General features: G+C 69.5%; 61 protein-coding genes and 1 tRNA gene (2 of these 62 only partly in view). 29 read left to right on the forward strand and 33 right to left on the reverse strand.

The window, feature by feature from the left end; translation table 11 throughout:
• The 5 genes from AB5J53_RS28455 to AB5J53_RS28475 all read right to left on the reverse strand — a co-directional run.
• On the reverse strand, positions 1-724 hold the 5' portion of the coding sequence (locus tag AB5J53_RS28455) for a hypothetical protein (protein WP_369248491.1). 386 nt of this gene lie to the left of the window's left edge; only the first 724 of its 1,110 coding nucleotides appear in the window; it begins with the start codon at positions 722-724; its stop codon lies off the left edge, out of view.
• Position 725: 1 nt separating this feature from the next.
• Positions 726-1,505 (reverse strand): hypothetical protein, encoded by a 780-nt coding sequence (locus AB5J53_RS28460; RefSeq protein WP_369248492.1) that lies wholly within the window; start codon positions 1,503-1,505, stop codon positions 726-728.
• Between the two features lie 46 nt (positions 1,506-1,551).
• A complete protein-coding gene (locus AB5J53_RS28465) occupies positions 1,552-1,845 on the reverse strand; it encodes a hypothetical protein (RefSeq protein WP_369248493.1) in 294 nt (97 codons plus the stop codon).
• 359 nt (positions 1,846-2,204) lie between these two features.
• Positions 2,205-2,477, reverse strand: a complete 273-nt coding sequence (locus tag AB5J53_RS28470) for a hypothetical protein (protein WP_369248494.1) — start codon at positions 2,475-2,477, stop codon at positions 2,205-2,207.
• Positions 2,474-3,028: a DUF6668 family protein gene (locus AB5J53_RS28475; protein WP_369248495.1), complete on the reverse strand. Its 555-nt coding sequence runs from the start codon at positions 3,026-3,028 to the stop codon at positions 2,474-2,476. Before AB5J53_RS28475 ends, AB5J53_RS28470 begins: the two co-directional genes overlap by 4 nt.
• Positions 3,029-3,224: 196 nt before the next feature.
• Between AB5J53_RS28475 and AB5J53_RS28480 the strand changes: the two genes are divergently transcribed.
• The 4 genes from AB5J53_RS28480 to AB5J53_RS28495 all read left to right on the forward strand — a co-directional run bounded on the left by AB5J53_RS28480 (position 3,225) and on the right by AB5J53_RS28495 (position 7,924).
• Positions 3,225-4,235: a peptidoglycan DD-metalloendopeptidase family protein gene (locus AB5J53_RS28480; protein WP_369248496.1), complete on the forward strand. Its 1,011-nt coding sequence runs from the start codon at positions 3,225-3,227 to the stop codon at positions 4,233-4,235.
• A 14-nt stretch (positions 4,236-4,249) separates the two neighbouring features.
• On the forward strand, positions 4,250-4,981 hold the full coding sequence (locus AB5J53_RS28485; protein ID WP_369248497.1) for a hypothetical protein: 732 nt from the start codon (positions 4,250-4,252) through the stop codon (positions 4,979-4,981).
• Between the two features lie 1,277 nt (positions 4,982-6,258).
• Positions 6,259-7,302 carry a tetratricopeptide repeat protein gene (locus AB5J53_RS28490; RefSeq protein WP_369248498.1) on the forward strand — a complete coding sequence of 348 codons (1,044 nt, stop codon included), beginning with the start codon at positions 6,259-6,261 and terminating at the stop codon, positions 7,300-7,302.
• Positions 7,292-7,924: a hypothetical protein gene (locus tag AB5J53_RS28495; protein ID WP_369248499.1), complete on the forward strand. Its 633-nt coding sequence runs from the start codon at positions 7,292-7,294 to the stop codon at positions 7,922-7,924. Before AB5J53_RS28490 ends, AB5J53_RS28495 begins: the two co-directional genes overlap by 11 nt.
• 49 nt (positions 7,925-7,973) lie before the next feature.
• Here AB5J53_RS28495 and AB5J53_RS28500 read toward each other — a convergent pair whose 3' ends face one another.
• On the reverse strand, positions 7,974-8,432 hold the full coding sequence (locus tag AB5J53_RS28500; protein WP_369248500.1) for a VOC family protein: 459 nt from the start codon (positions 8,430-8,432) through the stop codon (positions 7,974-7,976).
• A gap of 87 nt (positions 8,433-8,519) precedes the next feature.
• Between AB5J53_RS28500 and AB5J53_RS28505 the strand changes: the two genes are divergently transcribed.
• Positions 8,520-8,699, forward strand: coding sequence for a hypothetical protein (locus AB5J53_RS28505; RefSeq protein ID WP_369248501.1), 180 nt, complete (start codon positions 8,520-8,522; stop codon positions 8,697-8,699).
• Positions 8,700-8,705: 6 nt separating this feature from the next.
• On the opposite strand, the gene rarD is transcribed toward AB5J53_RS28505, so the two are convergent.
• Positions 8,706-9,719, reverse strand: coding sequence for an EamA family transporter RarD (gene rarD / locus AB5J53_RS28510; protein WP_369248502.1), 1,014 nt, complete (start codon positions 9,717-9,719; stop codon positions 8,706-8,708).
• A 178-nt stretch (positions 9,720-9,897) separates the two neighbouring features.
• Positions 9,898-10,752: an NAD(P)H-binding protein gene (locus AB5J53_RS28515; protein ID WP_369248503.1), complete on the reverse strand. Its 855-nt coding sequence runs from the start codon at positions 10,750-10,752 to the stop codon at positions 9,898-9,900.
• A gap of 93 nt (positions 10,753-10,845) precedes the next feature.
• On the opposite strand from AB5J53_RS28515, the gene AB5J53_RS28520 reads away from it, so the two are divergent.
• Entirely contained in the window at positions 10,846-11,268 is a 423-nt protein-coding gene (locus AB5J53_RS28520; protein ID WP_369248504.1) for a winged helix-turn-helix transcriptional regulator, read from the forward strand.
• Between the two features lie 13 nt (positions 11,269-11,281).
• Here the strand turns inward: AB5J53_RS28520 and AB5J53_RS28525 are convergent, their stop codons facing one another.
• The 5 genes from AB5J53_RS28525 to AB5J53_RS28545 all read right to left on the reverse strand — a co-directional run bounded on the left by AB5J53_RS28525 (position 11,282) and on the right by AB5J53_RS28545 (position 18,535).
• Positions 11,282-12,361 carry a 2-oxoacid:ferredoxin oxidoreductase subunit beta gene (locus tag AB5J53_RS28525; protein ID WP_369248505.1) on the reverse strand — a complete coding sequence of 360 codons (1,080 nt, stop codon included), beginning with the start codon at positions 12,359-12,361 and terminating at the stop codon, positions 11,282-11,284.
• Positions 12,354-14,282 (reverse strand): 2-oxoacid:acceptor oxidoreductase subunit alpha, encoded by a 1,929-nt coding sequence (locus AB5J53_RS28530; RefSeq protein ID WP_369248506.1) that lies wholly within the window; start codon positions 14,280-14,282, stop codon positions 12,354-12,356. Before AB5J53_RS28530 ends, AB5J53_RS28525 begins: the two co-directional genes overlap by 8 nt.
• A gap of 294 nt (positions 14,283-14,576) precedes the next feature.
• Positions 14,577-15,236 (reverse strand): response regulator, encoded by a 660-nt coding sequence (locus tag AB5J53_RS28535; RefSeq protein ID WP_369252523.1) that lies wholly within the window; start codon positions 15,234-15,236, stop codon positions 14,577-14,579.
• Between the two features lie 314 nt (positions 15,237-15,550).
• The gene (locus AB5J53_RS28540; protein ID WP_369248507.1) at positions 15,551-16,906 is read right to left on the reverse strand and encodes a sensor histidine kinase; all 1,356 of its coding nucleotides are present in this window, start codon (positions 16,904-16,906) and stop codon (positions 15,551-15,553) included.
• A 429-nt stretch (positions 16,907-17,335) separates the two neighbouring features.
• On the reverse strand, positions 17,336-18,535 hold the full coding sequence (locus tag AB5J53_RS28545) for a sensor histidine kinase (protein ID WP_369248508.1): 1,200 nt from the start codon (positions 18,533-18,535) through the stop codon (positions 17,336-17,338).
• 413 nt (positions 18,536-18,948) lie between these two features.
• On the opposite strand from AB5J53_RS28545, the gene AB5J53_RS28550 reads away from it, so the two are divergent.
• From AB5J53_RS28550 to AB5J53_RS28615, 14 genes are all read left to right on the forward strand, one after another.
• Positions 18,949-19,341 (forward strand): NADH-quinone oxidoreductase subunit A, encoded by a 393-nt coding sequence (locus AB5J53_RS28550; protein WP_369248509.1) that lies wholly within the window; start codon positions 18,949-18,951, stop codon positions 19,339-19,341.
• Complete coding sequence (locus AB5J53_RS28555) at positions 19,332-19,925, forward strand: NADH-quinone oxidoreductase subunit B (protein WP_369248510.1); 594 nt, start codon at positions 19,332-19,334, stop codon at positions 19,923-19,925. The genes AB5J53_RS28550 and AB5J53_RS28555 overlap by 10 nt, the downstream gene beginning before the upstream one ends.
• Entirely contained in the window at positions 19,922-21,328 is a 1,407-nt protein-coding gene (locus AB5J53_RS28560) for an NADH-quinone oxidoreductase subunit C (protein ID WP_369248511.1), read from the forward strand. The genes AB5J53_RS28555 and AB5J53_RS28560 overlap by 4 nt, the downstream gene beginning before the upstream one ends.
• Complete coding sequence (locus AB5J53_RS28565; protein WP_369248512.1) at positions 21,325-22,293, forward strand: NADH-quinone oxidoreductase subunit H; 969 nt, start codon at positions 21,325-21,327, stop codon at positions 22,291-22,293. The genes AB5J53_RS28560 and AB5J53_RS28565 overlap by 4 nt, the downstream gene beginning before the upstream one ends.
• A gap of 2 nt (positions 22,294-22,295) precedes the next feature.
• Positions 22,296-23,021: an NADH-quinone oxidoreductase subunit I gene (locus AB5J53_RS28570; RefSeq protein ID WP_369248513.1), complete on the forward strand. Its 726-nt coding sequence runs from the start codon at positions 22,296-22,298 to the stop codon at positions 23,019-23,021.
• Entirely contained in the window at positions 23,018-23,716 is a 699-nt protein-coding gene (locus AB5J53_RS28575; RefSeq protein WP_369248514.1) for an NADH-quinone oxidoreductase subunit J, read from the forward strand. The genes AB5J53_RS28570 and AB5J53_RS28575 overlap by 4 nt, the downstream gene beginning before the upstream one ends.
• Entirely contained in the window at positions 23,716-24,090 is a 375-nt protein-coding gene (gene nuoK, locus AB5J53_RS28580) for an NADH-quinone oxidoreductase subunit NuoK (protein WP_189190385.1), read from the forward strand. The genes AB5J53_RS28575 and nuoK overlap by 1 nt, the downstream gene beginning before the upstream one ends.
• The gene (locus AB5J53_RS28585; protein WP_369248515.1) at positions 24,087-26,078 is read left to right on the forward strand and encodes an NADH-quinone oxidoreductase subunit L; all 1,992 of its coding nucleotides are present in this window, start codon (positions 24,087-24,089) and stop codon (positions 26,076-26,078) included. The genes nuoK and AB5J53_RS28585 overlap by 4 nt, the downstream gene beginning before the upstream one ends.
• Positions 26,079-26,084: 6 nt before the next feature.
• Positions 26,085-27,662, forward strand: a complete 1,578-nt coding sequence (locus AB5J53_RS28590; protein ID WP_369248516.1) for an NADH-quinone oxidoreductase subunit M — start codon at positions 26,085-26,087, stop codon at positions 27,660-27,662.
• On the forward strand, positions 27,659-29,158 hold the full coding sequence (locus tag AB5J53_RS28595; RefSeq protein WP_369248517.1) for an NADH-quinone oxidoreductase subunit N: 1,500 nt from the start codon (positions 27,659-27,661) through the stop codon (positions 29,156-29,158). Before AB5J53_RS28590 ends, AB5J53_RS28595 begins: the two co-directional genes overlap by 4 nt.
• 212 nt (positions 29,159-29,370) lie before the next feature.
• Complete coding sequence (gene htpX, locus AB5J53_RS28600; RefSeq protein WP_369248518.1) at positions 29,371-30,234, forward strand: zinc metalloprotease HtpX; 864 nt, start codon at positions 29,371-29,373, stop codon at positions 30,232-30,234.
• Positions 30,231-30,623, forward strand: a complete 393-nt coding sequence (locus AB5J53_RS28605) for a YccF domain-containing protein (protein WP_369248519.1) — start codon at positions 30,231-30,233, stop codon at positions 30,621-30,623. The genes htpX and AB5J53_RS28605 overlap by 4 nt, the downstream gene beginning before the upstream one ends.
• A 14-nt stretch (positions 30,624-30,637) precedes the next feature.
• On the forward strand, positions 30,638-31,807 hold the full coding sequence (locus AB5J53_RS28610; RefSeq protein WP_369248520.1) for a barstar family protein: 1,170 nt from the start codon (positions 30,638-30,640) through the stop codon (positions 31,805-31,807).
• A 51-nt stretch (positions 31,808-31,858) separates the two neighbouring features.
• Positions 31,859-32,425 carry an SMI1/KNR4 family protein gene (locus tag AB5J53_RS28615; RefSeq protein ID WP_369248521.1) on the forward strand — a complete coding sequence of 189 codons (567 nt, stop codon included), beginning with the start codon at positions 31,859-31,861 and terminating at the stop codon, positions 32,423-32,425.
• 167 nt (positions 32,426-32,592) lie between these two features.
• On the opposite strand, the gene AB5J53_RS28620 is transcribed toward AB5J53_RS28615, so the two are convergent.
• On the reverse strand, positions 32,593-33,837 hold the full coding sequence (locus AB5J53_RS28620) for an APC family permease (protein ID WP_369248522.1): 1,245 nt from the start codon (positions 33,835-33,837) through the stop codon (positions 32,593-32,595).
• Positions 33,838-34,028: 191 nt separating this feature from the next.
• On the opposite strand from AB5J53_RS28620, the gene AB5J53_RS28625 reads away from it, so the two are divergent.
• The gene (locus AB5J53_RS28625; protein WP_189190376.1) at positions 34,029-34,295 is read left to right on the forward strand and encodes a GlsB/YeaQ/YmgE family stress response membrane protein; all 267 of its coding nucleotides are present in this window, start codon (positions 34,029-34,031) and stop codon (positions 34,293-34,295) included.
• 88 nt (positions 34,296-34,383) lie between these two features.
• Here AB5J53_RS28625 and AB5J53_RS28630 read toward each other — a convergent pair whose 3' ends face one another.
• Positions 34,384-34,872, reverse strand: coding sequence for a YajQ family cyclic di-GMP-binding protein (locus AB5J53_RS28630; protein WP_028805132.1), 489 nt, complete (start codon positions 34,870-34,872; stop codon positions 34,384-34,386).
• Between the two features lie 224 nt (positions 34,873-35,096).
• Here AB5J53_RS28630 and AB5J53_RS28635 point away from each other — a divergent pair.
• Positions 35,097-35,178: transfer RNA gene (locus tag AB5J53_RS28635), tRNA-Tyr, on the forward strand.
• A gap of 178 nt (positions 35,179-35,356) precedes the next feature.
• Here the strand turns inward: AB5J53_RS28635 and AB5J53_RS28640 are convergent.
• The 5 genes from AB5J53_RS28640 to AB5J53_RS28660 all read right to left on the reverse strand — a co-directional run bounded on the left by AB5J53_RS28640 (position 35,357) and on the right by AB5J53_RS28660 (position 39,836).
• The gene (locus AB5J53_RS28640) at positions 35,357-36,736 is read right to left on the reverse strand and encodes a site-specific integrase (protein WP_369248523.1); all 1,380 of its coding nucleotides are present in this window, start codon (positions 36,734-36,736) and stop codon (positions 35,357-35,359) included.
• Between the two features lie 61 nt (positions 36,737-36,797).
• Positions 36,798-36,989: a helix-turn-helix transcriptional regulator gene (locus tag AB5J53_RS28645; protein ID WP_369248524.1), complete on the reverse strand. Its 192-nt coding sequence runs from the start codon at positions 36,987-36,989 to the stop codon at positions 36,798-36,800.
• A gap of 77 nt (positions 36,990-37,066) precedes the next feature.
• Positions 37,067-38,509, reverse strand: a complete 1,443-nt coding sequence (locus tag AB5J53_RS28650) for a phage/plasmid primase, P4 family (RefSeq protein WP_369248525.1) — start codon at positions 38,507-38,509, stop codon at positions 37,067-37,069.
• Entirely contained in the window at positions 38,506-38,919 is a 414-nt protein-coding gene (locus AB5J53_RS28655) for a hypothetical protein (RefSeq protein WP_369248526.1), read from the reverse strand. The genes AB5J53_RS28650 and AB5J53_RS28655 overlap by 4 nt, the downstream gene beginning before the upstream one ends.
• A complete protein-coding gene (locus AB5J53_RS28660; RefSeq protein ID WP_369248527.1) occupies positions 38,916-39,836 on the reverse strand; it encodes a bifunctional DNA primase/polymerase in 921 nt (306 codons plus the stop codon). The genes AB5J53_RS28655 and AB5J53_RS28660 overlap by 4 nt, the downstream gene beginning before the upstream one ends.
• Before the next feature lie 108 nt (positions 39,837-39,944).
• Here AB5J53_RS28660 and AB5J53_RS28665 point away from each other — a divergent pair, with 108 nt between their 5' ends.
• Positions 39,945-40,244 (forward strand): hypothetical protein, encoded by a 300-nt coding sequence (locus AB5J53_RS28665; protein WP_369248528.1) that lies wholly within the window; start codon positions 39,945-39,947, stop codon positions 40,242-40,244.
• Positions 40,245-40,251: 7 nt separating this feature from the next.
• Here the strand turns inward: AB5J53_RS28665 and AB5J53_RS28670 are convergent, their stop codons facing one another.
• The 9 genes from AB5J53_RS28670 to AB5J53_RS28710 all read right to left on the reverse strand — a co-directional run bounded on the left by AB5J53_RS28670 (position 40,252) and on the right by AB5J53_RS28710 (position 45,783).
• Positions 40,252-40,716, reverse strand: a complete 465-nt coding sequence (locus tag AB5J53_RS28670; RefSeq protein ID WP_369248529.1) for a hypothetical protein — start codon at positions 40,714-40,716, stop codon at positions 40,252-40,254.
• A 203-nt stretch (positions 40,717-40,919) separates the two neighbouring features.
• Positions 40,920-43,037, reverse strand: a complete 2,118-nt coding sequence (locus tag AB5J53_RS28675) for an ATP-binding protein (RefSeq protein ID WP_369248530.1) — start codon at positions 43,035-43,037, stop codon at positions 40,920-40,922.
• Between the two features lie 94 nt (positions 43,038-43,131).
• A complete protein-coding gene (locus AB5J53_RS28680) occupies positions 43,132-43,368 on the reverse strand; it encodes a hypothetical protein (protein WP_369248531.1) in 237 nt (78 codons plus the stop codon).
• A 74-nt stretch (positions 43,369-43,442) separates the two neighbouring features.
• A complete protein-coding gene (locus tag AB5J53_RS28685; protein ID WP_369248532.1) occupies positions 43,443-43,760 on the reverse strand; it encodes a hypothetical protein in 318 nt (105 codons plus the stop codon).
• A gap of 14 nt (positions 43,761-43,774) precedes the next feature.
• Positions 43,775-43,993 carry a hypothetical protein gene (locus AB5J53_RS28690; RefSeq protein WP_369248533.1) on the reverse strand — a complete coding sequence of 73 codons (219 nt, stop codon included), beginning with the start codon at positions 43,991-43,993 and terminating at the stop codon, positions 43,775-43,777.
• Between the two features lie 29 nt (positions 43,994-44,022).
• On the reverse strand, positions 44,023-44,361 hold the full coding sequence (locus AB5J53_RS28695; RefSeq protein WP_369252525.1) for an RRQRL motif-containing zinc-binding protein: 339 nt from the start codon (positions 44,359-44,361) through the stop codon (positions 44,023-44,025).
• On the reverse strand, positions 44,361-45,215 hold the full coding sequence (locus AB5J53_RS28700; RefSeq protein WP_369248534.1) for a protein spdB: 855 nt from the start codon (positions 45,213-45,215) through the stop codon (positions 44,361-44,363). Before AB5J53_RS28700 ends, AB5J53_RS28695 begins: the two co-directional genes overlap by 1 nt.
• Positions 45,212-45,475, reverse strand: coding sequence for a DUF6284 family protein (locus tag AB5J53_RS28705; protein ID WP_369248535.1), 264 nt, complete (start codon positions 45,473-45,475; stop codon positions 45,212-45,214). The genes AB5J53_RS28700 and AB5J53_RS28705 overlap by 4 nt, the downstream gene beginning before the upstream one ends.
• 98 nt (positions 45,476-45,573) lie before the next feature.
• Complete coding sequence (locus tag AB5J53_RS28710; RefSeq protein ID WP_369248536.1) at positions 45,574-45,783, reverse strand: hypothetical protein; 210 nt, start codon at positions 45,781-45,783, stop codon at positions 45,574-45,576.
• A 563-nt stretch (positions 45,784-46,346) separates the two neighbouring features.
• Between AB5J53_RS28710 and AB5J53_RS28715 the strand changes: the two genes are divergently transcribed.
• Entirely contained in the window at positions 46,347-46,742 is a 396-nt protein-coding gene (locus AB5J53_RS28715; protein ID WP_369248070.1) for a GntR family transcriptional regulator, read from the forward strand.
• 216 nt (positions 46,743-46,958) lie between these two features.
• On the opposite strand, the gene AB5J53_RS28720 is transcribed toward AB5J53_RS28715, so the two are convergent.
• On the reverse strand, positions 46,959-47,468 hold the full coding sequence (locus tag AB5J53_RS28720) for a flavoprotein (protein WP_369248069.1): 510 nt from the start codon (positions 47,466-47,468) through the stop codon (positions 46,959-46,961).
• Between the two features lie 50 nt (positions 47,469-47,518).
• The gene (locus tag AB5J53_RS28725; RefSeq protein WP_369248068.1) at positions 47,519-48,754 is read right to left on the reverse strand and encodes a helix-turn-helix domain-containing protein; all 1,236 of its coding nucleotides are present in this window, start codon (positions 48,752-48,754) and stop codon (positions 47,519-47,521) included.
• A 239-nt stretch (positions 48,755-48,993) separates the two neighbouring features.
• On the opposite strand from AB5J53_RS28725, the gene AB5J53_RS28730 reads away from it, so the two are divergent.
• The 3 genes from AB5J53_RS28730 (at position 48,994) to AB5J53_RS28740 (ending at position 50,317) form a co-directional block, all read left to right on the forward strand.
• Positions 48,994-49,215, forward strand: a complete 222-nt coding sequence (locus AB5J53_RS28730) for a hypothetical protein (protein ID WP_369248537.1) — start codon at positions 48,994-48,996, stop codon at positions 49,213-49,215.
• A 2-nt stretch (positions 49,216-49,217) separates the two neighbouring features.
• Positions 49,218-49,415: a hypothetical protein gene (locus tag AB5J53_RS28735; RefSeq protein WP_369248538.1), complete on the forward strand. Its 198-nt coding sequence runs from the start codon at positions 49,218-49,220 to the stop codon at positions 49,413-49,415.
• Between the two features lie 485 nt (positions 49,416-49,900).
• Positions 49,901-50,317: a hypothetical protein gene (locus AB5J53_RS28740; protein WP_369248539.1), complete on the forward strand. Its 417-nt coding sequence runs from the start codon at positions 49,901-49,903 to the stop codon at positions 50,315-50,317.
• 1,542 nt (positions 50,318-51,859) lie between these two features.
• Here AB5J53_RS28740 and AB5J53_RS28745 read toward each other — a convergent pair.
• Positions 51,860-52,378, reverse strand: coding sequence for an ATP-binding protein (locus tag AB5J53_RS28745; RefSeq protein WP_369248540.1), 519 nt, complete (start codon positions 52,376-52,378; stop codon positions 51,860-51,862).
• Between the two features lie 187 nt (positions 52,379-52,565).
• Positions 52,566-53,228 (reverse strand): class I SAM-dependent methyltransferase, encoded by a 663-nt coding sequence (locus AB5J53_RS28750; RefSeq protein WP_369248541.1) that lies wholly within the window; start codon positions 53,226-53,228, stop codon positions 52,566-52,568.
• A 1,054-nt stretch (positions 53,229-54,282) separates the two neighbouring features.
• On the opposite strand from AB5J53_RS28750, the gene AB5J53_RS28755 reads away from it, so the two are divergent.
• Together AB5J53_RS28755 and AB5J53_RS28760 are read left to right on the forward strand one after the other, a co-directional pair.
• On the forward strand, positions 54,283-54,567 hold the full coding sequence (locus AB5J53_RS28755) for a hypothetical protein (protein ID WP_369248542.1): 285 nt from the start codon (positions 54,283-54,285) through the stop codon (positions 54,565-54,567).
• Positions 54,530-54,964, forward strand: the 5' portion of a protein-coding gene (locus AB5J53_RS28760; protein WP_369248543.1) for a hypothetical protein. 177 nt of this gene lie beyond the right edge of the window; only the first 435 of its 612 coding nucleotides appear in the window; it begins with the start codon at positions 54,530-54,532; the stop codon falls past the right edge of the window. The genes AB5J53_RS28755 and AB5J53_RS28760 overlap by 38 nt, the downstream gene beginning before the upstream one ends.

Consider the following 54,964-nt stretch of genomic DNA (forward strand, 5'->3'; position numbering starts at 1 on the left):
GACCCGCGATGGTCTGGTCGAGGTTCTTGGTGTCCTGGGTCATCGACGTGGCCGAATAGATGATGAGGGCGGCCGCCGGTTTGTAGAGCAGCCAGGCCGCGAGCCAGCCGATGTGCTTCTTCCACCAGCCCTCGCCCCACCCGGTCATCGAGGAGGCGGCGGCCAGCGGCAGCGTGCCGACGAGCATGATCATGACGCCGATGCGGATGTACATCAGACAGATCTGCACGAAGCTCGACAGCATCACCAGCAGACCGAAGATGAGCACCAGGCCCGGCTGATTGAGCGTCAGTACACCGAGCATCGTCGACGCGGTGTCGCCGAGGTCGGACTTCTCGTACACGTGCTGGGCGTACAGGTCGGAGGCCTTGGTGAGCGCCTGGACCACCGGCACGGCGACCGCACCGACGAGGATGACCTTCCACATCCCCAGGAACGCCTGTTTCATCGGCTGGCCCTTGCGGTCGAGGGCCATTCTGATCGCGGCGATCAGCAACGAGGCCACGGCCACATAGGCGACGATCCAGTCGACCTCCTTGTCGATGAGGCCGATGGGCTTCGAGGGGTCGTCCACGTCGACGTTCATCCAGACGCCGTTGAGTGCCTTGAGCACCTCCGACGCGGCGTCGCCGATCGCCTTGGCGAAGACGACGACGGCACCTTGGGTGAACTGGGTGCCGACCTCGTCGATCACGCAGTCGTATATCCGCCAGGAACAAGCCATGTCACGCCCCCCAGGTGACGAAGCCCGAGGTGCCGCTGACCTGCGACATGCCCGAGTAGACGGTGCCGTCGGCGTCGGGCGCGAGCTTCCAGTCGCCGTCCTGCCAGCGCATGGTCACCGACGCGGTGCCGTAGGCGTCCTTGCCTGCGATGCGGACCACGACCATCAACGTCGTCTTCTCCTTGTCGTACGACAGGACCGTGAAGCCGGCGTAGCCTCCCGCGTCGGGCGTGCCCGAAGTGGGCTTGTCACCCTCCGCGGTACGGCTCCTGATCAGCGCGTCGCGGCCGACGCCGGGGACGACCTGCTGGTCGACGACCTCGCGCCAGCCCTGGTAGCTCAGGTGGTCGGTGATGGAGTGGGCGGCCATGACCGCGCCGATCGGCGTGTGCGCGAAGCAGGACCAGACCGGTCCGTCGTACTTGAGCGGGCCCACCGTCTTCGAGACCGGCACCAGGCCGGTGCCGTTGGCCTTCCAGGTGAAGTCCTTCGGGGCCGCCGTCGGCTTGGCCTGGTCGCTGTCGTCGGTGCGGCAGCCGGCGGGCCGGGCGTCCGAACCGCCGCTGCCACCGCCCGAGTTCGAGTCGGCGGACGAGGCCGGCGCCGGGTCCGGGTCGCCCGACGCGTTCGCCGGCTTCCCGTCGCCGCCGCTCATCATCGTGAAGCCGGCGAGCACGAGCAGCACCAACAGGAACCCGGCCGACAGGATCCAGCCTCGCTGCTGCCAGAACGGCTGCTCCCACTCTCCGCTGCCCCCTTGGGACCGGCCGGAGTTCAGCATGGTTTGCGCTCCCTTCGCATCGGGTTCTGATCAGGTGTGGATCAGGTCAGGCGAAGACGAAGGTGACGACGGGGCCCGCGGTGGCGACCAGGACACAGCCGCCGAGGACCATGCCGAGGCGGCCCATGTGCTCCGAGCCCTCGCCGCGGCGCATCGAGATCGCCATCATGGCGCCGGTGATGAGCACACCCGCGACGCCCGCCGCGGTACCGGCCCAGGCGAGGATGCCGAGGACGGTGTCGACCTTGCCGGTCAGCTCGCCCGGCGCGTCGCTCTTGGGGTTGGGGACCTTGCCGTCCGCCAGGTAGATGTGGGCCTTGGCTGCTATCGCCTTGAACATGGCTTCTCCCCGATGTGGTCGGCTGCCGGCCGACAACGTGCTTGATGTGAGCGGTGCTTGAAGGTGCCTGCAGGTGCTTGAAGGTGCTTGAAGGTGCTTGAAGGTGCTTGAAGGTGCCTGAGGGTTCCTTGCGGGTGATGGAGGGCTGTGTGGCGCCCGGGTTCCCGGTTGCACAGTGAGCTTGGCGACTCCTGTGAGCTGTGACCAAGCGATGTAGTGATCCAGCACCTGTCGGTGACGTGTCCGTGACAGACGGGAAGAGATCGTCATCAAGTACCAGGTGGGAGGCCCCGAAAACGAACTGAAGCACTCTCAGGTCTGAGGGTGCTTCAGGGGAAATGCGGTGGTGGGCGGACGTTTCAGAGCAGGAAGCCGACGAGCGGGCCCGCTGTCGCACCGATGACACAGGCGCCCATGACCATGGCGAACTGGGTCAGGTGCTCCTCTGCTTCACCGGACTTGAGGGAGAGGGCCATACGGGAGCCGACGATCAGCAGCCCCGCCACACCGGCCGCGGTGACCAGCCAGGCGATGATGTTCAGGACGTAGTCGAGCTGCGTGGTGACACCGGCCGGAGGGCCGTCGCCGGCGGCCAGTGTCAGTGTGCCGGTCAGGGCATGCAGCGTGCTCATGGAGTGGTCCTCCCGGTCAGTCGGGCCAGTGATGCGATCTCGCGCGGCAGCGGTCCCGTGAGGTCGCCGGTGCGCCACGCGGGCACCCACGGCACCCGGTAGACGTCGATGACCGAGCCGATCACCTTGATGCGCTGGGTGAGTTGACGGGGGAGCCGCCCGGGCGCGTCGGCGACCAGGACGATGGCGTCGAGGTCGAGTCCCGGGGGTGCGTCGCCGCGCCGGAAGATGTCGAGGGTGTGCGAGACGGCGTCCAGGCCGGCCGCGTGCGTACGCCCGACGAGGAGGACGGAACCCGGCTCGCCCCGCTCCGGCCGGGGCCAGTTGCGGCCCGCGTCATGACCGCCGAAGACGGCGGCGAGCGTGGAGGTACCGGCACCGCCGTGGGTGGCGACCCAGGCGAACCGCCTTGCGCTCACCGTGAGTTGGTGGGATTCCGGCCCCTCCTCCTGCTGCCGGTGCGGCTCCGGTTTGCCGACCGGCCCGCGAAGCCAGATCTCGGGCCCGTCCGGCCCGCGCCGCTCGTTCCCGTGCATCGCCACCCCCTGCATCGCCACTCTCCTCCGTCGTCGCCCACCGATCTTCACGGCGCCCGAACAGGTTAGGTAACGGGGCGTGAGTTCCTGGGACGAGCCTGTGACGCCGTGGTGACGCATGGAGCGGGTGGGAGCCGAGAGACTCAACTGCATGTACACGACCGGATCTTGAGGCTGAGGGGAGCCGATGTCCAACGGGGGTGGATCCACCATGACCTGGGTGGTCGGCGGCTGTCTTGCCGCGGTGATCATGCCGGTGGTCATGATGGTCGCGGTGAGCGGATCGCCGAGCGAGGCGGACACGGGGTCGGGCGCGGGCGGCGGGCTGAAGGACGGCACGGTGCCGCAGCAGTACGTGCCCTGGGTCCTCAAGGCGGGCGCCCTCTGCGACGTCATCAAGCCCGCGGTCGTCGCCGCGCAGATCGAGGCCGAGTCGGGCTGGAATCCCAACGCCCAATCTCCGGTCGGGGCCGAGGGGTTGTCGCAGTTCATGCCCGGCACCTGGACGACCTGGGGCCGGGACGACGACGGCAACGGCCGGATATCCCCGTACGACCCCGGGGACGCGATCATGGCGCAGGGCCGTTACGACTGCGCTCTCGCCAAGCAGGTCGAGGGCTACAAGAACCGCGGCGAGGCGCAGGGCGAGACACTCGACCTCGCGCTCGCCGCGTACAACGCGGGACCGGGCGCGGTGCACCAGTACGGTGGCATGCCCCCGTACACCGAGACCCAGAACTACGTGGCCCGCATCAAGTCGCTGATATCCAAGTACGAGTCGATCGACGACGCACCGGGCAAGATCCCGGACGGGCAGCAGATGGCGATGCCGATCCCCGGCGACCCGCCCGTCACCTCCCCGTACGGCATGCGCATGCACCCGATCCTGCACGTCTACAAGCTGCACACCGGCATCGACTTCGGCGCCGCGGCCGGTACGCCGTTCAAGGCGGCCCGGGACGGCACGGTCACCTCCGCCGGCTGGGCCAACGGGTACGGAAACCGTGTGGTGATCTCCCACGGAACCATCAATGGCGACCAGATTTCGACGACCTACAACCACATGTCCGCCATCGACGTCAGTGTCGGACAGAAGGTGAAGGTCGGCCAGCAGGTGGGCGCGGTCGGCTCCACCGGTTACTCGACCGGACCGCATGCGCACTTCGAGGTCATGCAGAACGGCAAGTACGTGGATCCGGCACCCTGGCTGGGGCTGAAGTGAGGAGGGAGGCGAGGATGAGGACGCGTACGAATACGGGTATGAGGACGGGTACGACGACGATGCGTACGAGGGCGATCGCCGCGGCGGTCGTGTCCGTCGCGGGGCTGTTGGCGTTGACGGGCTGTGGTTTGCAGGATCACCGGGACTCGGTGGGCGCGCCCGGCTCGTCGCCCTCCGCGGTCCCGTCGGTGGCGCCCAAGGCGCCCCTGCCGTCGGGCAAGCCGCTGGGCGCGGACGCACGGGTGCCGAGCCCGTCGGGCGTCGACGGGACGGACGCGACAGAGGTATCGGAGGCGTGGGCGGAGGTGGCGTACGGCTATGACACGAAGTACGACTCCGGTCCGCACGATGCCGTGCTGCGCTCGGCTCGCTGGTTCACGGCGAAGAAGGCCGCCGCCGAGCGGTCGTACCGGCCCGCGAGCGGGGCCGGCAACGACTGGAACACCTGGGCCGGCCACAAGGCGTGGACCACGGTGGACGTGACCGCGGACGACGACGGCGACGGACCCGTCGACACGGCCGTTCTGGCCTACCGCGCCCTCTTCGTCGAGGGCACGGCCACCGGCCGCGACGGCTGGACGGGCACGGGGCCGCGCGCGAACGTCTATCTCAAGCTGACGCGTGCGGGGCGGGGCGAGCCGTGGCACGTCGACGAGGTGACTACGGTGGAGGCCGCGGTCCCCCCGTCCCCTTCGTCCCCCTCTCCTTCGCCCTCGTCTTCCTCTTCCTCGTCCACCCCTTCGTGAGGGAACCGATGTCTCGACTCAGCCGCGAACAGAAGCGGGAACTCAAGCGGCAGCGCGCGGCCGGTGCCGTGCCCGGGGGGCAACCGGCCGCCGGGGTGACACCGATCGAGGTGCGGGTGCCCGCGGTTACGGGGGGTGCCACAGGCGGGGACACCGGTGGGGCCACGGTCGGCGGCATGCCGGTCGTCGCCGCCCCCGGCCAGACCGTCCAGGCCGCCGTCCTGAACTACCTCCACCGCCTCGCCCTCGCCACCGGCCACCCTGTCCTCGCCACCGTCCACGACGAACGCATCGGCTACGTCGTACCACTCCAGGTGTACGTGGACGGCTCCAGCCGGTATGCCGGGGAGCCGGTGCGGGTGGGGGCCGGGGTTTCGTCGGCGGCCGGGGCGTCGGTGGCGCAGGGCGCTTGGCCGGCGGGGAACGCGACGGAGCGGGAGCCGCAGCCGCGACGCCAGGTCCAGCAGCCGCAGGAGCAGCCGGGGCTGGGCGAGTCTCGCGAGTCCGGTGCCGCGCAGGCACCGCGACAGCAGCCGCGTGAGCCCGGGATCCGTCAGTCGCCGCGGCCACCGGCGCCGCCGACCGCACCGGTTCCGCCTGCCCCCGTCGCCCCTCCGGTATCCGGCGACCGGGCGCCCGAGCCTCCGGCGACCGGAGCACCGACAGCACCCGAAACCCCGCCGGTTCCGCGCCGCGACAAGGCGACGTACGTGCTGCGAGCGGTGCCGGAAGCGACACCCGAGCGTGAGCCCGCGCCTGCGCCTGCACCTGTCGTGGGGCCCGCACTCGCGCCTGCACCTGTCGTGGGGCCTGAGCACGCGCCTGTGCCTGTGCCTGTCGCGGAGCCGGAGTTTGGTCCCGCACCTGTACAGAGTCCGGAGCGTGCTCCCGCTGCCGTCCCGAGCAGTGAGTGTGCGCCTGCGCGTGTCGCGGGGCCTGAGGGCGCACCCGGGCCTGTGCCTGTCGCGGGGCCGGAGTTTGGTCCCGCACCTGTACAGAGTCCGGAGCGTGCTCCCGCTGCCGTCCCGAGCAATGAGTTCGCGCCTGCCCCTGTCGCGGAGCCGGAGCTTGCGCCTATGCCCGCGCCTGCGCCGATGCCGCCGCATGCGGCTGAGCATGCGCCGGAGCCCGAGCCGCTTCCGGCACCGGAACCGGTGAGGCCCGCGGCGTCCGCCGATCCGGCGCCCGTTCCGACGGCCACCGAGCCGTCCTCCATCCCGGCACGCGTTTCGGCGAGCGCGGCACAGCCCCCGGCGCCACTGCCCGTGGGTGAGCCCGTGTCGTCCGCCCCGGCTCCCGGGTCGGCGATTCCCGCCGCGCACACCGCCTCGGCGCCCGGCAATCCGGCACCCGACCCCGTACGCCCTTCCGCCCCCGCCCATCCGGCGCCTGATCCCGAACACGCCTCAGTGCCGGCCAACCCGGCACCCGAACCCGTACGCCCGTCAGCGCCCCCCGCCCCGGCTCCCGAGCCGCTGCGTCCCCCGGCGCCCCCCGTCGCCCCCGAGCGCGGCGCCCCGACCCCGTCGACCTTCGTGCTGCGGGCGGTGCCGGAGCCCAAGCCGCTGCCTGGGAGCGCGGCGACGCATGTGCTGCGGGCGGTGCCGGAGTCGGCGGCCGGAGGTGTGGCGGCTCCGACGGGGGAGTTCGGGCCGGCTCCGGTGGCCGAAGGCGCTCCTGTGCGGAAGGCGGTCCCTGGGATGGAGGCCATGTCCATGCTGGATCCGGAGCCCGAGCCGGAGCCGAAGCCCGCTCCTGTGCGGGGCTTCGACGCGGTCGCCGAGGCGGTGCTGGCGCCGAGCTCGGCCCAGGAGAGCGACGGCGCGGCGGCGTTCCTCGTGGAACCGGTGGCGCGGATCAACGAGGCCGTGAAGATGGGCCGGATCGAGGCGGCCGCGGGAATGGCGGAGCGAGCCGTCGCGGAGGCCGCGCAGTCGCTGGGCGAGGAGCACCCGGAGGTGCTGAAGCTGCGCGAACTGACCGCGTACATCGCCTACTTGGCGGGTGACGCACTCAGGTCCTTCCACCTGTCGCTGGACCTCGCCAGGGTCCGCCGACGTCACCGCGACCCGCGCGCCGCGTACGGCAACGTACAAAGCGCGGCGGCGGCCTGGCGCGCCGTGCGCGACCCCCTGCAGGGTCTCCACCTCGGACGCGATCTGATCGGTGTGTGGACCGAGCTCACAGCCGACGGCGGCCCCGCCGCCGACGACATCGAGCAGCTCGAATCGGCCCGCACCCGCATGGGTCGCCTCGCCGAACGCGCCCGCGTCCTGGCCGACAACCCCTACACCCCGGGCCCGCGAGCCCATGGCCAGTGACGACGACCAAAGGGATCGAAGGCCGGGAGTACGCAGGGCGGACCAGCCCGTCGTCGGTGGCTGCGGTGGCGGTCCGGCCGGGCAGTGGCGAGGCGGCGGCCGCGACCGGGCCGACGCCGCCCGCCGTCGCTCGGCGCGTCCGCACGAACCGCGCCCGCACGAACCGCGTACGCGCGTCGAGCTGCACGTCAACGAGCTGACCGGCACGATGAGTTGGCGCACCCTCGCCGCTCCTGGCGGGACCGCCCGGAGCGGCGGTCCGCGCGCCCGCGTCACCTCCCGGGGCGCGGCCCCCATCCCGACGCACCCGGCCGCCGTACGCGCCGCGGTGAGCGTCCCGGTCGAGACGCTCACCGCGGACCAGTTGCGGCATCACCTGGCCCAGGTCGGCGCCCTGCGCTCCCGTGTCGCGGCCGACGTCGCCCTCGGTGCGCACGTGCCGACGGCCGTGGCGGCCCGTATGCGCTCGGGATCCGCACCGGCCGCCGGGCATGCCCTCACCGTGGAACGCTCCTCCACCGCAAGGGAGTTGACCCGACGAGCGCCAGGGCAACCCACGAGGACGACTCCCTCACCGCATACGCCAACGCGTCCCCCTGCCGGTCCGGCGCCGCGCCGCTGAAGAGGCTGCCGACGGGAATGCCCGCGCTCTCGAAGGGGCGTGGCCGCAGCTACTGCACGCAGAACTCGTTCCCCTCCGGATCCGCCATCACCACCCACTCGCCCCCCGGCTCCTTCACCCGCCGGAGCACGCTCGCCCCCAGCCCCTCCAGCCGCTCGACCTCGTCCGCGCGCCGCCCGTCGCCGGGGTGCAGGTCGAGATGGAGCCGGTTCTTGACGGTCTTCGGCTCAGGTACGCGCTGGAAGAGGAGCCGTCGGCCGAGGCCGGTGCCGCGCTCCTTGTCGTACGGGTCGTCCGGGTGTCGTACGGCGATCAGGTCCCGGAAGGCCGGGCGGCCGTGGAACTCGACGGTGGCCTCGGCCGGCAGGGCGCCGAGGCTCAGCAGCCGTTCGACGAAAGCGCTGTTGTCCTCGACCTCGTAACCAAGCGCGGCGGCCCAGAAGTCGGCCTGGGCGTGCGGGTCGGCCGCGTCGATGACGAGCTTCCAGTGCAGGGGAGTGGGCGTCATGGTCACCACTTATAACGTCCCGCCCCGGCCGCTGTGTGCCGTCCGGGTTTTCTCGTCCCCGCCGTTCCTGCCCGTTCCCGTAACTTCGTGGGCGCCTTCTTAGGCTTCCAGTTCATCGTGACGTTCTACCTGCGGGAGCTGCGCGGCTGGTCGGCGCTCCGGACGGCGGCCGCCCGCGTGCTCGCCGTCGTCGCGTACGTGCTGTTCCCGCCGGTCGGCGCGGACTGGTCGTACACGGCGATGTTCCCGACGCTGATCATCGTGTGACCGCGTCTACGGCTTGGCGTCCACGGGGTCGGGTCCGGCCGCCACGCTGTCCGCGTTCCGCGCGGCGCTGACGGTGCCGGTGGCGATGCTCGTCCTGGAGGCCCTGGTCCCGGCCCTGAGCGTGCGGGCCGCACGGCGCGCGGTGCGCAGCGCGTCGAAGGTGAGCAGCGACAGCGCCAGCCAGACCAGCGCGAACCCGGCCCAGCGCTCGGGTGGCATGGCCTCGTGGAAGTAGAAGATGCCGAGCAGGAACTGGAAGACGGGGGCGAGGTACTGGAGGAGCCCGAGGGTGGAGAGCGGAACGCGGATGGCGGCGGCCCCGAAGCAGACGAGGGGTATGGCGGTCACGAGGCCCGTCGCCGCGAGCAGCGCCGCGTGCCCCGCGCCCTCCGTACCGAAGGTCGCGTCTCCCTTCGTCCCCAGCCACAGCAGATAGGCCAGCGCGGGCAGGAACTGGATCGCGGTCTCGGCGGCGAGCGACTCGATGCCGCCGAGGTTGACCTTCTTCTTCACCAGCCCGTACGTGGCGAAGGAGAAGGCGAGGCAGAGGGAGATCCACGGCGGGCGGCCGTATCCGATGGTGAGGACGAGGACCGCGGCGAAGCCGACGCCGACCGCCGCCCACTGCACCGGCCGCAGCCGTTCCTTGAGGAGCAGTACGCCCATCGCGATGGTGACGAGCGGGTTGATGAAGTAACCGAGCGAGGCCTCGACCACGTGCTCGGAGTTCACGGCCCAGATGTAGACGCCCCAGTTGACGGTGATGACCGCCGCCGCGATCGTGATCAGGCCCAGCCTGCGCGGCTGCCGGAGCAGTTCGCCCGCCCAGGCCCAGCGCCGCATCACCAGCAGCGCGGCGCCGACCACGGCGAGGGACCAGACCATCCGGTGGGCGAGGATCTCGATCGCCCCGGCGGGCTTCAGCAGGGGCCAGAAGAGGGGGACGAGCCCCCACATGCCGTACGCCGCGAAGCCGTTCAGCAGACCTATGTGCTGCTCGCCCTTCGACTTCCCGGCCACCGGCGTCTCCCTCTCGTATGACGGCCGCTCCCATGTGGCGGAGCAGCCTGAAAGAAGGTAGCGCCGAGCACCCCCGCCTGTCATGCCCGTATCGCTATACGGTCATGACAGGCCGGGGGTAGGGAGGGCCGGCGCCAGGGCCAGAAGGGGGAGTTGGCCCGGGAGGCCCCGTGGAGACTCAGCCCTTCAGTGCCGCCTTGATCGACTCGGCGATCGGCGTGGTCGGGCGGCCGGTCAGGCGGGACAGGTCGCCGGTGATGACGCCCAGCTCGCCGTTCTCGATGGAGATGTCCACGCCTGCCAGGACGGCGGCGAGGCCCTCGGGCAGGCCGGCCCCGGTCAGGATGCCGGTGTACACCTCGACGGGAACGGCGTTGTAGACGATCTCCTTGCCGGACTGCTCGGCGATCTCGGCGGCGTACTCGGCGAAGTCGAAGGTGGTGTCGCCGCTCAGCTCGTACGTCTTGTTCTCGTGGCCCTCACCGGTCAGCACCGCCACGGCGGCAGCCGCGTAGTCGGCCCGCGCGGCGGAGGCGACCCGGCCCTCGCCCGCGGCCTGGACGACGGCGCCGTGCTCGAGGACGGGCGCGAGGTTCTCGGTGTAGTTCTCGTTGTACCAGCCGTTGCGCAGCAGGGCGTACGGCAGACCGGACGCCAGGATGGCGTCCTCCGTGGCCCGGTGGTCGTCGGCCAGGGCGGCCGTCAGGCTGCCGGGGGCACTGGTGTAGGCGAAGAGCGCGGCACCGGCGGCCTTGGCGGTGTCGAGGACGACCTGGTGTTGGGCGACGCGGCCGAGGTGGAACTCGTTGCCCGAGATGAGCAGCACCTTGTCGCCGGCGGAGATGACGCCGTCGAAGGTCTCGGGCGCGTTGTAGTCGGCGACCGCGATCTTCACGCCGCGCGCCGCGAAACCGGCGGCCTTCTCCTGGTCACGGACAACGGCGGTGATCTGGTCCGCCGGGACCTTCTCCAGCAGCCCTTCGATGACGAAACGGCCGAGGTTTCCGGTGGCTCCGGTGACGATGATGCTCATGTCTGAAACAACTCCTTGTGGGGTGGGTCTGCCACTAACCCTAGGGGCTGCACTAACTATTGGAAAGTACCCACTTTGAAGTAAGGTACTGACATGGCCGTAAGTACTACAGCAGCAGTCAGCGGTGAGGCGGCAGTCGGCAAGTACGACACCGGCGAAGCGATGTGCCCGTACCGCCTGGTCCTGGAGCACGTCACCAGCCGCTGGGGTGTGCTCGTTCTGATCGAGCTCCTGGAGCGCCCGTACCGATTCAGCGAGCTGCGCCGCGCCATCGGGCGCGTCAGCGAGAAGATGCTCACGCAGACTCTGCAGACCCTGGAGCGCGACGGTCTCGTACACCGCGACGCCAAACCGGTCATCCCGCCGCGCGTCGACTACTCGCTCACCGACCTGGGCCGCGAGGCCGCCACGCAGGTGAAGGCGCTCGCGATCTGGACCTCGGACCGGATGGACGACGTCGAGAAGGCCCGCCGCGCATACGACGAGGCCCGGGCGGCGAGCGCCCGGGCCTCGTGAACCACCGGTTCGGCTAGCCGACGACTGTCCAGGTGTCGCCGCCGGCCAGCAGTGCGGCGAGGTCGCCCTTGCCGTTCTGCTCGATGGCCGTGTCCAGCTGGTCGGCCATCTGGGTGTCGTAGACGGGCCGGTCCACGGAGCGGAACACGCCGATGGGGGTGTGGTGCAGCGTGTCGGGGTCGGCGAGGCGGGAGAGCGCGAAGGCCGTGGTGGGCGACGCGGAGTGGGCGTCATGGACCAGGATCTGCGACTCGTTGTCCGCCGTGACGGTGACGACCTTCAGATCGCCGGTCAGCTGATCGCGTACGACGCCGCGGGTGCCGTCGGCGCCGAAGCGGATGGGCTGCCCGTGCTCCAGGCGGATGACCGCCTCCTGGGCCTGCTGCTTGTCCTTGAGGGCCTCGAAGGCTCCGTCGTTGAAGATGTTGCAGTTCTGGTAGATCTCCACCAGTGCGGTGCCGGGGTGCGCCGCGGCCTGGCGCAGCACGCCGGTGAGGTGCTGCCGGTCCGAGTCGATGGTCCGCGCCACGAAGGAGGCTTCCGCGCCGATGGCGAGGGAGACCGGGTTGAAGGGCGCGTCCAGCGAGCCCATCGGCGTCGACTTGGTGATCTTGCCGACTTCGCTCGTCGGCGAGTACTGGCCCTTGGTGAGGCCGTAGATCCGGTTGTTGAACAGAAGGATCTTGAGGTTGACGTTGCGGCGCAGGGCGTGGATGAGGTGGTTGCCGCCGATGGAGAGGGCATCGCCGTCGCCGGTGACGACCCAGACGCTCAAGTCCCGCCTGCTGGAGGCGAGTCCGGTGGCGATGGCGGGGGCGCGGCCGTGGATGGAGTGCATGCCGTACGTGTTCATGTAGTACGGGAAGCGTGACGAGCAGCCGATGCCGGAGACGAAGACGATGTTCTCCTTGGCGAGACCCAGCTCCGGCATGAAGCCCTGGACCGCCGCGAGGATCGCGTAGTCACCGCAGCCGGGGCACCAGCGCACTTCCTGATCGGACTTGAAGTCCCTCATGGACTGCCTGGCCTCGGCCTTGGGAACGAGAGAAAGCGCCTCGATCGTGCCCGTGCCTTCCGTGGACGTCTCAGCCATCGATGGCCTCCTTGAGAGCCGTGGCGAGCTGCTCAGCCTTGAACGGCATGCCGTTGACCTGGTTGTACGAGTGCGCGTCCACCAGATACCTGGCCCGGATGAGCGTGGCGAGCTGACCGAGGTTCATCTCGGGGATCACCACCTTGTCGTAACGCTTCAACACCGTCCCCAGATTCCGCGGGAAGGGGTTGAGGTGGCGCAGATGGGCCTGCGCGATGTTCTCCCCGGCGGTGCGCAGCCGGCGTACCGCCGCCGTGATGGGCCCGTAGGTCGAGCCCCAGCCCAGCACGAGGGTCTTCGCCTCGTTGGGGTCGTCGACCTCGATGTCCGGGACGTCGATGCCGTCGATCTTGGCCTGGCGGGTGCGGACCATGAAGTCGTGGTTGGCGGGGGCGTAGGAGATGTTGCCCGTGCCGTCCTCCTTCTCGATGCCGCCGATGCGGTGCTCCAGGCCGGGCGTGCCCGGGATCGCCCAGGGGCGGGCGAGGGTCTGCGGGTCCCGCTTGTAGGGCCAGAAGACCTCGGTGCCGTCGTCCAGGGTGTGGTTCGGTCCCTGGGCGAACTGCACGCGCAGGTCCGGCAGTTCGTCGGTGTCCGGGATGCGCCAGGGCTCGCTGCCGTTGGCCAGGTAGCCGTCGGACAGCAGCAGGACCGGGGTGCGGTACGTCAGCGCGATCCGGGCCGCTTCCAGGGCAGCGTCGAAGCAGTCGGCCGGGGTCCTGGGGGCCACGATCGGCACGGGCGCCTCACCGTTACGGCCGTTCATGGCCTGCAACAGGTCCGCCTGCTCGGTCTTGGTCGGCAGACCGGTCGACGGCCCTCCGCGCTGGATGTCGATGACGAGTAGCGGCAGTTCCAGCGAGACCGCCAGGCCGATGGTCTCCGACTTCAGCGCCAGACCCGGACCGGAGGTCGTGGTGACGGCGAGCGAGCCGCCGAACGCCGCGCCCAGGGCGGCACCGATGCCGGCGATCTCGTCCTCGGCCTGGAAGGTCCGTACGCCGAAGTTCTTGTGCTTGCTCAGCTCGTGCAGGATGTCCGAGGCCGGGGTGATCGGGTACGAGCCGAGATACAGCGGCAGGTCCGCCTGGGTCGAGGCCGCGACCAGGCCGTACGACAGGGCCAGGTTCCCGGAGATGTTGCGGTAGGTGCCGGTCGGGAAGGTCTTGGCGGCCGGGGCGACCTCGTAGGAGACGGCGAAGTCCTCCGTCGTCTCGCCGAAGTTCCAGCCCGCGCGGAACGCGGCGATATTGGCGGCGGCGATGTCGGGCTTCTTGGCGAACTTCGTCTGCAGGAACTTCTCGGTGCCCTCGGTGGGCCGGTGGTACATCCAGCTCAGCAGGCCCAGCGCGAACATGTTCTTGGAGCGCTCGGCCTCCTTGCGGGAGAGCGCGAACTCCTTGAGCGCCTCGACGGTCATCGTCGTGAGCGGGACGGGATGGACGTTGAAGCCGTCCAGGGAGCCGTCCTCCAGCGGGCTGGCCGCGTAGCCGACCTTCTGCATCGCCCGTTTGGTGAACTCGTCCGTGTTGACGATGATCTCCGCGCCGCGCGGCACATCGCCGATGTTCGCCTTCAGGGCGGCCGGGTTCATGGCGACGAGGACGTTGGGCGCGTCGCCGGGGGTGAGGATGTCGTGGTCCGCGAAGTGCAGCTGGAAAGACGAAACGCCCGGCAGGGTGCCTGCGGGCGCTCGGATCTCGGCGGGGAAGTTCGGCAGGGTCGAGAGGTCGTTGCCGAAGGAGGCTGTCTCGGAGGTGAAGCGGTCGCCCGTGAGCTGCATTCCGTCACCGGAGTCGCCCGCGAACCGAATGATCACTCGGTCAAGGCGGCGGACGTCTTTGACCCCGGCCGCTTTGCGCTGTTCTCCTACGACGGCTCCGTCTGCCTGCTCCGCTGGGCTACTGACCTGGCTCGTCACTGAACTGGACCTCCCTCGAGGCGGCTGTCTGGGAGCGGCCTTCCCGCAGGCCCTCCCGATTTCAACCCTACGTCGGTAAGGGTCGCCTTCCCGCGGCCATTCGCATGATGGACACCATTTTGAGACGGCCGGACACCCTGACTTGTCATGATTTACCCGCCCCCCCAGTCCTTCCTTGAAGACGCTCCCCGCTCATCCATTGGTTCTGGGTTCCTGGGTTCCTGGTTTCTGGGCTTCTCGTGGCCGATGCGGTGGCATGGAGTCGTACCGGCCACCTGACACAGTGTCAGGTGGTCATGAGTTCAGATAGGTGAGCACGGCCAGAACACGCCGGTGATCCCCGTCACTCTGGGACAAACCCAGCTTCAGGAAGATGTTGCTGACGTGCTTCTCGACCGCGCCGTCGCTGACCACGAGCTGCCGTGCGATGGCCGAGTTCGTACGTCCCTCGGCCATGAGCCCCAGGACTTCCCGCTCCCGCGGGGTCAGCCCCGCGAGCACGTCCTGCTTGCGGCTGCGGCCGAGCAGCTGCGCCACGACCTCCGGGTCGAGCGCGGTACCCCCCTTTGCCACCCGCACCACCGCGTCCACGAACTCCCGCACCTCGGCCACCCGGTCCTTGAGCAGATAGCCGACGCCGTGACTGGAACCGGCCAGCAGTTCGGTGGCGTACTGCTCCTCCACGTACTGTGACAGCACGAGCACACCGAGGCCGGGATGCGCCTTGCGCAGCTGCACCGCGGCCCTGACGCCCTCGTCGGTGTGCGTCGGCGGCATCCGCACATCGGCGACGACGACGTCCGGCAGCGCGTCCTGCGCCGCGAACTCGGTAATCGTCTTGATCAACGCCTCGCCGTCACCGACACCCGCCACGACGTCATGCCCGCGGTCGGTCAGCAACCGGGTCAGGCCCTCCCTGAGCAGCACTGAATCCTCGGCGATGACCACCCGCACCCTGTCCTCCACGATTCTCGGCCCCCCAGAGCCCGTCCCCGGCCCGCACCGGGACGTCCCGGTGCGACCCGAGTCCATTCCCGGCCCGCGCCGGGTTCGTCCCCGCTCGTACGACAGCCCCCAGCATTCCAGTATTGGGACCGGACTGCGCCCGGGCAGCGAGAATAGGCGGCAGGGGAATCTTTCAGCCCGTCCGGCGTTCGAGGACGAGGCCGCTCAGGCCGAAGGGGGGTCTGGGGGCGCAGCCCCCAGGTACGGGAATGGGCAGGGGCGGAGGGGACGAAACACCCCACCCACCCCCACCCCGCACGGATTCACCCCCGCCAAGGCAGCTCCGCCGTGATCCGCGTGGGCCCACCCACCGGCGAGTCCACCACCAGAATCCCGTCCACCGCGTCGAGCCGCTCCGCGAGCCCCGCCAGCCCCGACCCGGCGGAGACATCGGCCCCGCCCGCCCCGTCGTCGCCGACCTGGATCATCAGCCGGTTCTCGACCCGCCACACATCCGCCGTGGCGCGCGTGGCCCGCGCGTGCTTGCTGATGTTCTGCAGCAGCTCGGAGACCGTGAAGTACGCGATCCCCTCGATCGCGGGCGCCGGCCGCGAGGCCAGATCCACGTCGACCTGCACCGGTACCGTGCACCGCGAGGCCACCGCGGACAGCGCGGCGTCCAGACCGCGGTCGGTCAGCACCGCCGGATGGATCCCCCGGGCCAGATCCCGCAGCTCCTGCAACGCCGTCTTCACCTCACCGTGCGCCTCGTCCACCATGCGCGCCGCAGCCTCCGGGTCCTCCGTCAGCTTCTCCTTGGCCAGCCCCAGGTCCATCGCCAGGGCGACAAGGCGGGCCTGCGCCCCGTCGTGCAGATCGCGCTCGATGCGCCGCAGGTCGGCGGCGGCCGTGTCGATCACGACCCCCCGGTCGGACTCCAGTTTGACCACGCGCGTCGCCAGCCGAGACGGGCCGAGCAGCCCGCGCACCATCAGCCGGTCCACGGTCGTCAGCGCCCGCACGATCCACGGCGTGGCCATCGTGAAGAGCAGCCCCACCAGCGCGGTCACCGTGATCTCGAACGGGTTGTCCAGATAGATGGCGTGCGTGTCGTCCCCGTAGAGCTGCAGCCCGCCCTGGCCCCCGTACATCGGGAAGAGCCAGAACCACAGCGGATACGTCAGCAGCGCCCACCCGTACGCCCAGAAGTTCAGCGCCACCACGAAGGAGAACACCGCCCACGGGAACTGGATCAACGCGTACAGCAGATGCCGCCACGAGGTGCCGCTCTTGAGCATCGCGCCCATCCACGCCATCGCCCCGCGCTGCTTCATCCGCAGCGGCTCCGGCTCGGACACCTCGACCCCGAGCAGCCCGCGCGCCCGCGCCCGCTCGAGCGCGCCGAAGCCGCGGCAGCCGGCCAGGGCGGCGGCGAGCACCGGAATCCCCAGGAAGGTGATCAGCAGGCCGGCGCCGAGCGAGAACATCGTGACGGCGAACGTGAACATGATGATCCCGAGCGGCAGGTTCAGCATCACATAGCCGAACTCACGCCAGCTGCGGGCCTCGATCGGCGCGCGCAGCGGGGCCGGGAGACGGTGCCGCCGCTCAGCGGCGTCCGCCCCACGGAATCCGGGCCCACTCCGGTGCCCGTACCCCTGTCCGTACTCCGTGGCCATCGGTCTCGTCCGTTCTACTCGTCCTGCTCGTCGGCTCGTACCTCAACCCTGCTGTCCACGGGGCTCGCCGACCATGGAGCGGGTCGGCGTCTTGGGGCGGGGGTTTTCCCTACCCCGGCAGGGGACCGGAGCTGTGGCCGGGTGCTTGCCGGGGGCTTTGGCGGGGTTCTCGCCGGGTGCTTGCCGGAGGTCCGGATGCGTTGATGGGGTTCTCGCTGGGGTGCTTGCCGGAGGTCCGGGGGCTTTGGCGGGGTTCTCGCTGGGGTGCTTGCCGGAGGTCCGGGGGCTTTGGCCGGGTTCTCGCTGGGGTGCTTGCCGGAGGTCCGGGGGCTTTGGCGGGGTTCTCGCCGGGGTGCTTGCCGGAGGTCCGGAGGTATTGACGGGATTCTCGCCGGAGGTCACGAGGCGGCGACCCGAGGCGTACGAGCCCTACCGCGCGGGCTCGTCCTGCCGGTCCCGCCACGGAAGCTCCGCCGTGATCACGGTCGGACCGCCGACCGGCGACTCGATGACGAACAAACCGTCGACCGCGCCGAGCCGGTCCGCGAGCCCCGCCATCCCGGTACCGCCGTCCAGGCCGGCCCCGCCGCGCCCGTCGTCCGACACCTGTATGAGCAGCCGCTCGTCCGCACGCCACACATCGACCGACGCGGACCTCGCCCCGCTGTGCTTGCTCACGTTCTGCAACAGCTCGGAGACGGTGAAGTAGGCGATGCCCTCGATGGCCGCGGCGGGTCTGGTCTCCAGTTCGGCCGTCACCTTCACCGGCACGGTGCACCGCGAGGCGACCGCCGACAGCGCCGCGTCCAGACCCCGGTCGGTGAGCACCGCGGGGTGGATGCCGCGGGCCAGGTCGCGCAGCTCCTGCAACGCGAGCTTCACCTCGCCGTGCGCCTCGTCGACCATGGCCGCCGCCGCGTCCGGATCCTCCAGGAGCTTCTCCTTGGCCAGGCCGAGCCCCATCGCGAGGTTGACAAGGCGGGCCTGCGCCCCGTCGTGCAGATCGCGCTCGATGCGCCGCAGGTCGGCGGCGGCCGTGTCGACCACGACCCCCCGGTCGGACTCCAGCTCGGCGATCCGCCGCTCCAGTTCGTCGGAGGGCGACAGCAGCCCGCGCACCAGGGCCCGGTCCACGTTCGTCAGCACCCGCGCGATGAACGGCAGCACCGGCCACAGCACGAACAGCGACGTGAGCGTGACCGTGAAGGTGGCGATGCCCCACGGCAGCCGGATGAAGTCGTACAGCACCGTCCGCCAGCCCACCGGGTCCTTCAGGCTCGACCAGAGCCAGCCGAAGAAGCCGGTCCTGTGCACCGGGAGCCGGCTCGGCTCGTCGATCCGCACCCCGAGCAGCGCCCGCGCCCGTGCCCGCTCGGCCTTGCCCAGCTGACGCGCGCCGCGGAGGCCGCCCGCGAGCAACGGCAGCCCGATGACCGTCACCGCGAGCCCCGCGCCCGTGAACATCAGCGTCGCGACGTACACGAAGCCGACGATCGCGAGCGGCAGGTTGGCCAGCAGATGCGCGATCTCCTTCCACGTCTGCCGGTCGAAGGCGAAGCGCGCGGGAGGCAGCCGGTCGCCGTCGGACGTCTCGTCCGACGGACCGGTGATCGTGATGCGTTCGGTCATATCCGCTAGCCTGCCCGGCGCCGAGCCGCCGCGCCATGAGGTGAACCGCCACGATCCACTGGGGAAAACCCCACCCCACAAGGGGCGAACCGGACACGTCCACGGGATGGGACTCGGGTACGTCGACGAGGTGGGACTCGGATACGTGACGGTGTGAGACTCGGATACATGGACGAGGTGCGCTCGGGTACGTCGGCGGGGTGTGATCTGGACACGTTCTCGACGTGGGAGTCGTAGTTGTCCACCTGGCGAGACTGGGACGCGTCTGCCATGGTCCATGCGTGACGGGCTGCTTACCGTCTCTTTAGCAGGCCCTAGACTCCCGTCCGTACAGATCGTCGAACACGGCGCATCACAGAGTGCGCGACGGCGCACTCCGGGGCGCATACGAGGTCAGGGAGCGAGGGGCTGACGTGCCGGAACCGACCGTCGTCGCGGCGGGCTACTTCCAGTCCTACTCGGTCGTCGGACTGCTCGCCGTCGTGGGCGTGCTCTTCGTGGCCGTCGCCTTCGGGGCCGGCCGCCTGCTGCGGCCCGTGGTCCCCACCCCCGAGAAACTCATGACGTACGAGTGCGGCGTCGACCCGGTCGGCGAGGGCTGGGCCCACACCCAGGTCCGCTACTACGTCTACGCGTTCCTCTATGTGATCTTCGCCGTCGACTCGATCTTCCTCTTCCCCTGGGCGACGGTCTTCGCCGCGCCCGGCTACGGCGCCGCGACGCTCGTGGAGATGTTCATCTTCCTCGGCTTCCTCGCCGTCGGCCTGCTGTACGCATACAAGAAGGGCGTCCTGACATGGACGTGACCCCTGAGCCTGTTCTGCTTCCGGAGCCCAAGCGTCTCGGCGCGCTGGCCCGGCTGGCCCCCGAGCCGATGAAGGTTGTCCTGAACTGGGGCCGCCGCTACTCGCTCTGGGTCTTCAACTTCGGTCTCGCCTGCTGCGCGATCGAGTTCATCGCCGCGTCCATGGCCCGCCACGACTTCATCCGCCTCGGCGTGATCCCGTTCGCGCCGGGCCCCCGCCAGGCCGACCTGATGGTGGTGTCGGGCACGGTCACGGACAAGATGGCCCCAGCCGTCAAGCGCCTCTACGAACAGATGCCCGAGCCGAAGTACGTCATCTCCTTCGGCGCCTGCTCCAACTGCGGCGGCCCGTACTGGGACTCGTACTCCGTGACGAAGGGCGTCGACCAGATCATCCCCGTCGACGTGTACGTCCCCGGCTGCCCGCCCCGTCCCGAAGCCCTGCTCCAGGGCATCCTCAAGCTCCAGGAGAAGATCGCCCGCGAGTCGCTGGGCGAGCGGTACGGGTCCGGGGCGGCGCGTCCGTCCGCGGCCGCGCTCCAGAGCGGCCTGGTAAAGCCGCCCGTCCCGGGGGAGGACCGATGACCGTCGGCTGGCTCCCCGCCCCTGTCGAGGAACTCTTCGGCCCCGAGGCCACGGCCGAGGAGTCGTACGAGGTCCTGACGGTCGACGTGCCGCCGACGTCCTGGATCGCCGCCCTGGAGACCGCGCGTGACGCCCTGGGCTGCACCTACTTCGACTGGTTGAGCGCCGTCGACGAACCCGGCACCGGTTTCCGCGTCGCGGCCCACGTCGTGGCGCTGCCCCCGGCCTCGGTACGTCGCCTTCTCGTCCGTACGACGGTCCCGCACGCGACCCCCGTCCTCGCGTCGGCGGTCTCCGTGTACGCCGGCGCCCGCTGGCACGAGCGCGAGACCCACGAGATGTTCGGCGTGAACTTCGAGGGCCACCCGGGCCTCGACCCCTTGCTGCTGCCGGAGGGCTTCGAAGGCCACCCCCTCCGCAAGGACTTCGTCCTGGCCGCCCGCGTCGTCAAGGCCTGGCCCGGCGCCAAGGAGCCCGGCGAGTCCGAGCACGGCGGCCCGAAGCGCCGCCAGATGCTCCCGCCCGGCGTCCCCGACCCCAACGAGTGGGGCCCCCTCAAGGGCCAGCTCCCACCGGCTCCGGCCCGCCCCGCCCGCGGCACCGCCCGCGCCACCGGCGAACGTCCCGTACGCAGGGCCCGCACGGCGGGGGAGGGCTCGGCGAGCCAGGCTGCCGCCGGGGGTGCGGGTGCCGCGGGTGCCGGTGCGGGTGCCGGTGCCGCCGGGGAGGTCACGGCGCCGCCGCGCCGTGCGCGCAGCGCGAGTCAGGGGTCGGCCAGCCAGCAGACCGCGGCTCCGGCTCCGGACCAGCAGGCCCAGGCCGCCGACCAGCAGGACGCCGCTTCGGCACCGGCATCCGCCGAGCCGACCGCTCCCGCCCCCGACCAGTCGGCGGCGACGTCCACCCCTGCGGCCCCGCAATCGACACCCCCGGCCGGGCCGCGCCGCGCACGCAGCGCGAGCCAGGGCTCGGCGACACAACGGGCAGAGGCCACCGAGCGGACGCCGCCCACCGAGCGGACGCCGCCCACCGAGCCGACGGCTCCCGCCACCCCGCCGAGGCCCACCGCACCGCGCAGCGCGGACGCCCCGTGGCACCACGCCCGGCCCGCTTTCGACGCGCCGGAGCCGGAGCGACGCTCTGAGGGCACCTCGGAACCCGAGGCCGGCCCGGTAGCGGACGTTGTCCCGGAAGCCGGTGCCGCGCCGGAACCGGACGCTGTCCCGAAAGCCGATGCCGCGCCGCACCCGGACGCTGTCGCGGAACCCGGCGCAGCTCCGAAACCCGAGGCTGCCCCGGAACCTCCGGCCGCGCCCGACGCTGAGCCTGCTCCTGACCCCACCCCCGAGTCCGGGTCCGAGTCCGAACCCGAATCCGAAGATCCCTCCGGAGGCCCGCAGTGAACGACGCTCTCGACGTCGCCCTGCGACTCCTCGTCGTGTTCGTCGTGTTCCTGACGTTCCCCCTGATCGTCGGTCAGACCGAGCACAAGGTGATGGCCCACATGCAGGGCCGCCTCGGCCCGATGTACGCGGGCGGCTTTCACGGCTGGGCCCAGCTGGTCGCGGACGGCGTGAAGTTCGCGCAGAAGGAAGACGTCGTCCCCACGGGCGCGGACCGCCGTATCTTCCAGCTCGCCCCCGCCGTAGCCCTTCTCCCTTACCTCCTTGTCCTCCTCGCCATCCCCATCGGCCCGGGCGAGGGCGCGGTCGGCGAGGTCGTCGACGCGGGCATCTTCTTCGTGCTCGCCGTGATGGGCGTGGGCGTCCTCGGCTCGCTCATGGCGGGCTGGGCCTCGGCCAACAAGTTCTCCCTCCTCGGCGGCCTCCGCACCGCCGCCCAGCTCCTCGCGTACGAACTCCCGATGCTGCTGACCGCCGCCTCGGTGGCCATGGCAGCCGGGACCGTCTCGCTCCCCGGCATCGTCGACGCCTTCCGGTGGTGGTGGCTGCCCTGGCAGATCGTCGGCGCGATCGTCTTCTTCGTGGCCGGGCTCGCCGAACTCCAGCGCCCGCCCTTCGACATGCCCGTCGCCGACTCCGAGATCATCTTCGGCGCGTACACCGAGTACACGGGCCTGCGTTTCGCACTCTTCCTCCTCGCCGAGTACGCCGGAATCGTCGTTCTGTGCGGCCTGACCACCGTCCTCTTCCTGGGCGGCTGGCACGGCCCCTGGGGCGCGGACGGCCTCGGCTGGGTCTGGACCCTCCTGAAGGCCGCGATCCTCGCCTTCGTCGTGATCTGGCTGCGTGTCACCTATCCCCGCCTGCGCGAGGACCAGCTCCAGAAACTCTCCTGGACCCTCCTCGTCCCCCTTTCCCTCGCCCAGATCGCCCTCACCGGCATCGTCAAGGTGGTGATCTCGTAACCATGGCCCCTATTCCTGGCTCCGGCCTCGCCAAGGGCCTGGCCGTCACCCTCCGCACGATGACGAAGAAGACCGTCACCGCGCAGTACCCGGACGCCCAGCCCGAACTTCCGCCCCGCACCCGGGGCGTCATCGGCCTCTTCGAGGAGAACTGCACGGTCTGCATGCTGTGCGCCCGCGAGTGCCCGGACTGGTGCATCTACATCGACTCGCACAAGGAGACCGTCCCGCCCGCCGCCCCCGGCGGCCGCGAGCGCAGCCGCAACGTCCTCGACCGCTTCGCCATCGACTTCGCCCTGTGCATGTACTGCGGTATCTGCATCGAGGTCTGTCCTTTCGACGCGCTGTTCTGGTCCCCGGAGTTCGAGTACGCGGAGACCGACATCCACGAACTCACCCACGAACGCGACAAGCTCCGCGAGTGGATGTGGACCGTCCCGGCCCCGCCCGCCCTCGACCCCGGCGCCGAGGAACCGAAGGAACTGGCCGCAGCCCGCAAGACCGCCGACAAGCTCGCGGCCGAACAGCTCGCCGCCGAGCAAGCCGAACAGGCAGCGCAAGCCGAACAGGCAGCGCAGGCCGCGCCCCCGGCTCCGGCCGACACCGACACCGAGACCCAGGCTCCTGGCCAGGCTTCCGTGCCGGGTGAGTCCCCGGCTGAGGAGACCCCCAAGCCCCGGGCCACGGGCAACTCCGAGCCCTCCGACCCGCGGGAGGGCGAGTCGTGAGCCTCGCAGCAGCCACGGCCGCCGCGGCGCGGGCCACGACCACCGCCGCCGAAAGCCACGGCTTCCTCTCCCCGACCGGCGTCGAGATCGCCTTCCTCCTCGTCGGCCTGGTCACCTTCGGCGCCGCGATCGTCACCGTCACCACCAAGCAGCTGGTGCACGCCGCCCTGTGGCTGGTGGCCACGCTCGGCGGCCTCGCCGTCGAATACCTCCTGCTCACCGCCGAGTTCATCGCCTGGGTGCAGGTCCTCATCTACGTCGGTTCCGTCGTCGTCCTCCTCCTGTTCGGTCTGATGCTCACCAAGGCCCCCATCGGTCGCTCCCCGGACGCCGACTCCGGCAACCGCTGGGCCGCGCTGACCGTGGCCGTCGCCGCTGCCGCCACCCTGGTCTGGGTCGTCGTCGACGCCTTCCGCACGACCTGGGTCGACCTGGACGGCGCCGCCGCCGGCTCCACCGGGGTGATCGGAGCAAGCCTCTTCCAGAGCTGGGTCCTCCCCTTCGAAGCGCTCTCCGTCCTCCTCCTCGCCGCCCTGGTCGGCGCGATCGTCCTCTCCCGCAAGGCCGCCGCGGACAAGGCCACACCGGCCCTCCCGACGCCGGGCACGCCGTCGGGCACCCTGCCCCCGAGCCGCACCGCCGCCGACACGACGGCCCCCGGCGAGCAGCCCCCGGCCAAGGAAGGGACCCGCTGATGCACCTCGCCTATCCCGCCGTGCTCTCCGCCCTCCTCTTCTGCACGGGCCTGTACGGAGTCCTCGCGCGCCGCAACGCGATCCTGGTCCTGATGTCCGTCGAGCTCATGCTCAACGCCGTCAACCTGAACCTCGTCGCCTTCGACGTCTGGCTCTCCAGGGCCGCCCGCGACACGCTCCACTCCGGCCAGGCGCTGACCCTGTTCACCATCGCCATCGCCGCCGCCGAGATCGGCATCGGCCTGGCGATCGTCCTCGCCGTGTACCGGGGCCGCGGCACCGCGGACATCGACAAGCTCCGCGACAGCGCCGAGCCGCACGGCCCCGACGAAGCCACCGTCACGGCAGACGAGAAGGCTGAGGCCACCGCGTGACCACGACCACCCTCGCCGTCCTCGTCCCCCTCCTTCCGTTCCTGGGCGCCGCGGCCGGACTCCTCCTCGGCCGCACAGCCCCGGGCTTCGTCCGCCCGCTCGCCGTCCTGCCTCCTCTCGCGTCGCTCGTCCTCGCCGTGCTCGTCGCCGTACGCCAGGGCGGCGAGCAGGCCATCAATAGCGGCATCGAGCTGACCCCGACCGGCTCGATCCCCATCGAACTCGCCCTGTACATCGACGGCTTCGCCGCCCTCGTCGCCGTGCTGGTCGCCTTCGTCGCCTCCTGCGTGCAGATCTACTCGACCGGTTACCTCCGCGACGACCCGCGCTACCCCTCGTACGCCGCCCTCGTCTCCCTCTTCACCTCCGCGATGCTGCTCGTCGTCTACTCCGGCGACCTGATCGTGCTCCTGGTCGGCTGGGAGGTCATGGGCATCTGCTCGTACTTCCTGGTCGGCCACTACTGGGAGACCCCCGAGGCCCGCGCCGCCTCGATCAAGGCCTTCCTGGTCACCAAGCTCGGCGACGTCCCCTTCCTCATCGGTCTGTTCGCTCTTGCCACCGACGCCGGGTCCTTCCGCATCACCACGGTCCTCGGCACGGTCACGAGTGGCGGACTGCACCATCCGACGCTGGTCGCGCTGCTGCTCCTCGCCGGTGTGGCGGGCAAGTCGGCGCAGTTCCCGCTGCACACCTGGCTGCCCGACGCGATGGCGGGTCCCACGCCCGTCTCCGCGCTGATCCACGCCGCGACGATGGTCGCCGCAGGTGTCTACTTCGTCGCCCGGCTCCTCCCCGTCTTCCAGGCCTCCTGGGCCGCGATGGTCGTCCTCGCCGTCATGGCCGCGATCACGATGGCCGGCTCGGGTCTCGCCGCGCTCGCCCAGGACGACATCAAGCGCGTCCTCGCGTACTCGACGATCGGTCAGCTCGGCTACATGACCGGCGCCCTCGCCGTCGGCGACCGCGGTGCCGCCGTCTTCCACCTCCTGTCCCACGGCGCCTTCAAGGCGCTGCTGTTCCTCGCCGCGGGCGTGATCATCCACGCCTCCGGCACCAACTCGCTGGCCGTCATGTCCCGTATGAAGGACCTGCGCGTCCGCGTCCCCGACGCCTACTGGACGATGACCGTGGCGCTGCTCGCGCTCGCCGCGATCCCGCCGTTCAGCGGCTTCTTCTCCAAGGAGGCGGTCCTCGGCGCCGCCGAGCACGTCGCCACCGGCCACACCGAGCACGCTCCCGGCGCCGCGGGCTGGATCGTCCTCGTCGCCGGCCTGATCACCGCCGTACTCACCGCCGCGTATGCCACACGCCTGTGGCTGCTGGCCTTCCGCGGCCGGGGCGCCGAGGCCCCCGACCACGGCAGGCAGCCGCTCACCATGACGGTCGTCCTGTGGGTGCTCGCCGTCCCGTCGCTCGCCTTCGGCCTGGCGTACGGCCCGCTGCCCGACTGGTTCGACGGCCGCGACCTGACGCCGGTCCTCACCACCTCCGTCCTCGGTACGGGGCTCGCTCTGGTCGGCGGACTGGTCACCTACGGTGCCTGGCGGCACACCAGCGCGATGGCAGCGCGCCTACCGCTGGGTGCGGTCGTGGCCCACCCCGATGCCGACGCCGGAACCGTCGAGGCCGAGGCGATCGCGATGCACGCGCCGACGTTCGGAGACATGGCCTCCGCGTCCGACCCGGCGGACCCGGGCCGACTGCTGCTCGGGCCGCTGCACCGCCACGCGGCCGTCGGATTCCACGTCGACGCCGTGTACACGATGCTCTTCGTCCGCCCGGTGCAGGCCGGAGCCTCACTCGTCCGGTTCCTCGACCGCGAGGTCGTCGACACCTACGTACGCGGTGCGGGTGCCCTACCCCGCTGGCTCGGCGCGGCCGTACGGCGCGCGCAGACCGGCAATGTGCAGACCTATGTGAGCGCGCTGCTCGCCGGCACCGTCGTCCTGGTGGTCGCCGCCCTCCTCGTCGCCACGGGAGCGTGAGCAGGCGTGATCGATATCAGTGAATCCGTGATGCAGATCCTTCTGGCATTCATCGTCGTCGGCCCGCTCATCGGGGCGGCCGCGGCTCTTCTCCCGGCCCCGCCCGGGCTGAAGGGGAAGTCGCCCGAGCAGGCCGTGCTGCGGCACGGCGTGACGGTCACCGGCGCGGTGCTCATCGCCGCGATCGTCCTCGCGCTCGGCTTCGACCACGACCACCCGTCGAAGATGCAGGCCACGACGGACATCAGCTGGATTCCCGCACTCGACGTGCGGATCCACCTCGGCATCGACGGCATTTCCCTCCCCCTTCTGGTCCTGACCGCGCTGCTGACCTTCCTCTGCGCGCTGTACTCCTACTTCAAGATGCCCGCGGGCCCGACCCCGAAGGCGTTCGTCGCGCTGCTGCTCGTCCTTGAGTCCGGCACCCTCGCGACCTTCGCCGTCCTCGATCTGCTGCTGTTCTTCCTCGCGTTCGAGATGGTGCTCATCCCGATGTACTTCCTCATCGCCCGGTGGGGCGGTGCGGAACGCCAGGCGGCTGCCTGGAAGTTCATCCTCTACACACTGCTCGGTTCGGTCGTCATGCTGCTGGGCCTGCTCCTGATCGGAATCAAGTCCGGCACATTCGACATGGTGGCACTCGCCACTGACAACGGCCGCGGGCTGACCACATCCGTGCAGGTCATCGCCGTTTTGGCGATCGGAATCGGACTCGCGGTCAAGACGCCGATGTGGCCGTTGCACAGCTGGCTGCCGGACGCCCACACCGCGGCGCCCACCGTCGGCTCGGTCCTGCTGGCCGGTGTGCTGCTGAAGATGGGTACGTACGGCTTCGTCCGCATTCTGCTGCCCATCGCGCCGGATGGCATGCACACCTTCGCCCCCTACCTCGCCGCCTTCGCCGTGGTCGGGATCATCTACGGATCCCTGGCCTGTCTGGCCCTCGCCAAGCAGGGCGCGAAGGGCGATCTCAAGCGGCTCATCGCCTATTCGTCCGTCGGACACATGGGCTTCGTGCTGCTCGGCATCGCGACGATGACCCCGACCGGCGTGAACGGCGCGCTGTTCGCCAACATCGCCCACGGCCTCATCACCGGCCTCCTCTTCTTCCTCGTCGGGGCGTTGAAGGACCGCACGGGCACGACCGACCTCGACACCCTCGCCGAGGAGTCCGGCGCCGCCCTCTACGGCAAGGCCCCGCGCCTCGGCGGCCTGCTCGCCTTCGGAGCGGTCGCCTCGCTCGGGCTGCCGGGCCTCGCCGGATTCTGGGGCGAAATGCTGGCGCTGTTCGGCGCGTTCAACCCCGCCCACGACCTCAGCCGCCCCGCGTATCTGACGTTCATGTCGATCGCCGCCTTCGGCACTCTGCTCACCGCCGCGTACATGCTCGTCGTCGTACGCCGCGTCTGCATGGGCGCGACCCCGCAGCAGGGCAGCCCGAAGCTCGCCGATGTCCAGAGCTACGAGTTCGCGGCCTGGACGCCGCTCGTCGCCCTCACCGTCCTCGCGGGCCTGTGGCCCAAGGCCCTCCTCGGTCTGACCGATCCGGCCGTACAGCAGCTCCTCGCAGGAGGCACCCGATGAGCTCCCTGGTCCAGTCCGTCGACTGGCTCGCGATCGCGCCGCCCACCCTCGCCGCGGTCGTCGGACTCGTCGTGCTCGTCGCCGACCTCTTCATCGGCGAGGCGAAGAAGGCGGTGCTCGGCTGGGTGTCGGTGGCCGGCCTCGCCGCGTCCGCGCTGATGCTGCTGCCCATCCTGGACGGCGACCGCGCCACCTTCTGTCTGACGGGCGACGCGAACGTCTGCAGCTACACGGCGGACCGGTTCACCCTCGTGATCCAGTTCCTGGTTCTCGGCGGCGCCCTCCTGGCGGCCCTGCTGTCGGTCACGGCCCTGAAGGACGCCGGCAAGCACCTCCCCGAAGGGGAGTTCTGGTTCCTGCTGCTCTCCTCGGCCGCGGGCGCCGCCCTGCTGCCCGCCTCCCGCGACCTCGCGACCCTCATCGTCGCCCTGGAAGTCGCCTCCCTGCCCGCCTTCGCGCTCGTCGGCATCAAGCGCGGCGACAGGAAGTCCTCCGAAGCCGCCCTGAAGTTCTTCCTGTCCTCCGTCACCGCGACCGCCGTGAGCCTCATGGGCGTCAGCTTCGTCTACGCCACGACAGGCACCCTCTACCTCACCCAGATCGCGGACAAGATCCAGCACGTCGACGGACAGTTCCACACGCTCGCCCAGACGGGCGTCGTCCTCACCCTCGTCGGCTTCGCCTTCAAGACGGCCGCCGTGCCCTTCCACTTCTGGGTACCCGACACTTACGTAGGGGCGCCTTTGCCGGTCGCCGCCTACCTGTCGGTCGTCGGCAAGGCGGTCGGCTTCTCCGGGCTGATCCTCGTCACCGTCGTCGCCCTCCCGTCGTACGCGGACGTCTGGGGCCCGGCACTGGCCGCCCTGGCCGCGCTCACCATGACGGTCGGCAACGTCGGCGCCCTGCGGCAGCAGGCCACGCGCGCGTACAGCGCGGTACGACTGCTCGCCTGGTCCTCCATCGGCCAGGCGGGATACCTCCTGGTGCCGATCGCGGCCGCCGGCTACACCAAGGACGCACAGAAGGCCATCGGCTCCACCGTGGCGTACGCCCTGATGTACGCCGCCGTGAACCTGGGCGCCTTCGCCGTGGCCGCGCTCGTCGCCCGCAGGAGCCCGCTGAACCGCATCAGCGACTACCGGGGCCTGTACGCCTCGAGCCCCCTGTCGGCGCTGCTCCTCGGCTTCTTCCTGCTCTGCCTCGCGGGCCTGCCGCCGGGCATCATCGGCCTCTTCGCCAAGGTCACCGTGTTCTCGGCGGCCGTCGACGCGGGCCTCGGCTGGCTGGCTGTCGTCATGGCCGTCAACGTCGTGATCGCGCTCTTCTACTACCTCCAGTGGACGACGCTGCTCTTCCGCGCCCCCGAGGGCGAACCAGGCAAGCACCGCGTGCCGGCTCCGCTCACCGCGGCGATCGCCCTGACGGCCGTCCTGGGAATCGCCCTCTCCGGGGCACCCCAGCTGGTCCTGCGCTTCTCGGCCACCGGCCTGTTCTGACATTCACAGGGCACGCGCGCGTGGGTTCGTAGCCCACGCGCGCGTGAAGTGGCGTCCGCGATCACCCGGACGGCGCACGCGCGCCACCGCGCGCACAAGGGAACTAGTGCTCCCCGTCTGGCGTTGACCAGTGCGGGAGGGTCCACTGAAGAGTGGAAGCAGAGCATCAGTAAGCAAAGGGTTCCCCTGCCGCACCACTTGGAGGGCGTACCGTGCACCGCCGGCACAACGGGCTCAGGACCGCCGTACTCCTCGGGGGACTGTCCGCACTCATCATCGTCATCGGCAGCTTCTTCGGGCGTACCGGCCTCGTCGTCGCACTTTTCATCGCGATCGGGACGAACGCGTACGCGTACTGGAACAGCGACAAACTGGCTCTACGCGCGATGCGCGCGCGCCCGGTGAGCGAATTCGAGGCCCCGGCCCTGTACCGCATGGTCCGCGACCTCTCCACCCAGTCCCGCCAGCCCATGCCGCGCCTGTACATCTCTCCGACGGAGGCCCCGAACGCGTTCGCGACGGGCCGTAACCCGCGCAACGCGGCCGTGTGCTGCACCGAAGGCATCCTGCGCATCCTGGACGAGCGCGAGCTGCGCGGCGTCATCGGCCACGAGCTCAGCCATGTCTACAACCGCGACATCCTGATCTCGTCGGTCGCCGGCGCTCTCGCCTCCGTGATCATGTTCCTGGTCAACTTCGCCTGGCTGATCCCGGTCGGCCGCTCGAATGACGACGAGGGCCCCGGCATCTTCGGCTTTCTGCTGATCATGATCCTGGGACCGCTCGCCGCATCCCTCATCCAGCTCGCGATCAGCCGCTCCAGGGAGTACGAGGCGGACGCGTCCGGCGCCCAGCTCACCGGCGACCCCCTTGCCCTCGCCAGCGCGCTGCGCAAGCTCGACGCGGGCACCAAGCAGCTGCCGCTCCCCCCGGAGCCACGCATCGAGACCGCAAGCCACATGATGATCGCGAACCCCTTCCGCCCCGGACAGGGAATGTCGAAGATGTTCTCTACGCATCCGCCGATGGCGGAGCGCATCACCCGGCTCGAGCAGATGGCAGGTCGCCACCAGTGAAGACAATTCTGAACGTCATTTGGCTCGTCCTGAGCGGCTTCTGGCTGTTCCTCGGGTATCTGGCCGCGGGTGTGCTGCTGTGCATCACCATCATCGGCATCCCGTTCGGCATCGCCGCCTTCCGCATCGGCATCTACGCCCTGTGGCCCTTCGGCTATACGACGGTGGAGCGCCGCGACGCGGGCGCGCCGTCCTGCATCGGCAACGTCCTGTGGCTGATCCTCGCGGGCTGGTGGCTCGCCCTCGCCCACATCGTCACCGGCATCGCCCTGTGCATCACGATCATCGGCATCCCGTTCGGCATCGCCAACTTCAAGCTCATCCCGGTCTCGCTGCTCCCCCTGGGCCGCGAAATCGTGCGCACGGACGAGCCGTTCGCGTCGCGCTAGGAGGTGGGCCGGGGGTGGAGCTGCCGAGGTACGTGCTGCTCTCGTACGACGCCGAGGCCGAGTTCAGCGGCGAGGACGGGTACGAGGAGACATGGGCCACGTGCGCGGACGCCGAGGGCCTCTTCGGCGATCCGCCCCCTCCCGCGCGCGGGACGTACGAACTGCTCGGATGCGTGCCGGAGGGCGAGTTGAGTACCGCTCTCGCACGCGCGCGTGCCGAGGGCTCGGCGCCGCTCGGCTCCCTCGCGCTGGAGACCCTCGACAAGAAGGGCGAGCGCGTCGGCGTGTGGCTGTGGCACTTGGAGGACGTACGCGTCCTCGGCGACCGCCCGTGCGCGCGTGACCTGTCGCTCCGCGACATCACCGTCGAGGCGTCCGAGTCCGAGGACAACGGGTCCGACTATCCGCAGTGCCCGCCGCTCTCCCCGGGCTACCGGCTGCTCGGCGCCGAGGAAGCCCCGTGGGGCACCTGCAAGGACTTGGCGCACGTCCGGTACGAACAGCGACCCGACCCCATGGAGCAGCCACCGCTGCGACTGCTGGGCTGCTTGCCTCGCGGAGCCCTCCAGAGGGCTCTGAACGCGGGCGAAGAGGACCTGGGGCACGCGAAGGTGCTGCGCCTCGACACGCACGGCCGTACCGTCCAGTCGGCCGTGGAGGGCGAACTCACCGCGTGGATCCCCTCCGCGCGCGGCCGCGGCCTGATCGACCTGACCGTCGAACCCTGGTCGGAGCGTCCACCGACCGCGGCCTCGGAGGTCTGGGACCTGTGGTGGGAGGGGCGCCCCTCCGAGCCCAATCTCTGGGCGCGGTGCAGCCCCAAGGGCCGTGACTTCTGGCTCAGCACGGCCCTGGAAAACCGCATGCACGGCGAGCCGGACAAGCCCCCGGGTATGACGTACCACCTCGACGGCCGCCACATCATCGACGAGCGCGGCTTCTTCTGCGCGCTCGGCGAAGCGGTGAACGGTCCCGGCGGGTACTTCGGCTGGGGCCTCGACGCCCTCAACGACTGCCTGCGCGGCCGCTGGGGTGCCGAGCCGCCGTTCACGCTGCTCTGGCACGACGCGGACGTCGCCCGCGCCTGCCTCGGCGTCACCCCCCACACCGGCTACCGCCCGCTGACCTTCGAAGAGCTGCTCGCCTTCTTCGCCGAAAAGCGCGTCGACGTCCGTCTGGCTTGAGGGTTGTCCACAGGCCGCCCGATTGTCAGTGGTGCGCTGCATCATGAACCCATGACCGAAATCGAGCAGTTGCTGGCACGGGTCGCTTCAGGCGCCCGCAACACCCGCCCGTGGGGCTGGCCTTCGCTCCCCGAGCCCGTGGACGCTGCCGCGCTCTCCCGCGCCGAGGCCGCCCTGGGCTTCGCCCTGCCGCCCCTGCTCGCCGCGCTCTACCTGCGTATAGGGGACGGCGGATTCGGTCCGGAATACGGCCTGTTGCCCCTGCTCGACGGCCCCCCGTCAGGTGAACCGGCGGTCGTTCCGCAGTATCTCGCCAACCGTGAGAGCGGCCGCAAGGACCCCGACTGGCCCTGGCCGGAGGGTGTCCTGCCGATATCCCACTGGGGCTGCGGAATGTACGCGTGCGTGGACTGCCAGAACCCCGAGGGCCCGGTCCTGCTCTTCGAGCCCAACGCCGACGAGGCCGACCACGCCTGGTACGTGGACGCACCCGACCTCGCGACCTGGCTGCACGCCTGGCTCGACGGCACGGGCTGGTATGAGGAGTCCAACGATGGTACGGACATGGCCCCTTGGGCCGACTTCCGCATACGCACGGCGGCGGCACAGGCGTCCTAGCCCACCCGTCCTGCCGCGAGGGCGGTGCGAGGGCGCAGGAGCGGGCGCCAGCGTCGGGCGCCGACGGTGGCTCGCCCCGACCTCGTGGTCGCCGCAAGCGGTGGCATGCGCCGTCCCCGTCCCCGTGGTCGCCGCAAACGGCGGCACGCCCCACCCGCCGTCGGCGGCTACCGCGCAGCCACCCACCGCCGTACGCCATACGCCATAGCACCCACCGCCAGCACCGCCGTGCCCACGACCACGGAAACCCCCGGCAGCGCGAACGCCAGCGTCACGCACCCGACGAGTCCCACCACCGGCCCAACCCGCGTTGCCGGAACCGAACTCAGCGTCCAGGCCGACGCGTTGGCCACCGCGTAGTACGCCAGTACCCCGAAGGAGGAGAACCCGATCGCGCCCCGCACGTCCACCGTCGCGGCCAGCGCCGCGACCACCACACCCACGGCCAGCTCCGCCCGGTGCGGCACGTGGAAGCGCGGATGTACGGCGGCCAGGCCGCCCGGCAGATGACCGTCGCGGGCCATGGCCAGCGTCGTCCGCGAGACGCCCAGGATCAGGGCGAGGAGTGAGCCGAGCGCGGCCACCGCGGCGCCCACCCGCACCAATGGCACGAGCCCCGGCACACCGGCCGCCCGCACCGCGTCGGCCAGCGGCGCTGCGGCATGCCCGAGCCCACCCGACCCGAGCACGGAAAGGACAGCCACCGACACCGCCGCGTACACCACGAGCGTGATGCCCAGGGCCAAGGGGATCGCGCGGGGGATGGTGCGCGCCGGATCCCGTACCTCCTCACCGAGCGTCGCGATCCGCGCGTATCCGGCGAACGCGAAGAACAGCAGCCCGGCCGCCTGAAGCACCCCGCCCGCGCCGGCGGAGACACCGATGTCCAGCCGTCCGGCGTCGGAGGCGCCCGAGCCGAGGCACACGACCACCACGGAAGCGAGGACCGCCAGGACCACCGCCACGATCGCCCGCGTCAGCCAGGCCGACTTCTGTACGCCGCCGTAGTTCACCGCGGTCAGGACCACCACGGCCGCGACCGCCACCGCGTGCGCCTGCCCCGGCCAGACATACGCGCCCACGGTGAGCGCCATCGCCGCGCAGGAGGCAGTCTTGCCGACGACGAAGGACCAGCCCGCCAGGTACCCCCAGAAGGCTCCGAGCCGCTCGCGCCCGTAGACATACGTGCCGCCGGAAGCGGGGTACAGGGCTGCCAGCCGGGCTGAGGACATTGCGTTGCAGTAGGCGACCACGGCGGCGACCGCGAGCCCGAGCAGCAGCCCGGACCCGGCTGCCCGCGCGGCGGGGCCCAGCGCCACGAAGATGCCGGCACCGACCATCGAGCCGAGCCCGATGACCACGGCGTCCCCGACGCCCAGGGTGCGCCGCAACTCGGAACCGGACTGTGTCATGCGCCGCACCCTACTGATCGCTGCAACCGACCGGCGCCGACGAGACGTCCTCCCCGGCAACGAGACAAGAACACCAGCACGACCGCCGGACTGCTCGAACTTGCCGGACTGCTCGAACTTGAAGGCATGGACACAGCCCGGCCGGAGCAGAAGCACAGCGCAGGCACAGCACGGAGAGGCAGGTTCACGGCATGAGCATCATCAGCTGGATCATTCTGGGACTGTTGGCCGGAGCCATCGCCAAATTCCTGCTGCCGGGCCGTGACCCGGGCGGTTTCATCGGCACGACCCTCATCGGCATCACGGGGGCCTTCATAGGCGGCTGGATCTCCGCGCGCTGGCTCGACCACCCGATCACCAAGCAGTTCTACGACGGCGCCACGTGGGCGGCCGCGATCGGCGGCTCGCTCGTCCTGCTCGTCCTCTACCGCATCCTGTTCGGCGACTCGCGCCGTTGAGCGCGCACCCCGAGGCCGCAGCCAGCAGGCGAGAAGGGTGGGCACCTCCGGGTGCCCGCCCTTCCTCGTACGCGCAACGAACCGACGGCTACCGGTAGTTCACGAACTGCAGCGCGAAGTCGAAGTCCTTGCCCTTGAGCAGCGCCTGCACGGCCTGCAGGTCGTCACGGCTCTTCGAGCTGACGCGCAGCTCGTCGCCCTGGACCTGCGCCTTCACGCCCTTCGGGCCCTCGTCGCGAATGATCTTCGCCACCTTCTTCGCGTTCTCCTGGGAGATGCCCTCCTCGATCGACGCGAAGATCTTGTACTCCTTGCCGGAGAGCTGGGGCTCACCGGCGTCCAGCGCCTTCAGCGAGATGCCGCGCTTGATCAGCTTGGTCTCGAACACATCGAGGATGGCCTTCACCCGCTCCTCGGAGTTCGCTTCCATCAGGATCTTCTCGCCGGACCAGGAGATGGAGGCGCCGACGTTCTTGAAGTCGTAGCGCTGCGAGATCTCCTTGGCGGCCTGGTTGAGGGCGTTGTCGACCTCCTGCCGCTCGACCTTCGAGACGATGTCGAAACTGGAGTCGGCCATGTCCTGTGGCTCCTTGTATCGGGGTGCGGATCGGGGTGCATGGAGATGCATGGGGGCGGCCGTCGAGCCCGCCACCGGTCCCGGGCCGCATCCGCATAAGCCTAGCCACCCCCTCCCCTCCAAGCGCCGATCAATGGGGTGGCGAAGCACCCCCGGGCATCAGGTATCGTTTACGTCGTTGCCAGCGAGCACCGCCAAAAAGCGGGTCTCAAGGCAGCAACCCCGGCGGTGTGCCCGAGCGGCCAAAGGGAGCAGACTGTAAATCTGCCGGCTCAGCCTTCCCAGGTTCGAATCCTGGCGCCGCCACACGAAGGTAGACCCCCTCCGATCTGCGGAAACGTAGATCGGAGGGGGTCTCTTTGTTATCGAACACGATCTTTCCGCTGGAATCGAAAAAGGGTGACTTGTCTCACCCGGTCTCGCCCGGATCCCACTCCTGATCAGCCTGTGTCCCCCAGGCGTCCCCCGGGGGACGGACGGGCGGTCACTCCGGCTCGTTCCACTCGCGCAGGGCGACGTCTATCCGGCGGTTGGCTCGCTCCTGCGTTTGGGCGAGCACCTTCGCGTACACCCTGAACAGCACGGCGATCGTGTGGCCTGCTCGCCGGGCGCACTCCATGGGGTCCACGCCTGAGCTGAGCCAGAACGAGACTCCGGCGTGACGCAGGTCGTAGGGCCGCCGCGCGATCAGAGATGCGGCCTCCGCCTCTGTGAGCACTTTTTCCCGAGCCTTTGCCCAGACCTCCCCGTAGCCGGTTTCTTGCAGCAGGCCCCCGCGGCTGGTCCGAAACAGCCGTCCGTCGGGCGCCGTGCCTTGGGTGGCAATGTGCTGCCGGAGCTGCCGGACGAAGTGGGGAGGGATCGGCACCGGTCGCGAGTCCTTCTCAGCCCTGGCCTTCAGGTGCCGGGCCTGGTGCGCCGTCCCGTCATCCGTCCAGCTCCGGCCGGCCCGCACCACGCCCTGCCGCAGGGTCAGCGTGCCCCAGCCCTTCTCCGGCAAGTCGCACTGCGTCGCAAGGAGCGCTGCGGCCTCGGCCGGTCGCATCGCGGCGTAGTAGAGGCACCCGAAGAATGCCTCAAGATGCTCACCGCGAGCCCCCTGAGCGCGCACCCCGGCAAGGAGTGCCCGAACCTGCCGCGGGTTGGCGACGCTTTCAGGGTCGACCTCTTCCGCCGACTTCGGGGCGGTCCACTTCACAGTGGTGAGCGGGTTGACCGGTGTCACGAAGTACTGCTCTTCCACGGCAAACCCGAGGACGTCACTCAGGCAGGCTCGCTTGCGCTTTACTGTGCGGGCCGCAGCCGCTTTGCCATCGAGCTTCAACGCCAAGGCATCGAGCGCGAGCCGGACGGTTGCGGGATCTTCCAGGGCGCCGATGGATACCGAGTTCTTGGCCATCCAGCGGAGCGCGCGGTCAACGTCCTCCGGTGGCTCCTCGGTCCAGCGGTTCCGGTTGTAGGCCCACCCGTACAGGGCCTGCCGCAGGAGGCGGGTCTCGGGCATGCCTGCTCGGGTCCTGACAAGAGCAGGCGTGATGGTGGCCAACGCGTCCGCGTAGTTCCTCCGTGACTTCGCGGGCGCCGCGGTCCACTTCCGGTCGATGTACGCGCGGGTGTGCTCGTACCAGGTCACTGCGCCCTGTTTCGCGCGGAGTTCGGAGACGGGGAGGCCCGTCTCTTCGTCGAATTGCTCGCCCCGCCGCACGGCGGACATCAGCTCGGAGCGCCTGCCGTCCGCCTGTGCCTTGAGTTGGTAGCTCTTGGAGTGCTTGCGCTCCCCGACCAACCAGCGCAATCGGTAGGGCTTCGGTCGGTCCCTGCGTACTTCGAGCGAGTACAGGCGTACGTCGTAGGTGAGTGCCACGGGTCTCCCATTGAAAAGGGCCCGCCGGTTGGCGAGCCCTTGGTTGATTCACGAGGTTTGCTCAGGCTGCGGCGCGCTCTTCGCAGCGTTCCCACCACGCGTCCAGGTCGGCGCGGCTGACGCGGAGTTGGCCGTTGGGGAGCTTCTGGAGGCGGGGGGCCTGGCCGCGAGCGCGCATGCGGTAGAAGGCGGCGCGGCTCATCTTGATCTCTGCGAGGACTTCGGGGAGCTTGAGCTTCTGGGGGCGGGCCATTGCACTCCTTCGGGAAGGGGCGTTCTGGGGGTGGGAGAGTTCGAGTGACATTCCTCTGAGTCGCGACTCATCGGCACTCAGCGGCACTCAGAGGGGTCTTGAGACGCGATGAGTCGCGACTCAGGCAAATGTGTTTCGCACTGGGCGAGGGTGATCCCGTTGTAGGTGACCACCTGCCGACCGTACGGGTCGCGGGGTCGGGTGCGGTTGAGTTGCGGGACGACGGACAGCAGGTTGCGGCCGAACACCTGCTTCGTGCCGGGGCGGACGCCGTTGTCCTCGGCCCACTCCCGCCAGACCGCCCACAGCGCATCGACGGGCACGCTGCATGCCGGTCCGGTGGTGCAGCGTTCGCGGATGAATGCGCTGGTGGGTGAGGCGGTGTCCTGCATGGTGGTGACCGCTTCGCGGCTGGAGGGCGGCTCGGTGATCCGCCCGGTGCGCTGGAGACGGGCGAGTCCTTCCAGTGCCCAGTTGAGGATGCCGGGCATCTCTGCGGTGAGGCGGTCGGTGAGGGTGGTGTCTTCCTTGCCAAGCCACGACACCCGCATGTTGAGCAGCACGAACCGTTTGGCAATGACCCCGGATGAGTCACCGAAGTGCGGCAACTCGTTGGAAAGAATCATCAGCCGCGAGGGCAGTTTGCCCGTCCACGGTTCGCGGTACTTGCGGTCAATGTCGATCGTGTCGTCACCGGAGATCGTCAACAGCCGCTCCACAACCTGGCTGTTGTCGTTGCCGGAAAGCCGGGCGTCCGAGATGACTGCGAGGGGCTTGCCGACCAGCGTGGACAGACCGAAGTTCGTACCGAGGCCGGCAAGGGTCGGCCCGGCCAGGTTCTCCTTTCCAACCAGCTCTTTCAGCACGCGGGCGATGGTGCCCTTACCGGAGCGGGAGGGGCCGACGATGAGCAGGATCTTCTGCTGGTCGGTGCGCCCGGAGAGGATGTAGCCGAACCATTCTTGAAGCGCGTTGACGGCGTCGGGGTCGTCGGGCCAGACCTGCGCCAAAAAGCGTTGCCACGTTGGCGCACTCGCGTCGGGGTCGTAGGCGAACGGCACGGAGACGAGGTTGAAGAACTCGGGACCGTGCGGCAGCAGCGCACGGTCCCGGATCCGCAATAGCCCGTTCTGGCAGGCGACGATGGGGCCTTGGTCCTGCCCGGTGGCGCCCTGGTCGTCGATCCATGCGGGCGTGTCGGTGTCGGTGGGCAGGAGGGTGATGGCTCCGAGGGCGTCGAGCAGGTTGCCGATCTTCTGCTTGGTGGGTGCCCAGTCGCGTTCCTCGGTCTGCCCGTCCTTGCCAGGGGACTGGTAGACGGTGTGTTCGAGGCGGGTGTACATGGCGGCGCGGATCTGCGCTTCGTCCACCTCGCGCCAGCAGGAGCCGTTCCAGCGCATCCATGACGCTCGCCAGCGCCGACACATGAGCCGTCCGTCCTCGGTCTGCCAGTCGGGCAGCAGCCGGCGGGCGACGGCCAGGGGGTTGGCGGGCGGGGGTAGTTCTTCGGTCTCGGTCATGCGGCGGTCCTCCCTTCCGAGAGCGGGGTGGGTGTGCCGGTGCAGGCGTTTTTGTGGGCGTCGTAGTCGGCGATCAGGGTGGCCACGGCGTGGGATCCGCGGGCGGTGCGGGTTTGTCCGCAGGTGCAGGCGTAGGTGGCGTTCGGGGTGTCGCCGTGCCGTTTGGACCAGCGGGCTCCGTCGTCGTGGGAGCGGTAGACGGGCGGGGCGTAGATGCGGATGCCGGGCTGATCCGGCGTGGGGTTCTCGCTGTCGTGGCGTCCCTGGGCGGCGGGGAATCGCTTGGAACGGGGAAGAGCAGAAATGACGCCCTGACGGGCGGCGTCTTTCGGTTCGCCCGCTGCGGGCTGTGGCGGGCCCTGTACGGCGCCCTGAGGGCTGTTGGTGGGCTTATCGGATGCTTTGGTCATGCTGCAGGCCCCTGGGCGGTCTGGAGGCCGTTGGCGACAGCGCGTCGGGCGTAGGGCTCAGGGACGCCGACGGAGACGGCGGCGGCCACGATCTCTTCCCCGATCACGGTCAACCCGCAGGGGCCGGGGCAGCGTTCGTGCTGGACGGCGACGAACCGCGCCACCCCGAAGGCCTGCGATCCGGCGCCGGATTCGGTGCGGCTCTGTACGAGGGTCAGGCCTCGGTCGAGGCCGGTGCGGACGTATCGCTCGGTGTGACGGCATCCTGCCGCAACCGTGTGATCCCAGGTGGCGCGTCCGAGGTGGGAAGAGACCACCTTGCCCGGGGCGGGGGTGGTGTCTTCCTTCACGACCAGCGCGCGGACGGAGTCCGGCACGGCGGTGATGCGGCCGGTGCCAGGTCCGAGCCAACGGACGTACTGCATGGACGACTTGACGTCCACGCCGGGCCGGACCGCGTTGGCGGAGCGCATGGCGCCCCGGAAGAGCCAGTGCTCGCCCCGCGTGGTCGGCACGATCCGGGTGGCGGGCAGGCTCTCGCGGGCCCATGCGATGGCTGCCGGGTTGTCGAGGTCGACCACGGTCACCCCGGCCCCGCCGGGGTGGTAGGCGACCGCCACGGCCTGACGCCACGCCGGCGCCCACGCGGGCGAGGCGAGGATGCGCGGGTCGGTAGTGGCCGCGGCCCACGCGTGGCAGGGGGCGGGGCACTGGCAGGGACCCGCGTTCCTCATGTTCGGCCGGCCTCCGCAGGCGCCGTTGGCGCAGGCGCGGCAGTTCCCGAACGGCACCTTCCCCGCCCGGAGCGGCAGGGGCGGAACGCCGGCCGCCGCGAGGTTCAGTGCGGTCCGCAGGTGATCGGGCAGCGCACGCTGTTGTAAGCCGGGTGCTCGCCGAATGTCGGTGGGTTGGGTCATGCTGGAGACCTCCACAGGTCTGTAGTGGGCTGGTGGACGAGGGCGGCCCGGGACTTTGGCGAGAAGCGGGCCGCCCTGTCTGCTGCCGGATGAGGCAAAGGGGATGTCGTGGCCGGGGACCTGATCAGTGCGCGTCTGCAGGAGAGAATCCGGCGTGACTTTCCGGATGCCGACGTTGCGCGGGGAGTTGTTGGTGGCCTGCGTGTGCTGGCGGTCGAACTCGAAGACTCGCGGCAGAGCTCTGAGCGGCTCATGGCTGCGGCTGTGTTGATCGCTGCTGGAGACGTCGACCGGTTTCGTTCGGCGGTCCGCCTGGCACGGGCAGACTGGCGTGATCTGCTCATGGCTGGAGAGTTGGGTCATGAGGACTGGCCGCAGGTGCTGGATGAGGAACTGGGTCCCCGGTAGTTGCTCGTCAGCCGTGGAAGTGGTTGCGCTTGATCACGGCCTTGCGGATGTTGACCGTGGTTCCGCCGCTGTGGTCGCTTGCGCTGAAGATCTGGATGGCGATCCAGCCGCCGAAGATGACGGCGGCGAGGATGATGAGCTGGTGGACGAACGCGGCCAGGGCCGCGATGAACGTGGTGAGCAGGACCAGACCACCGCACACCGCGCCGAACCCGATGCCTCCGAGGGCGATGTTCACCGCCGCGCGGGAGACGGGCGGCTTGACGGCGAGCGGTTCGGGCTGGGCGGGGTTTATGGCGTAGCCGGTGACGACCCGTCCGTCCGGAAGGACCACGCTCGCCACGGCTGGGACGCTGCCGGGCTGCATGGGCGCGAGCGGCGCCGGCGTCACGACGGCGGGGGTGATCGGGGTGGGGCGGTGGACTTCCACGGCGGTCACGGGGCCGCTGTTGGTGGGGTGTGCGGGGTACATGCGGAATCCCTTCCGGTGCACGGTCGGGGAGGCGGAGCCACCCTCTTGGGGATGGCTGTGGAGGGGGTCTTCGGGGGTCTGACCTGCGGGCCTCCCCGCCTCCCTGAAGCGGTGTTTTCGCTGATCAACGCGGGGGAGGCGGTCCGGGGAGGCGGTTGGGGAGTTCTCCCCGCCTCCCCGATGTGAGGGAGGCTTCGCTCCCCCTATTCGCCGGCAGAAGCGGAACCGTGGGCGTCGCGGTTGACGATGGCCCGGAGGACGTGGTCCTTGTGGACGACCATGCGTCCGTGCGATTTCTTCGGCTCCTCGCCTTCCGCCTCCATGACCCGCTTGAGGTCGCCGTTCGTCCAGCCGCCGTAGGCGTCCTCGTTGAGGGCGGCGAGCCGCTTGAGGACGTCGCCGGTGAGCAGGCGCGGCTTGTCTCCGAGGGCGGCGGCGATGTCGGCGAGCGGGTCGCGCTCCTCGCCCCGCTCGATGACGTGCAGGGTGGTGACCCCGTCCCGCAGGGCCTTGGCCCGGTCGGCGATGGCGTAGGCCTCTTCGGTGTCGATGTAGTGCGTGCGCACGGTGATGGAGGCCTGTCCGGCGGGAATGTCGATGCCGTCGGACGCGACGACGACCGTGCCCTTGTCGAGACCGGGCCGCAGCAGGTTCGGCGCGGCGCCGCCGTCGACGGCCTTGTCCCCGAGCGCCATGCGCGCCTGTGACTCGGTGCCGAGGGCGAGGGAGGCGCGGGTGTGGGCGCCCTCGCGGACCAGCTTGGGCAGGTTCTCGTTCGTCGGGTCCTGAGTGCCCTGCCACATCAGGACGTTGACCGCACGCCCCTGGTTGTGGATCTTCCGGACGGCCATGAAGTACCGGGAGTTGGCCTTGGACCCGCCGTAGGGCCGCTTGTCCTCGTCCTTGGCCGGGCACATGAACGCGACCTGCGCCTCGTCGACCAGCACGATCAGCGGCGGGAACACCGTGCCGGGCGGGGCCTGGAGACGCCGGTTCATCTCGTCCACGGCACCTTCGGCCATCTCGGTCACCTGCATGACGTGCTCGTCCGTCGGGCCCTCGATGAGTGTCGTGGCCAGTCCGTCGAACATCCGCCAGTCGCCGGCGCCCTTCAGGTCGCCCATGAGGAACTGCACCGACCGGTCCAGCGCCAGCCACAGCGCCAACGCCCGCAGGGCGGCGGTCTTGCCCTGGTTGGACAGACCCGTGATCAGGAGGTGGCGCTGATACAGACTCAGGGCCGCCGCGTCGCCCCGCAGGTCCTCTCCCCAGGGGGCGCGGCCCTTGGCGTAGTCGGCGGTCAGGGTGTCGTCGGTGGTGAGCGGGGACGGGCCGATCGGCTCGTCCAGCGCCCCGGAGTCGGCGACCCACAGTCGGACGGTGCGGGCCGCCTGCGGGATGGTGATGAACACTTCGTGCTCGTGCCGGGTGAGGTTCTCCGCGAGCTTGCGGCGCCGGTTCTGCACCTCGATCGTGGACACCCCGGACGGGAGCGTGACGTCGACCTCCACACCGCATCCCGCGATCCGGATCGGGCCCAGCATCGACGCGCCGGCGTCACCCATCTCCTTGATCGCGTTCCGCAGCGCGGGCACCCCGAGGTCGCGCAGGGCCTTGACCACGATCGACGGTGTGATCGGCTCGCCCTCGCTGTTGCGGACGTTGTCGGGCAGGGCCCATGCCGGTGCGGCCTGCTGGTGCCGGCCGATGGCCCACAGGGCGAGCAGGGCGAGGAACGGGCCGATCATGAGGGCCGGACCCCACACCACTTGAACGATGGTGATGAGCAGGTTGATGAAGTCCACCGTCGCCATCAGCGGGGTGACGACGTCCGTGACGTCCTTCGTCGCGATGGCCATGACGACTCCGAGGGCGACCAGCGATGCGATGCCCATGCCGGTGCTGACAGCAACTCCCTTGGCGGCATCGATCGGGGAGTGCAGGAGGTCCATGCGGCGGCGGTGGCGTGCCTCGCGGAAGTGTTGCCCGCGCTCCTCCCACTCGGCAGCCACCTCGTAGTTCCCCGCGGCTTCCGCCGCGCGGAACATCCGCTCGTAGCGGGAGGCGGTCCGTCCGTCCCACGTCCGCTTGGCTGCGATCTTCGCACCGCCGGCCACGTAGAGGGTGTGGCGGGCAACCGCGCGAGCAGTCGTCTTGGTGGTCTCGTGCGTGACCACGGTCTTGACCGCCCGACCCGAGCGCACCCACAGCGGCACGGACGCGGTCGGTGCCGGGTCGGGGACCACGGTCAGCGTGGTCACGGTGGCCGGCTCGGCAGACGGTTCGGTGTTCTTGTGCAGGTGAACGACGTTCTCGCTCATGGTTGGAGACACTCCTGACTGCCCCGTGTCCGGGGTGAAGGTGAAGGGGAGGCCACCCCCGCCCGGCAGCGGTGCGGGCGAGGGATTGCGCTGATCAGCGGCTGTGCCGGGCGCGGTTCTCCGCCCGGCTGAGCTGGGACGGGCCGGTGCGCGGGCCGTCGAACCAGCAGAACGGGCGGATGCCGTCGGCAGCGGTGAAGGTGCGGATGGCGGCGCCCGCCGGGGCATCGGGCAGGGCGTAGACGCGCCCGCCGTCGAGAGAAGCCAGCAATCGGGCGGCGTGGTGCTCGCACCCATCGGCCCCGGCATTGAAGGCATCCAGCACCGTCACCGCCACCGGTCCGCTACAGGGGGTCGGGTCCTCGGGGTGAGCAGCGGGGCAACGAGGCTCCGCCGGCGCCACGGTCACCACCACCCGGAGGACTTCTTGGCGGCCTTGGCGGCGGCGGCCTCGTTCACGACCCGCTGCCGTTCCACCTGGAGCGCGGTGATCTCCGCGATGAGCCGGGTCTCGGCCGCACTCCACGCCGTCTCCACCTTCCGGTCGGCGCGTGCGGTGCTGTTGCCCCGGGCGACCTTGATCGTGCCGGTGGCCAGGGCGCGGACGATCGCCCGCCGCTCGGGACCGCTGAGCGGCCACATCTCACGCTCCCGGACCGCTTCGAGCTTGCGGTTCGCCTCACGGATCCCGCGGTCCAGACGGCGGGTGTCGGGCTTGCCCATGGTCAATCCCTCCGTCAGGCCTGCGGGGCGAGGATGAGGTGGATGTCGGCGAGCCGGCCCGTCGTGCCCTGCTCACCGAGCCAGGCGCCAACCTCCCGCTGGACGCGACTCCAGCAGTAGTCGAGCGGGACGGTGATGGTGCCGTGGGCGAACGCGCGGCCCTGGCCGGGCACGGTCACCCAGGCATGCCACGCGTAACTGATGGTGCGGGGAACAGCATCGGTGCTGGTCACAGCGGAACTCCTCGGAGAGGTCGGGGTGTTCATGCGGCGCGCTGGTCGTCGGGGAAGGCGCAGGGCGCGCAAGACCCGAGCGAGGCCGGGATGACGTAACCCGCATCGCGACGGCAGGCGGGGCAGGTGCGGCGGGCAGCGTTGGCCTTGGCCAGCGCCGCCCACTTCGCCGCCGTCATGGGCCGGACAGGTTGGGCGAGGTCGACCCGGTAGAGGTAGGCGACCAGCGGCCCACGGCGGCGGCGCGGCCGTTCGAGCTGAGCGGCCACCTGTTGACCGCCGGGGCGCAGACCGCGCGCCCGGAGCTGACGGCGGGTGGCATAGCCGTCCGGGGCGAGGCGCCACCGGAACACCGGCAGCGCCGCCATCACGCCACGCGCTTCCACGCCGCGCGGAGGCGGACCTCGGAGGCGGAGTGGCCGGCCGCGCGGAAGCGGGTGGCCATCTCGCGGTAGGACAGGGCAGGGGTTTCGCTGTGCCGGATCTCGTCGACCAGTGCGTCAAGCGCCGCGTCGGTGAGCGCGGGCGCCGCGTCCAGGGTGAACACGGGCTCGATGGGGCCCCAGACGGGCAGTTGCCACCGGGGTGCGACGTCGGGTGTGACGCGGTTCGTCACGCTGGTCAGTGCCCTGCCGGTGTCCTCGCCCTCCCGCACGGTCTCCAGCGTCGACCAGGCCCGCGAGAGGGTCTGTGCGGTCTTGGCCTGGACGCGGGCGACGCGGGCGCCGGCCTGCGTCACGGCCGTCAACCGGGTCTCCTCCGTGACCGCTTCGGCCCGGAGCCGGGCGCGGGCCACGGCGGCTTCGTCGCGGGCTTCCTGCTGGATGCCGCGGATCGCTCCGAGCGCGTTCGGGGTGAGCGCGGTGCGCTCCCACAGGCCGTGCACCAGCCACAGCGCTTTGGCCGCGATGGGCAGCCAGGCCACGGCCAGCCAGGCGCCGGTGGACTCTTCAGCGGTGAGCGCGTGCGCCACGAGGACGCCGGCCGCGATCAGGCCGAAGGACCAGCCGACACCGGTCACAGCGCGGTTGTGGTCGCCCTGTGCGGCGAGGCGGCGTTCGTAGGCGAGAGTGGCCAGCCATCCGCCGTCGATCCCGAGACCGACGACCAAGGCGACAGGCCACGGCATCGCCGTGCCCAGCCACATCACGACCACAGCCAGAGTGAGCACCATGGACACCGCCGTCATCGCGACGGCGGGAAAAACGGTCTTGGCCCTCACGCGGCACCGCCCGCCGTGGTGGTGGCGCGGTTGGCCAGCTCGCGTCGGGCGGTCAGCACCCGGCGGTGGGCCCGGCGGATGCGGCGGGCGTCCAGCTCGGTGGGCGTGCGGTCCAGGGTGATGATCTGTGCGTCCAGCAGGTCGATGTCCGCCGTGATGACGGGCATCTCGCGTTCGATCGCGTCCAGCTCCGCATCCGTCGGTTCGATCCAGTCGGCGAACGCGGTAACAGCCTCTTGAACAGTGACGATGTGCTGCATGGGTCGTGTTCCTCTCGAAGGTGGTACGGCCCGAAAGCGCCCCCGGAGTTGCCGCTCCGGGGGCGCGCGCCGTGTGAGGTGGTGGTCTGGTGCCGCCGTCAGTGCTGGCGGCGGTTGTCCACGGTGTTGTTGGAGCCCATGACCGAGTTGGTGACCGTCACGTTCTTGCCGATCACCCCGTTGTTGACCCGACCGGCAGAGCCGTTCTTCGGGGCCTTGGGCCTGGGGGTCTTGCTGTCTGACGTGACGCTCATGTCGACGCCAGCGAGGTTGACGTCACCGTCATCGGTGTAAGAGATGCCGCCCATAAGGGCTCCCTTCGGATGAGAGTCGGGACTGTCCCGGCTCCCCGTCACCGCACCTGCGAGAGATGCGGATCAGGCAACCGGCCGCCGCATGAGTGCGGCGGCGATCTAGGTCAAATGCGCGAGCCTGGGCCGCGCCGGACACCTTTTTGCGGGAAGTGACGGCCCGTCCTGCGCGATATGGATCTGTGCCTCAGTCCCGCTCCTCCGAGGAATCGCATCTCGGTCTCTTCGCGCGGCGTACTCGCCCTTGGGCAGATCCGTTCTTTTGAGTCGGTGCGTGTCCCTGACGGGAGGTGACCGACTGGTCTCCACTCGCCTCGGCCGGAGTCGTCACGGCCGTCGTATCTGCGGTGGATCACGCTGTGGAGTTGTCGTACACCACCGCGGATGAAACTCCGTTATGTGGCGCTTTCTTGCAGGTCAAGCCAGTTGCGAACACAGACGGTGAAGCCCCTCTGGGCCCGCCGCGCTGCTGTATTTCAGATTGACCTAGGTCAATCTGTCTGTCAAGAGGGTGCGCTGAGGAGCCAGAGATTGACCTAGGTCCAGCTACTCTCGAAGCCATGGACCAGAGCCCCGAAGCGCCCAAGCAGATGCCCACGGCCAAGGAGATCGCGGCGGAGTACCGCGAGAAGATCACGGGCCCCGACCGGGAGTACGCCCCGGGCGACCAGCTCCCGGCAGCCCGCAAGCTCGCCAAGGAGCTCGGCGTGCAGCTCATGACCGTTCAGAGTGCGTTCGGTCAGCTCCGCGATGAGGGGTTGGTTCTCACTCAGCAGGGCCGTGGGACGTTCGTCCGCGACCCTTCCGTGCCCCTCGGCACCGAGCCGGGTAGTAGTCCGGCGTTCACTGCCTTGGCGGCAGAGCTCAGCACGATTCACGACGCCCTCCACTCGCTCGGTGAGCGTCTGGATCGGCTTGAGCGGCTGGTGGGCAACGAGACTCCACCATCGCCGTGAGATCGTCCGCACGCCTCAGCAGTCGCTCGACCTTGACGCGCGCCTCGCTCAAACTCGCTTTGATCAAAGCGAGTTCAGCAGGAGTCATGCCTTCCAGCTCGCCGCTTCGCTCATTGATCCCTGACATGCCAATGAGCATGTGGCCGCGAACGGCAGAGGACCCGGACAGACTGTCCGGGTCCTCTTTCCTTGCAGATCAGAAGGGTTGACGACTCGTCATCGAGTGACTTCGTCCACTGCGTCCAACACCGCTTCCCAGGGGAGTTCGCGCCCTGCCGGCGCTTCCCGCGGTTCGTACAGTGGCCACACGTCCGGGCCGTAGACGATGTGCACGCCTCCCGCCCGGAGAGTCTCGATGTGGCGCTGCCATGCCGGGTGACGAGCGTGCGCCGCGTTCACCCGCGGGAAGACGACGACGGGCAGATCGAGGGTGCCGATGGCTTCGCCCACTTGCGTCAGTGCCTGGTTGTCCATCAGGCCCGTCGCAAGCTTGGCCACCATGTTCGCCGACGCGGGGGCGACCACGTAGCAGTCAACCGGGGGATGCGGGCGGACGTCGCCGGGCAATCGCGGCTCATCACGCACGGGAAGACCGGTCAGCTTCTCCAGCCGCTCAACCTCGCCGCTCAGCCGCAGCCACTGACCCGCGGTCGGCGTCAGCGTCACGGCCACTTGCCATCCACGGTCCATGGCGGGCTCAACCAGACCGGTGCGCAGGACTTCCACTCCTCCTGCAGCGGACCCGACGACCCCGAGCACACCACGCTTGCCTGAACTCACTGCACCGCCCTGCACCGTTGAGCCATCACGAACACATCGGACGAACGCGAGGCGCCGGTGACGGGTGACTGTTTGATCAGGTCCCTCAGCGTCTCGCGCACCCTCGGATTGTTGCGTACGAGCTGCGGCGACGTGCGCTCAGCAGTTCGCAGCTCGGCGAACGCCTCGTCGCCTTGTCCGGCGAGGGACAGGGCGCGCGCGAAGTCGATTCGGTGCGACACGCTCCGCTCCTGCGGCATGTGGTCGACGTTGATCCGCCCGTGCTCCACCACGTACGACACGTTGTCGAGGTCCAGCTCAACGGACAGGCGGTGAAGCAGGACGTTCGTGGGCCCAAAGCCGGTCTGCCAGTAGTTCTCGTCCGACCCGAGGTCATCCGCGAGTTCTTCGGCTCGGTCCAATAGGCCCGTTGCGGTAGGACGGTCCTGGTGACGCGCTGCGGCAACGGCGGCCCGCAGGTGGATCATCCCAAGCAGGCTGAGCGCTGCGGGGTCATTGTCGCCCACCTGGGACGACAACCACGCGGCGGCCGTGTTGCCCACCTCCAGGGCGTCGTCATAGCGCCCGTTGGCCAACAGTGCGTGCGTGCCGGACCGTGCAGCCGACGCCAGCACGAGAGGATCGTCGGACTCGTCAGCGGCCCGCATCGCGCGTTCGGCAGCAAGCCACGAGATGTCCGACTCGCCGATCTTCGCCAGTGTCGTTGCTGCCAGATGGTGCGTACGAGCCGACACCGCCCAGCAGTCGCTACGGTCATCGCCGCGGCGGGCGGCTCGCTCCTCCAGCTCCTGTGCAGTCTGGAGGAGCGCAGGAAGAGCGGCGATGACGCTGCCGAGTCGCCCTGCCTGGTAGTCGTTCCACGCGTGCTCCACACGTACGGCCACAGGGGCGGGCGTCGGGAGCTGAGTCTCCGCTTCAGGGCCAAAGAGCAGGCGCGAGAGTCGCCGCGGACTCATGAGCGCGTCGCGTACGGCCGGAACGTCGTCCTGCTGCTTCTCGTCCTCCACGAGCACGGTCTGCCCCAACAGGTCACCGAGAGGCACACGCAGGATGCGCGACAGTTCCGCGAGCATGTCGATACGCGGCGGCTTCCTGCGGCCAGTCTCGATCTTCGCCAGCCAGTCAGTGCTACGGCCGACCAGTCCAGCCAGGACCTCTTGCGTGTAGCCGCGGCGCTTCCGGTAGAACGCGATTCGTTCGCCGATGCTGAGGTGATCTCCAAGACCACGCATTGCGTGCTGCCTCCTGATCGAAGGGGCCTGCTTCACCGTACAGAGCAGGGCGCCGACCGGGACAGATAGCCTTCCCCAGCCTGCTGGTGATCTGAGTGTGAGAGGCCAGTTGGGACGCGACCCGGACAGACAGTCAGGGTCCGTCATGCGGCCGCGTGACGTCGCCACGGAACGGAGACGGTGCACTCCACCCGCGCGCAGCACGTATAGAAACTCGAACACATGCCTGAATTTGGGCTATGGCGCACATGACGTTCCCGGCCGATCTGATCGAGACTCCGCGCGACTGGATCCGCGCCTACGAAGCGCTGGCCAGAAGGCCACTCAGCACCACCGCGCTGTGCCGTCGCTTGCAGGAGCTGTCTTCCCGGCTCGCCTCACACCCGTTCTGGGACACGACGGCCGGCAGGGCGTCCGCTGCCAGAGTGGAACTGCGGCGACAGGCCAGAGCGGAGGGGTAGGCGTGAACATCAGGGGAGATCACCTCACGGAGCGAGAAGAACGCATCCTGAAGTGCATCCGGGAAGTGATCGCCGAGCGCGGAGAGGCTCCCACGATCCGGGAGATTGGCCGGAGCGTCGGCCTGTCGAGCCTGTCCTCCGTGGCGTACCACCTTGAACAGATGGAACAGCTTGCGGTCATCCGGCATGCCGAACGGTGAGGGTGGGGGAGGGGCATTGCCCTGGGCTAGCGACGGGCGTCGAGGGTCCGATTCCACCTAGACTCGAACATGTGAACGATCCGCTTCCGCTTACCCGTCTCGACCCGCTGCGCGTCCTGGAGCGCGTGCAGGAAGCACGACACCGCACCGCACCGCGAGGGCGGTGAAAGCCCGGGTCTGCCACACGGTGAAGAACTGCTCCCTCTGGTGCGCTCCGGCCTCGATGAGACCGGCATCAGCCAGTTCCGCGAGCGAGGTACAAGTCCAGATCGTCCTACGACCGGCCCGAACAGCCGAAACGGCCCGCCAGAAGCGACGACTGACCGTCACGAAAGATCGAGGCCAACGACCATATCGAGCCAAGATCAGATCGACCTAAACAGACTCCATTGGTCCAATAAATGCGACATTTGGAGCAAATGGGGCACATCGCACGTCCTGGATTGTGCTTCTAGGATGTTCGGTGAAGAAGTACCGTCGATTCCGTGAATAGGAATATAGCGCGCTTTTCCATAGTTGGAATAGTCGCAACATCGGTAATAGCCGCATTTTCGATAGGTAACGCGTACGCCGCCACTGCTGTCTCCGCCTGCAGCACCACTGGCTCTTCGGGTGGAGCCACTTTCGCCAGCTGGACCTCGTCACATGTCGACATCAACGGCATGAATGTCTACGACACGAAAGCGGACGGTCACCACGTCGCCATCCGCCTCATTTCATCCAACGGGAGCACCAGCCACTACTGGCCTTGGCATCACAATTATGGAGGCAACGGCACCTCTATTATATTTGACACGTCCGCCTCCGACGCTTACGGCTCTCTTAAGAAGCTCACCGTCGAGGTGGCGACCATGGAAGGGGACGAAGAACTCTGGGGCTGCACAAACTGGGTGGCCCTCTAGCCTCGATCTTTGCCGAGCCCGACCCGAAGTTAGTGGACGGTGAAGCTGGCTGGCCGGGACTGGCTGATCTCGTGCCCCGCGGCTGGACATGTCGCCCGGGACACTCTGGGCCGGCGGCGGGTGCTGGGTGAGGACCACCCCAACACCCTGGCCACCGGGGGACTGCTCGACAGCCTCACACGGCCGAGCGGTGGCCGACACTCCTAAGACGGAGGAGTCCCCCAGGCGTCCCCCGAGATATGCGTTGGCCATCGAACTGCCTGGTCAGACCGGCTAGAACCGGCCCGCTGTAAATCTGCCGGCTCAGCCTTCCCAGGTTCGAATCCTGGCGCCGCCACACGGGAGCAAAGGGCCCGTGACCTGTCCTCTACGCAGGTCACGGGCCCTTTGTCATGCGCTGCCGCGAGCCACCGGCTGTCTCGCTACGTCTCGCGTTCGAACGCTCCGTCTCGATGTGTGGACGGGGCGTGAACGGGATTTTCAGCCCGTCACCCGCGCTGTCCCAACCGAGCGGAGATCTTGGCGTTCGCGGCCTCGTCTCCGTCGCTGAGGAACTTGGCGTACACCCGGAAGAGGACGCCGACGCTGTGGCCGGCGCGCTTGGCCACGGCCTGAGGTTCCACGCCTGAACTGAGCCACCTGGAGACTGCCGCGTGACGCTGGCCATACGGACGCTTGGCCAGCGGGGACGCCTGCGGCGCGGGTGCCAGGGCCCGAGATCGGGCTTCGGCCCAGACTTCGCCATAACCGGTGTCTTGGATCAGCCCACCGCGCCGAGTCTGAAACAGTCGGCCGTCAGAGGCCGTGCCGTACGCGGTGACGTGCCACCGCAGCAGGGCGACCGGCTCGGGCGGGATCGGGACCTGCCGGGCTGGCTCACTCGAACGATGCTTGAGCCCCGCTTGTCGTGTGCTTCGCCGCTGTCCGTCCGCGCTGAGCCCGACCGGGGCCGCGTCTGTCTGAGCCGCAGCATGCCCATCCGCGGCGTGGTAGGTCGCGGTCCTGGAGGCGTAGCCCGATGACTTCCGCCGGGAGTGCCGCGGCGTAGTACATGCAGCCGAAGAACCCCATCAGACGGCGACCACGCGGGCTCTGGTCCCGTACAGCGGCCAGGAGCTTTGCGGCCTGCTCGGGATCCGGCACGCAGGCCGGGTCCACTTCCTCTTCCACCTGCTCCGGTGCTTTCCACTTGACACGCGTGAAGGGCTTCTCGGTGCGGAGTTCGTCCTCCAACGCGTACTCCAGGGAGTCGTGGAAGATCGCTCGCTTCCGTCGGATCGTTGATGCCGCTGCTGGCTTACCGTTCAGTTTCTTGGAGAGCGCGGTAAGAGTGGTTCGTACGAGCAGGCGGTCGGAGACAGTTGGCCATTTTGCTCAGAGACAGTTGGCCACTGCGGCCGCGACGTCGCGTCTGTTGGTGCCAGGTTCACCCCAGCCCGGGCAGGATGCCCAGCTCGACGATCCGCAAGAGTCGTGCGCTCTACTTGGCGGAAGGTCGTTCCTCGTTGCCGGCTGCGGCTGTTTTCGCGTGGCAGGCGGACCTCAACTCTTGACGGCCTCTGCGATCTGCAGGGCGGCCTGAGCGGGCGTGAGGTGCGTGGTGTCGACGACCTCGGCCTCGCCGTGTAGCCACGTGCGGGCCGCCTCGGCGTAGGGCTCGAGGTATTTGAGGCGGAACGGGGAGGGGACGGGAGTGGCCCCCTCGATGCGCCCGCGGAGGGTGTCTTGGTCGGCGTGGAGAACGAAGTGTCTTACCGGGATGGCATGTCGGGCGAGGCCCGTGCTGATCTCGCGCCAGTACTGCTCGACCAGGACAGTCATGGGCATCACCAGAGTGCCGCCGGTGTAGTCGAGTACGCGGCGGGCGGTCTCGACGACGAGCGGCCGCCACGGCGGCCAGTGCTGGAAGTTGTCCGTCCTGGGCAGCCCCGGGCTGATGTCCATGAGTGTCTCGCCGACCTTCTCGGCGTCGAACACCCGTGAATCCGGGATCAGTTGCTGCACAAATGCACTGGTCGTCGTCTTGCCTGCGCCGTGGGTGCCATTGAGCCATACGATCACGGGACCCAACGCTAGCGCCGTGCGGGCCGCGGGAACGGGCACGGCAGAAATCCGGTACGGTTCGGCGTTTCCCAGGGTGTGGTGGTGTCAATCATCGAGATCAGGTGTCACCTATCTCGCATGACAAGGACAAATCACACAGCGTGTCTTTGTGGCCCTGGCAGGTTGGACGCGGTCATGTGTTCGGTCAGGCAGCCTCTGTCCAGGCTTTGCGGGCGAGCAGTTGAATCTCCTGGAACTGTCGTCGGTCGGTGGGCTGGGGCTCGCGAACCATCCGGGCTACCTCGGCCAACCCCGACTTGCGCAGCATCGCGGCGAGGTGATCAGGCGACCACCGATAGGCCGGCGCGACTGTGTGATCGAAGACCTGCGTCGGGTGAGACGGATCATCGCTGGCCGAAAAGCCGACCAGAAGGTGGCCGCCAGGTGCCAGCACACGATGGAACTCCGCGAGGATGACGGGGAGTTCCTGCGGCGGAGTGTGGATGATGGACCAACGTGAGAGTACGCCGCCCAGCACGCCGTCAGCGATGTTCAACGCGGCCATCGAGCCCACGTCGAACCGCAGGCCCGGATAGGCCTGTCGAGCCAACTTGATCATCGCAGGAGAGGCATCAACACCAAACGCCGCCAGCCTCAACTCGTCCAGATAAGCGGTGATATGGCCAGGCCCACACCCCAGGTCCGCGACCTGACCGTCCCCACTCGCACGTACGACCTCGGCGAAGGCACCCAAGATCGCACGGTCCAGGGGCCTGTCACGCAGGGTGTCGCGGAACAGCTGCGCATAGGTGGGGGCAGCAGCGTCGTAGGCCTCGCGGGTGGCGCTGAGGGCATCGTGTTCGACCATGCTCGCGACAGTAGTTCCTGGCGCTGAGGCGAGCCGAGAGAGAAACGAGCTGCGCCTGTTCGACGAACACGCCCGGGGCCCCAGACCACGCGCGTCTGGGGCCCCAGGGCGTGTTGAACGCCCTTCGCCTTGCATCTGCTCGCGGGCGGGCAGATGCAAGGCGAAGAGGGATTGGGGACAGGTCTCACCCTGCGCGGGACTCGTCCTCCTGACCGTCCTGGCTGCTCTTGGAGAAAGGGTGCAGGCCCAGTAGATCCCTGGCTGCCTTCCCACGAGTGCTGCTGGGGCTGATCAGCACGATCAAGACAAGCAGCACGTACGACCCTGCCGCGGTGGAGGCAAGGATGAGAGCGACGCTGGCGCCGCCGCGGAGGAGTTCCAACATAGACATCGATCGCTCGCCGTGCTGCCTTTTCGAGGCGCCCGGGGCGGCGCGAGGGTCAAGGAGGGGAGCGACTGGGAGCCGAGTCGGTCATGGCCATGAAGAAGGCGAAGCAAGGTGTATTGCTGAGAGTCATTTGGTGGCTCATTTGGGAGCTCCTTAAGCGGTTAGGTGTCGGTCTGGGAAGGACGCGCGGGCGGCCTGCGCGCGCTCTGCCTTCGTCCACGACTCCATTGCGCCCCACCAGCAGCATCTGGTCACGGCACGGAAACTCGTGACTTGACGACCCTGAGGGCCGCATGGCGGGAGCCGGAGTGCCAGCGGCGATGGGAGCCGGTGGTGCCACGTTCATGGCCGCTGCAAGCCTCGGCCTGGCGGCCTGTCGCTTCATGACCGAGTGAGCCGTAGAGCTTCGGCTGTGGACGAGATGTGGACGGTGACGCGTCACCGGAAGCAGAGGGCTGTCAATTCTGCAGGTCGGAGCCCGAGCAACTCGCCGAGCGTGATCGGACTGCAAATCTGCCGGCTCAGCCTGCCCAGGTTCCGATCCTGGCGCTGCCACGCTGAAAGAAACCCCCTCCGAACTGCGATCGAGCAGTTCGGAGGGGGTTTCTTCGTGTGCTGGGCGAACTCGGTTGTCGGCGCGCGCGAGCGGTTGGGATTCTCTTCCGCATGGCCACCTGGGCAACCTTCGTCGTCGTGTCGGACGGCAGCGGTCATGAGGCGTTCGAATCCCGCTTCGGAGCGGTCGGACTCGATCTCGATCTGCTCGCGGGGCCGGAGGCCGTGGTGCCGTTCATCCGCGCCAAGAGCCCCGTGGAGGGCCGTTGGCGGGACGACGCCACGTGCGAAGGCGGTGCTCGTCGACCCGTATCGGAAGGTGTTGCTCGCCTGTGTCTGGGAGGGGCCGACCACCCGGATGCGCCATCGCGCGGCCGCCTGGGAGCTGCTGGGTGAGGCCTGGCCCGGCTGGGCGCTGCGCTGGGCCTACGACGGTCAGGCAGAGCTCCGTGGCTATCTGGGCCTGGACCTGGAGCCCATCCAGGACAGGGACTGGGGCAGGAGGGTGCTGCCCGGCCCGTTCGTCGAGCCGGGCGACGAGGAACTGGCGCACGCCGATCCGCTGGTCGGCGTCGTCACCATCGGCACGGAGCGGTCGTATGTGATCGCCGACCACAATGACCGCCCCGTCGCCGAGGGGCCCGCGCTGCTCGACCGCCTTGCGACCGCGCCCGAGCACGGCGCCCGCGAGTTCGCGGCGGAGTCCGGCGTCCACATCGACCTGGAGCGCCGCAGAGTGGGCTGGTGGCTGCTGGATGCCCAGCCCGAGGCGTACGGGATGGGCAGGCGCTGG

Origin of the sequence: Streptomyces sp. R41, assembly GCF_041053055.1 — a bacterium.
In the GTDB taxonomy this organism is placed as follows: domain Bacteria; phylum Actinomycetota; class Actinomycetes; order Streptomycetales; family Streptomycetaceae; genus Streptomyces.

Coding starts and splice junctions, on each gene's coding strand:
- AB5J53_RS28655 (WP_369248526.1), bottom strand. CDS start 38,919: ATGACCAAAGCATCCGATAAGCCCACCAACAGCCCTCAGGGCGCCGTA.
- AB5J53_RS28715 (WP_369248070.1), top strand. CDS start 46,347: ATGGACCAGAGCCCCGAAGCGCCCAAGCAGATGCCCACGGCCAAGGAG.
- AB5J53_RS28645 (WP_369248524.1), bottom strand. CDS start 36,989: ATGGCCCGCCCCCAGAAGCTCAAGCTCCCCGAAGTCCTCGCAGAGATC.
- AB5J53_RS28695 (WP_369252525.1), bottom strand. CDS start 44,361: ATGGCGGCGCTGCCGGTGTTCCGGTGGCGCCTCGCCCCGGACGGCTAT.
- AB5J53_RS28675 (WP_369248530.1), bottom strand. CDS start 43,037: ATGAGCGAGAACGTCGTTCACCTGCACAAGAACACCGAACCGTCTGCC.
- AB5J53_RS28660 (WP_369248527.1), bottom strand. CDS start 39,836: ATGACCCAACCCACCGACATTCGGCGAGCACCCGGCTTACAACAGCGT.
- AB5J53_RS28625 (WP_189190376.1), top strand. CDS start 34,029: ATGAGCATCATCAGCTGGATCATTCTGGGACTGTTGGCCGGAGCCATC.
- AB5J53_RS28485 (WP_369248497.1), top strand. CDS start 4,250: ATGAGGACGCGTACGAATACGGGTATGAGGACGGGTACGACGACGATG.
- AB5J53_RS28705 (WP_369248535.1), bottom strand. CDS start 45,475: ATGCAGCACATCGTCACTGTTCAAGAGGCTGTTACCGCGTTCGCCGAC.
- AB5J53_RS28475 (WP_369248495.1), bottom strand. CDS start 3,028: ATGCAGGGGGTGGCGATGCACGGGAACGAGCGGCGCGGGCCGGACGGG.
- AB5J53_RS28650 (WP_369248525.1), bottom strand. CDS start 38,509: ATGACCGAGACCGAAGAACTACCCCCGCCCGCCAACCCCCTGGCCGTC.
- nuoK (WP_189190385.1), top strand. CDS start 23,716: ATGCACCTCGCCTATCCCGCCGTGCTCTCCGCCCTCCTCTTCTGCACG.
- AB5J53_RS28725 (WP_369248068.1), bottom strand. CDS start 48,754: ATGCGTGGTCTTGGAGATCACCTCAGCATCGGCGAACGAATCGCGTTC.
- AB5J53_RS28470 (WP_369248494.1), bottom strand. CDS start 2,477: ATGAGCACGCTGCATGCCCTGACCGGCACACTGACACTGGCCGCCGGC.
- AB5J53_RS28465 (WP_369248493.1), bottom strand. CDS start 1,845: ATGTTCAAGGCGATAGCAGCCAAGGCCCACATCTACCTGGCGGACGGC.
- AB5J53_RS28620 (WP_369248522.1), bottom strand. CDS start 33,837: ATGACACAGTCCGGTTCCGAGTTGCGGCGCACCCTGGGCGTCGGGGAC.
- AB5J53_RS28560 (WP_369248511.1), top strand. CDS start 19,922: ATGACCGTCGGCTGGCTCCCCGCCCCTGTCGAGGAACTCTTCGGCCCC.
- AB5J53_RS28515 (WP_369248503.1), bottom strand. CDS start 10,752: ATGAGCATCATCGTCACCGGAGCCACCGGAAACCTCGGCCGTTTCGTC.
- AB5J53_RS28480 (WP_369248496.1), top strand. CDS start 3,225: ATGACCTGGGTGGTCGGCGGCTGTCTTGCCGCGGTGATCATGCCGGTG.
- AB5J53_RS28500 (WP_369248500.1), bottom strand. CDS start 8,432: ATGACGCCCACTCCCCTGCACTGGAAGCTCGTCATCGACGCGGCCGAC.
- AB5J53_RS28730 (WP_369248537.1), top strand. CDS start 48,994: ATGGCGCACATGACGTTCCCGGCCGATCTGATCGAGACTCCGCGCGAC.
- AB5J53_RS28495 (WP_369248499.1), top strand. CDS start 7,292: ATGGCCAGTGACGACGACCAAAGGGATCGAAGGCCGGGAGTACGCAGG.
- AB5J53_RS28615 (WP_369248521.1), top strand. CDS start 31,859: ATGACCGAAATCGAGCAGTTGCTGGCACGGGTCGCTTCAGGCGCCCGC.
- AB5J53_RS28755 (WP_369248542.1), top strand. CDS start 54,283: ATGGCCACCTGGGCAACCTTCGTCGTCGTGTCGGACGGCAGCGGTCAT.
- AB5J53_RS28555 (WP_369248510.1), top strand. CDS start 19,332: ATGGACGTGACCCCTGAGCCTGTTCTGCTTCCGGAGCCCAAGCGTCTC.
- AB5J53_RS28525 (WP_369248505.1), bottom strand. CDS start 12,361: ATGGCTGAGACGTCCACGGAAGGCACGGGCACGATCGAGGCGCTTTCT.
- AB5J53_RS28750 (WP_369248541.1), bottom strand. CDS start 53,228: ATGGTCGAACACGATGCCCTCAGCGCCACCCGCGAGGCCTACGACGCT.
- AB5J53_RS28520 (WP_369248504.1), top strand. CDS start 10,846: ATGGCCGTAAGTACTACAGCAGCAGTCAGCGGTGAGGCGGCAGTCGGC.
- AB5J53_RS28595 (WP_369248517.1), top strand. CDS start 27,659: ATGAGCTCCCTGGTCCAGTCCGTCGACTGGCTCGCGATCGCGCCGCCC.
- AB5J53_RS28570 (WP_369248513.1), top strand. CDS start 22,296: ATGGCCCCTATTCCTGGCTCCGGCCTCGCCAAGGGCCTGGCCGTCACC.
- AB5J53_RS28630 (WP_028805132.1), bottom strand. CDS start 34,872: ATGGCCGACTCCAGTTTCGACATCGTCTCGAAGGTCGAGCGGCAGGAG.
- AB5J53_RS28710 (WP_369248536.1), bottom strand. CDS start 45,783: ATGGGCGGCATCTCTTACACCGATGACGGTGACGTCAACCTCGCTGGC.
- AB5J53_RS28540 (WP_369248507.1), bottom strand. CDS start 16,906: ATGGCCACGGAGTACGGACAGGGGTACGGGCACCGGAGTGGGCCCGGA.
- AB5J53_RS28460 (WP_369248492.1), bottom strand. CDS start 1,505: ATGCTGAACTCCGGCCGGTCCCAAGGGGGCAGCGGAGAGTGGGAGCAG.
- AB5J53_RS28685 (WP_369248532.1), bottom strand. CDS start 43,760: ATGGGCAAGCCCGACACCCGCCGTCTGGACCGCGGGATCCGTGAGGCG.
- AB5J53_RS28545 (WP_369248508.1), bottom strand. CDS start 18,535: ATGACCGAACGCATCACGATCACCGGTCCGTCGGACGAGACGTCCGAC.
- AB5J53_RS28670 (WP_369248529.1), bottom strand. CDS start 40,716: ATGTACCCCGCACACCCCACCAACAGCGGCCCCGTGACCGCCGTGGAA.